This window comes from Ruegeria sp. CL3 (assembly GCF_056536505.1).
Window position 1 is genome coordinate 56360 of the sequence record NZ_JBQFPT010000011.1, and the last position, 57671, is coordinate 114030.

General features: G+C 53.7%; 53 protein-coding genes (2 of these 53 running past the window's edge). 17 read left to right on the forward strand and 36 right to left on the reverse strand.

Annotated elements, in window-relative coordinates; genetic code table 11:
* The 4 genes from ACR0NO_RS16610 to ACR0NO_RS16625 all read left to right on the forward strand — a co-directional run.
* Positions 1-1000, forward strand: the 3' portion of a protein-coding gene (locus ACR0NO_RS16610) for a Gfo/Idh/MocA family protein (RefSeq protein ID WP_480724768.1). The gene continues 32 nt to the left of window position 1, outside the view; 1000 of the gene's 1032 nt are visible here — the last part of the coding sequence; the start codon falls outside the window, past its left edge; its stop codon occupies positions 998-1000.
* Positions 997-1674 (forward strand): GntR family transcriptional regulator, encoded by a 678-nt coding sequence (locus ACR0NO_RS16615; protein ID WP_480724769.1) that lies wholly within the window; start codon positions 997-999, stop codon positions 1672-1674. The genes ACR0NO_RS16610 and ACR0NO_RS16615 overlap by 4 nt, the downstream gene beginning before the upstream one ends.
* A 214-nt stretch (positions 1675-1888) precedes the next feature.
* A complete protein-coding gene (locus ACR0NO_RS16620) occupies positions 1889-2989 on the forward strand; it encodes an Acg family FMN-binding oxidoreductase (RefSeq protein WP_480724770.1) in 1101 nt (366 codons plus the stop codon).
* Positions 2979-3428 (forward strand): MarR family winged helix-turn-helix transcriptional regulator, encoded by a 450-nt coding sequence (locus ACR0NO_RS16625; protein ID WP_480724771.1) that lies wholly within the window; start codon positions 2979-2981, stop codon positions 3426-3428. Before ACR0NO_RS16620 ends, ACR0NO_RS16625 begins: the two co-directional genes overlap by 11 nt.
* A 38-nt stretch (positions 3429-3466) precedes the next feature.
* Here the strand turns inward: ACR0NO_RS16625 and ACR0NO_RS16630 are convergent, their stop codons facing one another.
* The 9 genes from ACR0NO_RS16630 to ACR0NO_RS16670 form a co-directional block, all read right to left on the reverse strand.
* On the reverse strand, positions 3467-4234 hold the full coding sequence (locus ACR0NO_RS16630) for a hypothetical protein (protein ID WP_480724772.1): 768 nt from the start codon (positions 4232-4234) through the stop codon (positions 3467-3469).
* A gap of 364 nt (positions 4235-4598) precedes the next feature.
* Entirely contained in the window at positions 4599-4769 is a 171-nt protein-coding gene (locus tag ACR0NO_RS16635; protein ID WP_170380082.1) for a hypothetical protein, read from the reverse strand.
* Between the two features lie 264 nt (positions 4770-5033).
* Entirely contained in the window at positions 5034-5588 is a 555-nt protein-coding gene (locus ACR0NO_RS16640) for a CIA30 family protein (protein WP_480724773.1), read from the reverse strand.
* Between the two features lie 11 nt (positions 5589-5599).
* Positions 5600-6052, reverse strand: a complete 453-nt coding sequence (locus ACR0NO_RS16645) for a TspO/MBR family protein (RefSeq protein WP_480724774.1) — start codon at positions 6050-6052, stop codon at positions 5600-5602.
* 13 nt (positions 6053-6065) lie between these two features.
* A complete protein-coding gene (locus tag ACR0NO_RS16650; RefSeq protein ID WP_170641674.1) occupies positions 6066-6569 on the reverse strand; it encodes an aggregation factor core in 504 nt (167 codons plus the stop codon).
* A 136-nt stretch (positions 6570-6705) separates the two neighbouring features.
* On the reverse strand, positions 6706-7089 hold the full coding sequence (locus ACR0NO_RS16655) for a nuclear transport factor 2 family protein (RefSeq protein ID WP_480724851.1): 384 nt from the start codon (positions 7087-7089) through the stop codon (positions 6706-6708).
* Between the two features lie 143 nt (positions 7090-7232).
* Positions 7233-7613, reverse strand: a complete 381-nt coding sequence (locus ACR0NO_RS16660) for a VOC family protein (protein ID WP_480724775.1) — start codon at positions 7611-7613, stop codon at positions 7233-7235.
* A complete protein-coding gene (locus ACR0NO_RS16665; protein WP_480724776.1) occupies positions 7614-8627 on the reverse strand; it encodes a zinc-binding alcohol dehydrogenase family protein in 1014 nt (337 codons plus the stop codon). It abuts the gene before it with no gap.
* A gap of 26 nt (positions 8628-8653) precedes the next feature.
* Positions 8654-8944, reverse strand: a complete 291-nt coding sequence (locus ACR0NO_RS16670; protein ID WP_170507787.1) for a putative quinol monooxygenase — start codon at positions 8942-8944, stop codon at positions 8654-8656.
* Positions 8945-9048: 104 nt separating this feature from the next.
* Between ACR0NO_RS16670 and ACR0NO_RS16675 the strand changes: the two genes are divergently transcribed.
* Complete coding sequence (locus tag ACR0NO_RS16675; RefSeq protein ID WP_480724777.1) at positions 9049-9936, forward strand: LysR family transcriptional regulator; 888 nt, start codon at positions 9049-9051, stop codon at positions 9934-9936.
* 17 nt (positions 9937-9953) lie between these two features.
* On the opposite strand, the gene ACR0NO_RS16680 is transcribed toward ACR0NO_RS16675, so the two are convergent.
* From ACR0NO_RS16680 to ACR0NO_RS16700, 5 genes are all read right to left on the reverse strand, one after another.
* A complete protein-coding gene (locus ACR0NO_RS16680) occupies positions 9954-10874 on the reverse strand; it encodes a haloalkane dehalogenase (protein WP_480724778.1) in 921 nt (306 codons plus the stop codon).
* A 237-nt stretch (positions 10875-11111) separates the two neighbouring features.
* Positions 11112-13001 carry an SLC13 family permease gene (locus ACR0NO_RS16685; RefSeq protein WP_480724779.1) on the reverse strand — a complete coding sequence of 630 codons (1890 nt, stop codon included), beginning with the start codon at positions 12999-13001 and terminating at the stop codon, positions 11112-11114.
* Positions 13002-13547: 546 nt separating this feature from the next.
* Positions 13548-14573, reverse strand: coding sequence for an adenylate/guanylate cyclase domain-containing protein (locus tag ACR0NO_RS16690; protein ID WP_480724780.1), 1026 nt, complete (start codon positions 14571-14573; stop codon positions 13548-13550).
* On the reverse strand, positions 14566-14907 hold the full coding sequence (locus ACR0NO_RS16695) for an Hpt domain-containing protein (protein WP_480724781.1): 342 nt from the start codon (positions 14905-14907) through the stop codon (positions 14566-14568). The genes ACR0NO_RS16690 and ACR0NO_RS16695 overlap by 8 nt, the downstream gene beginning before the upstream one ends.
* A gap of 3 nt (positions 14908-14910) precedes the next feature.
* Positions 14911-21792 carry a GAF domain-containing protein gene (locus tag ACR0NO_RS16700; RefSeq protein ID WP_480724782.1) on the reverse strand — a complete coding sequence of 2294 codons (6882 nt, stop codon included), beginning with the start codon at positions 21790-21792 and terminating at the stop codon, positions 14911-14913.
* Between the two features lie 516 nt (positions 21793-22308).
* Between ACR0NO_RS16700 and ACR0NO_RS16705 the strand changes: the two genes are divergently transcribed.
* From ACR0NO_RS16705 to ACR0NO_RS16720, 4 genes are all read left to right on the forward strand, one after another.
* The gene (locus ACR0NO_RS16705) at positions 22309-23019 is read left to right on the forward strand and encodes a M48 family metalloprotease (protein WP_480724783.1); all 711 of its coding nucleotides are present in this window, start codon (positions 22309-22311) and stop codon (positions 23017-23019) included.
* Positions 23020-23411: 392 nt separating this feature from the next.
* On the forward strand, positions 23412-23924 hold the full coding sequence (locus ACR0NO_RS16710) for a dihydrofolate reductase family protein (RefSeq protein ID WP_480724784.1): 513 nt from the start codon (positions 23412-23414) through the stop codon (positions 23922-23924).
* Positions 23921-24499, forward strand: coding sequence for a TetR family transcriptional regulator (locus tag ACR0NO_RS16715; RefSeq protein ID WP_170679118.1), 579 nt, complete (start codon positions 23921-23923; stop codon positions 24497-24499). The genes ACR0NO_RS16710 and ACR0NO_RS16715 overlap by 4 nt, the downstream gene beginning before the upstream one ends.
* Before the next feature lie 857 nt (positions 24500-25356).
* A complete protein-coding gene (locus tag ACR0NO_RS16720; protein ID WP_480724785.1) occupies positions 25357-26451 on the forward strand; it encodes an AI-2E family transporter in 1095 nt (364 codons plus the stop codon).
* Positions 26452-26572: 121 nt separating this feature from the next.
* Here the strand turns inward: ACR0NO_RS16720 and ACR0NO_RS16725 are convergent, their stop codons facing one another.
* A complete protein-coding gene (locus tag ACR0NO_RS16725; RefSeq protein WP_480724786.1) occupies positions 26573-27466 on the reverse strand; it encodes a YegS/Rv2252/BmrU family lipid kinase in 894 nt (297 codons plus the stop codon).
* A gap of 933 nt (positions 27467-28399) precedes the next feature.
* Here ACR0NO_RS16725 and ACR0NO_RS16730 point away from each other — a divergent pair.
* Positions 28400-29323, forward strand: a complete 924-nt coding sequence (locus ACR0NO_RS16730) for an MBL fold metallo-hydrolase (RefSeq protein WP_480724787.1) — start codon at positions 28400-28402, stop codon at positions 29321-29323.
* A gap of 2 nt (positions 29324-29325) precedes the next feature.
* On the forward strand, positions 29326-30267 hold the full coding sequence (locus ACR0NO_RS16735; protein WP_480724852.1) for an MBL fold metallo-hydrolase: 942 nt from the start codon (positions 29326-29328) through the stop codon (positions 30265-30267).
* A 1-nt stretch (position 30268) separates the two neighbouring features.
* Here the strand turns inward: ACR0NO_RS16735 and ACR0NO_RS16740 are convergent, their stop codons facing one another.
* The 14 genes from ACR0NO_RS16740 to ACR0NO_RS16805 all read right to left on the reverse strand — a co-directional run bounded on the left by ACR0NO_RS16740 (position 30269) and on the right by ACR0NO_RS16805 (position 43191).
* Complete coding sequence (locus tag ACR0NO_RS16740) at positions 30269-31327, reverse strand: YeeE/YedE family protein (protein ID WP_480724788.1); 1059 nt, start codon at positions 31325-31327, stop codon at positions 30269-30271.
* Positions 31328-31385: 58 nt separating this feature from the next.
* Entirely contained in the window at positions 31386-32609 is a 1224-nt protein-coding gene (hemA, locus tag ACR0NO_RS16745) for a 5-aminolevulinate synthase (protein WP_480724789.1), read from the reverse strand.
* Position 32610: 1 nt separating this feature from the next.
* Positions 32611-33045, reverse strand: coding sequence for a DUF302 domain-containing protein (locus ACR0NO_RS16750; protein ID WP_425085469.1), 435 nt, complete (start codon positions 33043-33045; stop codon positions 32611-32613).
* Positions 33046-33125: 80 nt separating this feature from the next.
* Positions 33126-34388, reverse strand: a complete 1263-nt coding sequence (locus ACR0NO_RS16755; protein WP_480724790.1) for an FCSD flavin-binding domain-containing protein — start codon at positions 34386-34388, stop codon at positions 33126-33128.
* Between the two features lie 24 nt (positions 34389-34412).
* Positions 34413-35123 (reverse strand): c-type cytochrome, encoded by a 711-nt coding sequence (locus ACR0NO_RS16760; RefSeq protein ID WP_170471072.1) that lies wholly within the window; start codon positions 35121-35123, stop codon positions 34413-34415.
* A 2-nt stretch (positions 35124-35125) separates the two neighbouring features.
* The gene (locus tag ACR0NO_RS16765) at positions 35126-36451 is read right to left on the reverse strand and encodes a c-type cytochrome (protein ID WP_480724791.1); all 1326 of its coding nucleotides are present in this window, start codon (positions 36449-36451) and stop codon (positions 35126-35128) included.
* Positions 36435-37697 carry a sulfite dehydrogenase gene (gene soxC, locus ACR0NO_RS16770; RefSeq protein WP_170643562.1) on the reverse strand — a complete coding sequence of 421 codons (1263 nt, stop codon included), beginning with the start codon at positions 37695-37697 and terminating at the stop codon, positions 36435-36437. The genes ACR0NO_RS16765 and soxC overlap by 17 nt, the downstream gene beginning before the upstream one ends.
* A 24-nt stretch (positions 37698-37721) precedes the next feature.
* The gene (gene soxB / locus ACR0NO_RS16775) at positions 37722-39419 is read right to left on the reverse strand and encodes a thiosulfohydrolase SoxB (protein ID WP_480724792.1); all 1698 of its coding nucleotides are present in this window, start codon (positions 39417-39419) and stop codon (positions 37722-37724) included.
* An 87-nt stretch (positions 39420-39506) separates the two neighbouring features.
* Positions 39507-40352 carry a sulfur oxidation c-type cytochrome SoxA gene (gene soxA / locus ACR0NO_RS16780; protein ID WP_480724793.1) on the reverse strand — a complete coding sequence of 282 codons (846 nt, stop codon included), beginning with the start codon at positions 40350-40352 and terminating at the stop codon, positions 39507-39509.
* A gap of 70 nt (positions 40353-40422) precedes the next feature.
* Entirely contained in the window at positions 40423-40752 is a 330-nt protein-coding gene (soxZ, locus tag ACR0NO_RS16785; protein ID WP_170380046.1) for a thiosulfate oxidation carrier complex protein SoxZ, read from the reverse strand.
* A 34-nt stretch (positions 40753-40786) separates the two neighbouring features.
* A complete protein-coding gene (gene soxY / locus ACR0NO_RS16790) occupies positions 40787-41203 on the reverse strand; it encodes a thiosulfate oxidation carrier protein SoxY (RefSeq protein WP_058275041.1) in 417 nt (138 codons plus the stop codon).
* Between the two features lie 46 nt (positions 41204-41249).
* Positions 41250-41726: a sulfur oxidation c-type cytochrome SoxX gene (gene soxX, locus ACR0NO_RS16795; RefSeq protein WP_170380044.1), complete on the reverse strand. Its 477-nt coding sequence runs from the start codon at positions 41724-41726 to the stop codon at positions 41250-41252.
* A gap of 131 nt (positions 41727-41857) precedes the next feature.
* Entirely contained in the window at positions 41858-42436 is a 579-nt protein-coding gene (locus ACR0NO_RS16800; protein WP_475217401.1) for a thioredoxin family protein, read from the reverse strand.
* Positions 42437-42450: 14 nt separating this feature from the next.
* Positions 42451-43191, reverse strand: coding sequence for a cytochrome c biogenesis CcdA family protein (locus ACR0NO_RS16805; protein WP_480724794.1), 741 nt, complete (start codon positions 43189-43191; stop codon positions 42451-42453).
* Between the two features lie 80 nt (positions 43192-43271).
* On the opposite strand from ACR0NO_RS16805, the gene ACR0NO_RS16810 reads away from it, so the two are divergent.
* The 5 genes from ACR0NO_RS16810 (at position 43272) to ACR0NO_RS16830 (ending at position 48088) form a co-directional block, all read left to right on the forward strand.
* Positions 43272-43646 (forward strand): hypothetical protein, encoded by a 375-nt coding sequence (locus ACR0NO_RS16810; protein ID WP_480724795.1) that lies wholly within the window; start codon positions 43272-43274, stop codon positions 43644-43646.
* 100 nt (positions 43647-43746) lie between these two features.
* Entirely contained in the window at positions 43747-44055 is a 309-nt protein-coding gene (locus ACR0NO_RS16815; protein ID WP_170380040.1) for an ArsR/SmtB family transcription factor, read from the forward strand.
* 42 nt (positions 44056-44097) lie between these two features.
* Entirely contained in the window at positions 44098-45159 is a 1062-nt protein-coding gene (locus ACR0NO_RS16820; protein WP_480724796.1) for a YeeE/YedE family protein, read from the forward strand.
* Between the two features lie 403 nt (positions 45160-45562).
* Positions 45563-46630, forward strand: coding sequence for an L-glyceraldehyde 3-phosphate reductase (gene mgrA, locus ACR0NO_RS16825; protein ID WP_480724797.1), 1068 nt, complete (start codon positions 45563-45565; stop codon positions 46628-46630).
* A 318-nt stretch (positions 46631-46948) separates the two neighbouring features.
* Positions 46949-48088, forward strand: a complete 1140-nt coding sequence (locus tag ACR0NO_RS16830; protein ID WP_480724798.1) for an alpha/beta hydrolase — start codon at positions 46949-46951, stop codon at positions 48086-48088.
* A gap of 269 nt (positions 48089-48357) precedes the next feature.
* Here the strand turns inward: ACR0NO_RS16830 and gyrB are convergent, their stop codons facing one another.
* Both gyrB and ACR0NO_RS16840 read right to left on the reverse strand, forming a co-directional pair.
* Positions 48358-50775: a DNA topoisomerase (ATP-hydrolyzing) subunit B gene (gene gyrB, locus ACR0NO_RS16835; protein ID WP_170463049.1), complete on the reverse strand. Its 2418-nt coding sequence runs from the start codon at positions 50773-50775 to the stop codon at positions 48358-48360.
* Between the two features lie 102 nt (positions 50776-50877).
* Entirely contained in the window at positions 50878-51450 is a 573-nt protein-coding gene (locus ACR0NO_RS16840) for a TetR/AcrR family transcriptional regulator (protein WP_480724799.1), read from the reverse strand.
* Between the two features lie 100 nt (positions 51451-51550).
* Between ACR0NO_RS16840 and ACR0NO_RS16845 the strand changes: the two genes are divergently transcribed.
* Positions 51551-52117 carry a carboxymuconolactone decarboxylase family protein gene (locus ACR0NO_RS16845; RefSeq protein WP_480724800.1) on the forward strand — a complete coding sequence of 189 codons (567 nt, stop codon included), beginning with the start codon at positions 51551-51553 and terminating at the stop codon, positions 52115-52117.
* On the opposite strand, the gene recF is transcribed toward ACR0NO_RS16845, so the two are convergent.
* The 5 genes from recF to ACR0NO_RS16870 all read right to left on the reverse strand — a co-directional run.
* The gene (recF, locus tag ACR0NO_RS16850) at positions 52114-53211 is read right to left on the reverse strand and encodes a DNA replication/repair protein RecF (RefSeq protein WP_480724801.1); all 1098 of its coding nucleotides are present in this window, start codon (positions 53209-53211) and stop codon (positions 52114-52116) included. The two genes, ACR0NO_RS16845 and recF, sit on opposite strands and share 4 nt — an antisense overlap.
* A gap of 59 nt (positions 53212-53270) precedes the next feature.
* Positions 53271-54392, reverse strand: a complete 1122-nt coding sequence (dnaN, locus tag ACR0NO_RS16855; RefSeq protein ID WP_480724802.1) for a DNA polymerase III subunit beta — start codon at positions 54390-54392, stop codon at positions 53271-53273.
* 224 nt (positions 54393-54616) lie between these two features.
* Positions 54617-55993: a chromosomal replication initiator protein DnaA gene (gene dnaA, locus ACR0NO_RS16860; protein WP_480724803.1), complete on the reverse strand. Its 1377-nt coding sequence runs from the start codon at positions 55991-55993 to the stop codon at positions 54617-54619.
* 530 nt (positions 55994-56523) lie between these two features.
* Entirely contained in the window at positions 56524-56787 is a 264-nt protein-coding gene (gene rpsT / locus ACR0NO_RS16865) for a 30S ribosomal protein S20 (protein WP_142638226.1), read from the reverse strand.
* A gap of 226 nt (positions 56788-57013) precedes the next feature.
* Positions 57014-57671 carry the 3' portion of an enoyl-CoA hydratase gene (locus ACR0NO_RS16870; protein WP_480724804.1) on the reverse strand. Its footprint extends 119 nt past the window's final position, so 658 of the gene's 777 nt are visible here — the last part of the coding sequence; its start codon lies off the right edge, out of view; its stop codon occupies positions 57014-57016.

Consider the following 57671-nt stretch of genomic DNA (forward strand, 5'->3'; position numbering starts at 1 on the left):
TGTGGGTGCGGGGTATTTCAGCAGGTTCCACTACGAAAGCTGGTCCCGAATGCCCGGAGCGGTTCCGATTGCATCCTGCAACCGTGATATCAAAAAGGCGAAAGAAACAGGACTGGCCGCTTATGATGATCTGTCAAAAATGCTGGAGACTGAAAAACCAGATCTTGTGGACATCATCCTTCCACCAGTGGCGCAGGCCGAAGCAATCCGAACGGTACTGCACTCTGGTATCAAGTGGCTGATCTGTCAAAAGCCATTCTGCATGTCTCTGGATGAAGCGGAGAAGATCGTCTCCGAGGCTGAAGCGGTAGGCGCAACTATCGTCGTGCACGAGAATTTTCGATTTCAGCCCTGGTATCGTGCGATCAAGGTGGCGATGACCGAGGGTCGAATTGGCACACCTCTTCAAGCGACTTTCCGGCTTCGGCCCGGCGACGGACAGGGACCACGAGCCTACCTTGACCGGCAGCCGTATTTTCAGGACATGCCGCGTTTCCTCGTTCATGAAACAGCGGTTCACTGGGTAGACACATTCCGATTTTTGTTCGATGCGCCCAGCGCAGTTTATGCGGACTTGCGCCAAGTTAACCCAGTTATCGCAGGCGAGGATGCAGGTTTCATCCTGTTTGATCACCCCAACGGTTTGAAAGCCCTGTTCGATGGCAACAGGTGCCTTGACCACAGTGCAGAAAACCTGCGTCAAACCATGGGTGAGGCTCTCATCGAAGGAACCGAAGGATCACTGGTTCTCAACGGCGACGGTTCAGTTGACCTCCGCGCATTTGGAAAACAGGAGAGACAGCAGATTTTACCTCCGAGCGATCATGATGGGTTTGGAGGAGACTGCGTACACGCCTTGCAAAGTCACGTCATTTCGGGCCTTCTACGAGGCACGCCGTTGGAAAACACGGCCCGAGATTATTTGGATGTGATCCGCATCGAAGAGAATATCTATCTCTCAGCTGCGGAAGGACGAAAAATCAACCTGGAGACGCCGTGAAGGATCAGGACGCAAAAACTCTTTCCAATACACAACGCGCTGTAAGAGATTTGCGGCGGATGATCCTGTCCGGCGAACTTGCGGCCGGAACTGACCATCTGGAATCGGAACTCGCCGAAACCCTTGGTATGTCCCGCACCCCGATACGGGAAGCCGCGCTGATGTTGGAAAGTAAGGGGTTGCTGGAAATGCGGCCCCGGAAGGGCGTTCGGATACTGCCTGTTTCATCAGATGATATGCGTGAGATTTACGACATACTGACGGAACTCGAGAGTCTCGCAGCACAGCGCGCTGCCGAAGCGGGCTATTCAAAAGATGAACTGGCGGTACTCGCCGGATCAATTGCAAAGATGGACCAAGCCATCGAAGCCGAAGATCTTGAAGCCTGGGCCGAGGCAGACGAGTTGTTTCATCAGGAGCTCGTTCGGTTGGGCGGCAACAAACGAGTCGAAGCGATTGTTGCCATGATGAGCGACCAGGTGCGCCGCGCGCGCGCAACGACATTGTTCATCAGGCCCCTGCCCGTCAAATCCAACGAAGATCACCGGGTTGTTTTTCAAGCGATTAGTGAAGGTCGTCCAAATGCCGCCCGTGAACGTCATCGAGAACACAGGCTGCAAGCACAGGCTATGCTTTGCGGGATACTTGAAAAGCATCGGCTTAACAGCCTCTGATCTTCTCGCACCCGGTCGTTAATCAACTAAGATAGCTGCTTATTTTCGGCACAAAAGGCGCTCCGAATGCCTGTCTAACACGGCAGTCCGCCGTTGAGTCTAGCTGTTCTGATTTACTTTTTTCAGGTCACTCAACCAATCACTGTATCGGTGGGGTTGCAATAGTACGATTTCGTATTACTTTAGTTCGATATCGTACTATTGGAGAGTCAAGATGCCAAACCGAAGACGTTTTCTCAAGATTCTAGGCGGAGGCACGATACTGGTGGCAACGGGCGCGGTTGGGTTCCTCGCTACACGCACGCCGCATGACGCGCTGGCTCCGTGGACGCCAAAACCGTATGACGACCTACGCAAAGCCGCTTTGTCCTACGCAATTCTCGCCCCCAATCCACACAACTTGCAACCTTGGCTGGTCGAGTTGGTTGGGCAAGACAGGGTGCGCATCCACCGTGACACAGATCGCGAGCTTCCTGAGACCGATCCTTACCACCGCCAACTCTACATCGGCCTCGGTGCATTTGTTGAGACGATGGTACTGGCAGCAGGTGCTCTCGGGTTTGATACCGAGGTCAAGTTGCTGCCAGATGGGGATGACGGACCTATTGCAGAAGCAGTGTTTGTACCTGGAGGGGCACCCGATCCACTTTCAGATCAAATCCTAAACCGACATTCAAACAAAGAACCGTATACTGAACAGCGGCTGTCCGAGACGGAAGTGTCGGTCCTTGAAAACTACGCCACCCTGATTACCGATGAAGATTTGGTGACCCGTATCCGAGACCTTACGAAACGCGCTTTCGAAATCGAAATGCGAACACCGCAGACCTTGAAAGAATCTGTCGACCTCATGCGGATCGGGAAAGCAGAAATCAACGCCAACCCGGACGGGATTGAGTTACGCAATCCCATGCTGGAAACGCTGCGACTTTCCGGCCTATTGGACAATGAGACCCTTATGAACGTTGACCACCCGGGCACTCAGTCACACATGCGAGGCTACTTCGCCATGCTAGACGCGACGCCGCAATACGCAGTCCTGACGACGGCTACAAACACGCGAAGCGATCAACTCGATGCCGGACGTCAATTGATGCGTTTTTACCTGAAGACAACCGAAATGGGCCTAGGCGTTCATCCGGTCAGTCAGGCCCTTCAGGAATATCCTGAGATGGCAGATGAATTCGCTCTCGCGCATGAGCTTCTTGCGTCACCAGGCCACACGGTGCAAATGTTGCTGCGTTTGGGGTATGGACCTGAGCCAATTGCCACACCCCGCTGGCCTCTGGAGACACGAATTCTGAATGAAGCCTGAAGATGAGACCAACGAAGTCTACCGGTTCTTCACCGAGGTCGGGATCATCAACCAGCTGATCTCGACCAAGCTTGAAGCGTTTTTACCTGGTCGAATGACCGCAACCCAATTTGGCATATTGGGCCACCTGGTCCGGCGCCCCGAGGGGGAAACGCCACTACAGCTATCGAACGCTTTTCAAGTGCCCAAGACGTCAATGACGCACATGCTCGCGAGCCTTGAAAACCATGCTCTTATTACCCTTGAAGCCAACCCCGATGACAAGCGTTCGAAAATAGCCCGGTCCACGCCACAAGGCGCGGAGTTTTTGCAAGCTTGTACGAAGCGGATGTCGGAATCACTAGCTCCAGTTTTATCCGAACTCGGGTCAAGTCCGTTTCACAATTCGCTGCCGAATCTGACGCTCATACGAGAAGCTTTGGATAGCGAACGGGACTAAGCAAAAACCAGTGTTGGCCAGAATACGAAGCCAAATTCTCAGAACATCATGCAGTCTCCGCCCGGGGGAAGCGGCGGTGATCCTTCAGGCAAGGTGGGCGTGTAGTCAAATGTCACAATCGTCGCGCCGCCGTCGAATGCTACAAACAGTTGGTTAGATCCCGACCTAATGGCGATGCCTTCCGGGTCAGTTCCGAATTCCAACAGGCTTTGCTGGGCGAGCAATTGGCCATTTGCCGTGAACTCATACAAGCTGTTTGACCCTTCCCAGTCATCAACAATCAACATGTGACCGGTGCGTGGATCAATCGCGATGCCCTGCGCCTCGCTTAAGGGGGGAGAGAGCTTCATTGTATCCAACCTCGCCGCCAACGCACCCTCTGAAGTGAACCAGGACAACCTTTCCGGGTCATCTTCTACGGTCACGATCTGCCCCTTGGCGTTGATCGCGATCCCCTCGGTGTCTGCGAATCCGCCTTCCAGAGTGAAAGGCGCTCCGAGTGGCTCTCCATCTTTGGTGACACGTTGAAGGCTGCCGAGACCATCGCCCAACAACAAGTGATCCCCTTCGATAGCAATTGCTTTGATACGGAAGAGATCGCTGGATATGCGGCGCAACTCATCACCTTGCAATGTAACGAGAATGGCCTCGGGCCCCTCGTTCGCAATCCACAACCCACAAAACGTCGGATCGTAGTCAAGACTTGCGGGTTGATTGAGCTCATACCGCCCTGTTTCGCGAAGCTGCAATGCCGTGGCCGGGGTCGACACAGCAAAAAACAACAACGCGGTGGTCCTCACAAACACTCAGGATGCTCCTAACTGAGTTAGAAAGGTGGGGCGTTGTCGTGACGGGTCAATGCAAAGAACGATTGGTCTCCTAACAACAGAGGCCATCACATTGCCTCACCAGAGGAACGGAGAACGCCAAGAATCGGCCCAAGGTTGCGTGAGTTTGAAATATCCATCGACACAAACCAAGGCGATGAACTGGTGCAGTTTCTTGCATCGCAGCGGGACAGGGGGTTCCCTACCACGCAATAATTATAGACGAGTCTGTCGCGTCACGACTCTCGGCATCGAGTGCTGTTTGGCCTTGCTGCTACCAATTGCAGAATTCGATCTGCTTTAACCAAATTCACAGACAATTTGGTGTCGAACCCCGTAACGCTTAAGCTTCGGCGATCAATGTGCCCCAACTGGAAAAGCCACCGTCTGTCTCGCAGATGATTGTCTCCATCCCGGTTACCGCATCGTTCCCAAAATAGCAGTCCGCAAACGCACCCGTGCCAACAAATGATAGGGTCAGGGCAACAAGGCCCAAAGCTGCAATCCTCTTCATGATACTCACTCCTTTAGATGAGCTTCATGTGGGAGTTGTCTTTTGCTGAATGTATTTTGCTTTGATTAAGTTTTTTTAACTGAAGACTGCCTGTGGCAGTTGTCTTATCGGAACGCAGCACGCTGCAAATGTTTGCTCAGAAAAGACAGGTTCAGCATCTAAAATGAAGAAACAGCACATCCGCGTTCAGGCATTGGCACAACTCGATCTCAACCGGTGTCAAGCAGACCTATCTTAATATCACAGCCCTTTCTTGAGAGGCTTTCAGTAGAAACCAATCTCACTGACATCTACGCGAGCCTCGTGATCGCGCCCGAAGGCGACAACTCCAACTGAAGTAATTTCGTCAGCAACGGGAATAGCGCGCAATATGGCGCCTGAAGCCTTGAAACCTGACAGAGGCAAATAAACTTCGGTCCAGTCTTCAGAAGTTGCGAACTCGGCCTGATAGTATTTCCACGGAAGCACCGTGCCGCGTGTTCTGAGGTGAACGAAATATTGCTCACCGTTCCCCCGTACCAATAATCTGACGCCTGATACACCCTCATCTGGCCGATCAGACAACTTGCGCCGGAACTGGATGAAGCCGCCGTTATTGTCCGTACTGACCGTTCCGGTCAGCCGCGCGAATGCAACATCACCTTCCGAACGAAACTGCACTTGTCCTGAGGAAACTCCTCCCATGACGGTGTCGGCAACGTAGTCCCAACGCGTCTCCGGAGACTTGGAAAAGTCTTCAGTCAGTTTTTCATCAGCCTGAGCCATTGTGCATCCAATGATAACAAGACCTGAAACAAGCCCAATGAAGTTGGCAAGCATTTTGTTCCTTCTCAGTTCAGTATCGCAATGGAAAGGTTCAGCGCCGTGGCAAATGCGACCCATGCAAAGTACGGCAGGAAGGCCAGCGTAGAAACCCGATCGGAATTCCTGACCTGAACGATGAACATGACGATCACAGCCAACAACGCGACAATGACCACAAAGGCAATCCACGGCCGTTGCAGTACGAAAAAGGCTGGGGACCACAAAAAGTTCAGAACCATCTGCGCCCACCACAGCTTCATGGCGGTCGAGCTTCGGTCTGCTTCGAACTGGCGCCAACCTACCATAGCGATCAAGACATATAGCACTGTCCAAACTGGCCCAAAAATCCAATTTGGTGGATTGAAAGCCGGCTTAGAAAGCTGCTCGTACCATTCGCCGGGTGCGGTCAGTGTCCCGATCAGGATGCCGCCTCCCAACATGAGCGCAAGGAATGCTATGCGGATTAACCAGTTCGACATTTTGGGATAGCTTTCAGCAGTCCTGTGTCGCCACGTTCACAAATGCTTCGGAAGAGAAGGTCGCAGTACTGGTCTCATCCGCATCGGTAAATGACACCGTGGCGCCTTCGATCTCCGACCCCGTTACGGTGATTTCGCGTTGCCCGATAGTATCATCGACATCGATGGTAAAGGCGAGTGTGTCCCCGGCTGCGAGGGAGGCGATCTCAAGTTCAATTGTATCTTGCCCGTCCACGACCGCTGGGATTTGCCGCAGAGCATCCGCACCCTCAACGAATTCGAGAGGTTGGAATACCTCCACGCCAGCACCCTTTTCGGTAACGTCGAAAATCAGACGTCCGGTAGATTGCGACAAGTCAATTTTGAGGGTCGAGGCTTCTACTTCGCAAGCTCCGACATTTGTCAAAACAAAACGGTCCTTGGGTGCGCCTTCTATAAAACGAATTTGTACACCAGCTTGAAGCGAAGTAGCTGCAAATAACCCAAGGGTCGCCGTAAGAATACTCTTCGAGAACATATTCATCTCCTAACTAAACGGTTCATGATAGATACGCCTCGGCGGGTTTCCTGGATCAGACTTATACCCTTTGACTATCGTGGTTTAGCAGACAGGAGCTTTCGAAGTTCCACGCTCCGCAGTTAGAACGGCGAAGTCAAAACATGCCATTGTCATTCTCGCTGTTTGCTGGAACTTCCTGAAGAACGTCCCAGTGTTCGACAACCTTGCCATCAGCATCCAGGCGAAAAATATCGATCCCTGCGTACTCTAGACCATCGGGCCAGATCTGATGGCAATGCAGAATAACGTGATCGTCTTCAGCAAAGGCACGTTTGATATCCACACGCTTTCCCGGGTATTCGGCGGCCATGCGCTCAAAATAGTCAACAAAGGCTTGCTTACCGTCGCCAACATGCGGGTTGTGCTGCGTATAGGTTTCCCCAACAAAGGTCGCTATGGCCTCGGCAGGTCGAGACGCGTTGAACATCATTTCATAAAAGGCGATGACGTTTTTCTTGTTTGTTTCTAGGTTCGGCATGCTGATCTCCAAATCGACGTTATTACCGCCCAAAAATGTTGACCCACGTAATTCTTGGAAGCAACCCGGCAAGAATCTCGACCACTAATCGGCAAGAGGTTACACGCTTGATTTTGCGGCCCGACTATTTCGAGGGTTAGCCCTTACTCGGTGTCTTCGAAGTCTATATGAATATGATTTCCATCAGGATCGGCCACATGGATTTGGACCATTCGGGCGCCTGGGACGTCAGTTTTGCGGTACTTGATCTGACTCGAGTTCAGTTTTTCTTCGAACGCGCTCAACCCCGTGGCTGAGAGCGCAAAATGCTCGAGCTTGAGCTTCGCTTCGGAACCGACATTTGGCGTTCCTTCGTGCCCCACAAGGTGGACCACGGCGTCATCACCCGCATACAACCATGCTCCGGGAAACGGAAAATCAGGGCGGGCCCCAAGTTTCAAACCCAAGACCTTTTCATACCAAGTAACCATCTCAGGCAATCTGTTCGTAACGATATTCACATGATCCAGCCGCTCAATTCTCATCTAAAAACCCTCAAGCACAAGCTTCCCTTTGGCCTTGCCGCTTTCTAGGATAGCATGGGCTTTCATTAAGTTTGTAGCATTGATCCTACCGAGTGTATCAGTCGCTGTGGATCTGATCTTTCCATCATCTATCAACCCGGCGACCTGATTCAGGATTTCGCTTTGACGACTCATATCTCCAGTCCCAAAAAGCGACCGAGTGTACATGAACTCCCAATGCAATGAGATCGACTTAGGTTTGAACGGCGCGATGTCGAAGGTCTCAGGATCATCGATCAACCCAAAGCGCCCTTGGGGTGTCATCACCTCTCCAGCTTGGGGCGCATAAAGCTGGGAATGGTTTGTCGAATAGATGAAATCCACGCTTTCGATGCCGAGCGCCTTGAGTTGTGAGCCAAAAGGTTCCGCGTGATTGATGACATGGTGCGCGCCTAGCTCTCGAACCCAGTCTTGTGTCTCGGGTCGGGACGCAGTTGCAATCACCGTCAAGTCAGTGAGAGCCCGCGCCAATTGAATGGTGATTGACCCGACACCACCTGCGCCACCAATAACCAGCAACGTATTGGTCCCGCCGGAAACGGTATCCAGGACTCGCAAGCGGTCAAACAGCATCTCAAAAGCAGTAAGCGTCGTGAGCGGCATAGCCGCAGCCGCTTTCGCCGGTATGGATTTTGGCGCGGCTCCGACAATACGTTCATCCACCAGATGAAACTCGGCATTGGTTCCCGGTCGGTTGATCGCCCCGGCATACCAAACTGTATCTCCCGGACTGAAAGTCCCAACCGTTTCACCAACGGTTTCGACGACGCCTACCGCGTCCCACCCCAGAATATCAGGTGCTGGACCTACAGGAGCACGTTTTTGCCGAATTTTCGTATCGACCGGGTTCACTGACACGGCCTGCACCTTCACCAACAAGTCGCGCCCCTTCGGCGTCGGTTTGTCGGCCTCGAAGTCGACTAAGGCGTCCGTCCGATCAATCGACCCTGTCTCACGGTATCCCACGGCTTTCATAGCTTGCTCCTTTGTCCGGTTCTGTATCAACCGATGACTGTCATTTCATTCAACGTGAATTCTGCAACGGCGCCCTCTGTTGCTTCCAGATAAGCCGCAAGGTGCTGAGCACCCATGTGGGTTTGCCAAAGCTCTCGGCTTTCCCAATTTTCGTAGAACACGAAATGAGCCGGGTTGTCGTTGTCCTGGTGCAGGTCGTAGTTAATACAACCCTCTTCGGCACGGGTTATGTCGATGAGCTTGATCAGCTCACCCTTTACGAGGTCGATCTTGTCGGGGTTGGCTTTGATGTTGGCGAGGATTGTCAGCTTGGCCATTGGATTAGGTCCCTTGTTTTCCTGAGCGATGCGCAAGATTTACGCCGCAGTACTTTCGGGATAAACAGGGCATAATCGAACATATAATCCGGAAATTCCGTTTAATGCTTTTAGACAATCTTCGCTTGTTTCTGACCATAGCCGAGAAAGGCAGTCTTGTGGCCGCGGCGCGCGAGACAGGGTTGTCGAGCACGACAGTGTCCGAGCGGCTCGCCGCACTGGAAGGACATTACGGTGTGGTTTTGTTCAACCGCACCACCCGTTCAATTAGCCTGACCGAAGAAGGCCGGACACTAGCCGACGGAGCAAGAAGCGTCCTCAGTGAGGTTGCGGAGCTGGATACGCTAGTTCGGCACGGCGCAGAAACTCTGTCTGGTCCAATTCGCATAAGCGCGCCCATTGATTTGGGACGGAGCATTGTCTCCAAGGTTATTGCCGAATTCACCGAAGAGAACCCTGCAGTCTCAATCGAACTTTCCCTCTCAGACGGTTATGTCGATCTTGTCGGCCAGGGTTTCGACCTCGCCGTTCGCTTCGGCAACATCACAGACAGCTCGCTCAGGTTGCGAAATCTAGGAAGCTACCAACGTTTCGTGTGTGCGTCCCCAAGTTATCTGGCCTCATTCGGAACACCAGAAAAACCAGAAGATCTGTTAAACCACAACTGCTTGGTGATGAGGTTTGGCGACATGATCGACAACGTTTGGGAGTTTGGGTCGGGACCAAATGCCCAGCGCGTATCAGTAAAGGGAAATCGAATAGTCAATGATGGTTCACTCATCCGCGATTGGGCGATCGCAGGCCATGGGGTCGTCTTGAAGTCGGAGCTGGATGTCGGCGACGATGTTCGATCTGGCAGACTTGTTTCTGTCTTGCGCGACTTCCTACCACCGCCGAAACCTTTGCAAATGATGTTTCCGCCGAGCCGAGCCCAACCACGTCGCATAACGGTCTTGGCCGAGCATTTGCGTCGCAAATTTGGTGTGAGTTGAGGCCGCAGGGGAAGAAACTAATCTGACAGCAGCTGTGTTTGTTTAATGAACTTCAAAGTCGCCTTTGCCAGCTCTGTGCCAGCATCTTCTTGAATGAAATGCCCCGCTTTAGGCACAACGGCATGATTTTGGCCAGCTGCCCCAGGGATCGACTTTTGGAACAGTTTGTCTACCCCCGCCATGACCCTGTCATCTTCTCCAAAAACAGTCAGAAACGGAGTGTTCAGGGTCTTGAGGGTTTCCCATGCGGCTCGGTTGGCTTCTGAAGCTGGATTGTCAGGCGAGTCGGGCACCAACACTGGAAACTCTCGAGCGCCCGCCAGATAGCGCGCATCCGGGAACGGTGCGTTATAGGCTGCGACCTCTTCATCTGAAATCTTGGATGTTGTGCCACCGAATACGATGCGTCCCGAATTAAATTCCGGCACGGATTGCGAGTATTCCCGCCATGAAAGAAATGCCTCACCCAAGGGCACGTCACCGGTGGGCAAGGCCGTGTTCGCCACAACCACACGAGAGAACCGCTCGGGCATACTCGCAACCAGCCGCAAGCCAATGAGTCCGCCCCAGTCCTGACACACCAATGTGATGCCCGTCAGGTCAACTTTCCGCAACCACCCGGACATCCAGTCTACATGACGTTGGTAAGTGTAATCGGATCGCTCAGTGGGCTTGTCCGACCGGCCAAACCCAATCAAATCAGGAGCCAGAACTCGATGGCCCGCATCTTTGAATAACGGAATCATTTGCCGATACAGGAAGCACCAGGTTGGCTCTCCGTGCATCAACAACACTGGCGGTGCCTGCGCCGGTCCCTCGTCCAAATAGTGCAGACGGAGAAGACCGCCCTCGGTATCATCCACATCAAGATAGTTCGGGCCAAAGTTGAAATCTGGCAGCCCGTCAAACCGGTTGTCCGGTGTACGAAGGAACTTCATCGTGAACTCTCCAAAATTGCCGACGGTCTTGGTCCAACAACAGTGATGGATAAAACTAAAACGGTCCAGTTCCAGCGTATACCGAATTCAGGTTTGGTTTAGTTGAACGCATTGCTTCGGTCCCTCGCGGCGGAGGTTCTTTTTTGCAGACGTCTTGAATCTAACGTTCCGGCAAAAAAATTTGGTCTCAAAAACCCTATATTATGAGTTCATCTGTACGGATCGCCGAGAGGCGGATCAGAAGAAAATCGCAAGTCCAGTCATTGAGACAACCAAGAAAAGCAGAGTCATGATACCGCCCGAGCGAACAAAATCGACCACCCTGTAACCTGCTGGGCCCATGATCAACGCGTTCACCTGGTGTGTTGGGATCAAAAATGAGTTGGACGTTGAAATTGCCACGGTGAGAGCAAATACAGCCGGGTTTCCTCCCGCCGATACAGCAATAGAAACTGCTAGCGGCACCAGCAGAACAGTTGCACCTACGTTCGACATGACCAGCGTGAACGCCGTCGCCAAAACGGCTATTCCCGCTTGCAAAGACCAGATCGGCCACCCCTTCAAAAGGGCCAACACATGCGCTGCAATCCAATCCGCAGTGCCGGTGTTCTGAACCGCCTGACCCAACGGGATCAGTGAAGCGAGTAGAAAAACTGTGCTCCAACTTATCGACTCGTAGGCCTCATCGATCGACAGCACCCGGCTCAAAACCATGCCAACAGCGCCAACCAACAGGCACAATGATAAACGCAGGTCAGAAAACAGAATTAAGCTCAACGCTATTAGGAAGAAGGCGAGCGCCCATCCGACCTTGTGTGGCCGCAACTCTTCTTGGGGAAAGTCCGAGGTGACAACGACGAAGTCCCTGTCTGACTTCACTCGTGTCAGACGGTCCCACTGCACATGCACCACACACGTGTCGCCGGCTTGCAAAGGAACTTGCCCGATATGCGTGGCTGAATGATCTTCGGTCTCAACGTGGCTGAGTGTTTCTTCGCCACGCTGAATGGCCAACAAAGACAAACCATGCGTTTGGCGGAGACGTAAATCAATAGGTGTCTGGCCGATCACTGATGAACCGGGAGGAATAACAACCTCGGCCACTCCCGATTGCGTCGCGGCGAAATCATCCGCAAAGACATCTAGTTGGGGTAGGATCTCCAAGCCGTAGGGCTCAGCAAACTGGTGCTCAACCACCCGACGCAGGCCAAGCACGGCGAGCCGCGCCGGGGCTTCAATCTTAGTATCAGCCATCGGCGCAATGACCTTGTGGCCGCGATAAGATGTGCCAAGAATGTACATGTTATGGGCGACCATGAGATCCGCAAGCGTTTGCCCTATGATGATCGAACCTTCAGGGACACGTATCTCAAACATATCGGCCCTAAGCCCGTAGGTGTTTTCGACATAGGCCTCCATGGACCGAGCCGAGCTTGCGTCTTCTCCACGTTCCCGCCGCGCTGGAAGGACCCAACGACCAAAGAGCACAAAGTAGAGCACCCCTGTCAGCACCAGCATCACACCGATAGGCGTGACTGAAAACAACCCAAATGTCTCCATTTGTTGGTCAGCTGGAAGGGATGAGTTTGCCGAAACAATCAGGTCATTCAGCAGGATAAGGGGCGACGACCCGACCAATGTGATTGTACCACCCAGAATCGCGCAAAACCCCATGGGCATCAGCAACCTACTCATCGGGATTTCCGTACGTGCTGAGATGCGGCTCACAACAGGCAGAAGAAGCGCAGCAGCTCCGACGTTTTGCATGAAGGAGCTGATGACACCAACCGTTGTTGATATAATTGGGATGATCCGGGCTTCTGTCGTGCCACCATTCTTGAGGATCAAGGCCGCAACCTTTGACATAAGTCCAGTCTTATCAAGCCCAGCCCCTATTATCATAACTGCGATGATGGACATCACAGCGTTTGAGGAAAAACCTTCAAAGAGCCTGGAGACATCGGCAAGATTACCCAGCCCCGGTAGATAGCTCAGTGCGCCAAGCAGCACCATCACGAGAATTGCTGCGACATCGATCCGTATAATCTCGGTAACAAAAAGTAAGACTGTAAAAGCTAGTAGACTCAGTACGGCTATCATTTCGTACGTCAGTGTTGGTAATTCCATATCGTACTCCCAACCTAACGTTACCTGAATAGAAGCAAATGCGAAGGACCAACTATGTGCCGAAAGTAAGGCCAAAATCTATCAGGCCGGTTCAAGAAGCTCGTTTTTTTTGGACATGGTATTTGCTGAAACATGGAATTCGCCAACTCAAAGAGACCCTGATGATAAACTCAAAAGCGTCTCTTAGTCACCGCAATCGGAGGGAAGGTGTCCATTCGCAGACTTGTGATAGATCCCCGCGTCCATAGTAGATATTGCCTTACCCGCGAAAAGAGTGCGCCTAAACCGGCGCGCTCAATCTATTTGGTCTTGCCTTTCACCAAGGAGTTAAGAGTGATGCATCACTCTGCGGTAAACTTTGGGCAAACTACATAGTCTAATTGGGGTGCCTGAAGTATTTTGCGCAAACCTACAAGTCTGTAGGTATTTATAAAGCTGCATTTCCTACATTGATTTGACTAATGAAAACCTTGGACGCTCGCCCATTATTCTGCGCAGTATTTGCGCATAACTTTACACGATTTGCGAAAAGCGTTGCATGAATAGTCACAGCGCATGGATGTCGAACGGATCGGAAAAACCTTTGATCCTAGTGCCGACAAATGTCTCCAGCACATTAGCCATTTCCAAGAGATCACAGGTTTCTTGATCAACCAGAATTCGACTTCCAGTTTTCTGCGTTTCCGCCTCCAGGCGAGCAGCAAGGTTTACGGTCGATCCGATACAAGTATACGTCGCCCTGTTGTCTGTACCGGCATAACCAGCGACGACTTCTCCAGTCGCTATTCCGATACCGATTTTTAGGTCACTTTTCCCCTCTGAGCGCCGTTCGAGATTTAATATCTCAATCATGTTATGCATTTCATGCCCTGCCGCCACTGCACTTTGTGCGGAGTTGGACAGCGGCTGCGGAACTCCAAAAAGGGCCATCAAACCATCTCCCAACATCAGGCTGACAATCCCGCCATTGCTGGTAACAGCCTCGAACATCAGCGTGTAGAAAGTGTTGAGCAGGTCGATTGTTTCCTCGGGTGCGAGATCTTCCGATAGGGTCGTGAAGCCGCGAATATCACAGAAGAGTACCGAAGCGTTGGCACGTTTGCCGCCTATCGCAAAGCCAGATTCTTGCAGGTCTTGTGCAACCTCCGTTGTTGCAAAGCGCTCTAGCAGTCGTTTCTGTTCGTCCCTGAGTCTTTTCTTCTCAAGGCCGCTAGAGACGCGCGCACTGAGGAGTGTTTTATTGACTGGTTTTGGCAGGTAGTCTTCAGCGCCCAATTCAATGCACCGCACGACATTGTCCAGACCCTCAACGGATGACGTCACTATCACTGGCAGATCACGCAGTTCAGTGTTGGATTTGACGGCCTCCAGAACCTGAAAGCCGTCCATTTCCGGCATTTCGATATCCAGTAGAAGCAAGTCAAACGGCTGGTTAGACAGCATCTCCATAGCAACCCGGCCGTTTTCCGCAACCGATGCTTGGTGACCCAAGAGCTCTACACTGCGTGATAAAAGCAAGCGGTTCACCTTGTTGTCGTCGACGATGAGCAAGTGGCCGGGGGCGTCAGTCATCAATCAGGCTCCGCAACGCGGCGGCGGCAGTGTTTAGGGCTGTCTCCAGCGCCGTCGCATCTTTTTGGTCTCCAGCCTCGGGCAGTTCTCCGAGTTCAACTTTTCTGGCCAGTTCGGCAAGAACCGTCGCTCCAAATGTGTTGGCGTTCGACTTGATGGAATGCGCAGCACGCCGGTAACGGTCGGCATCGGCCGCAGCCGCAGCCGCTTTCAATTCGCCTATCATACCGGGCGCTTCATCGAGAAAGGTGTTCACAAGCTCAGCAGCAAAGTCTTCGCCTGTGGCGTCTTTAAGCTCCATGAAGATTTCATGGTCTATTGGGCTGTCTGTCATGGATCACCTTCTTATTCTTGGGGAATTTAACAGGGCTTCAATTAGGACAGGTACGCGGATTGGTTTGGTGATATAGTCGTCCATCCCTGCATCCAGGCACATCTCACGGTCCCCCTGCATTGCGTTCGCGGTCATCGCGATTATGCGAGGGCGACTTCCATCCGAATGCGCTTTGTTGATACGGCGAGAAGCTTCAAGACCATCCATCTCGGGCATTTGCACATCCATGAAAACGACATCGTATGTTTGCCGGTTGACGCTTTCGACCGCCTCAGCACCGTTGCTGGCCAAATCCGCGCGATAGCCCATCTGCTCGAGCAGTCGGAGTGCAAGTTTCTGGTTCACCAAATTATCCTCAGCCAGCAAAATGCGCAGCGGATGTCGCGTCGCCATATCCGGATCTGTTTGAGGTTTGTCCTGTGGTTCGGACGGCTTTACTCGCACCTTTTCAGTCGCGAACAGTGTGACCAGGGTGTCGAACAGGTGGGATTGGCGCAAAGGTTTGGCGAGGTTGGCGGCGAAGAGCCCATCTTCCAAGTCTATATCTCGCGGACCAAGTGAACTGAAAAGGATGAGTGGCAAACCCGGCTTCTTGGCGCGAACTTTTTTGGCAAGCTCTTCTCCATCCATTTCGGGCATATGCATGTCGAGAATGGCCAAATCGAACTCGACGCCTTCTTCTAGTATCCTCAGCGCCTCCAACGGAGTCTCACTAGTCGTGGTCTGCGTGCCCCATTTCTCGGTTTGAAGAGACAGGATTTTACGATTGGTGGCATTGTCGTCCACCATCAAAATTCGTTTGCCTTCGAGTTCAGGCTGAACGCCGACGAGATTGCGTGAAGACGACTTAACCGGCTTTGCAGGTTTTGCCTGGATCTTGAAAATAAAAGTGGAACCGCTCCCCTCGCCATCGCTTTCAGCCCACATGGTCCCGCCCATGAGTTCCGCAAGACGTTTCGAGATCGCAAGACCCAAACCAGTCCCGCCATATTTTCTGGTCGTTGAACTATCCGCCTGACTGAAAGACTGAAACAATCGACTCATGCCTTTCTTGGACAGGCCGATTCCGGTGTCTCGGACTTTAAACGTCAGTTCGAGCACTCCCTGTACCTTGGCAGATTGCTCAACAGACAGAACTACTTCGCCGCTTTCGGTAAACTTCACTGCGTTGGAAAGAAGGTTTAGCAGAATCTGCCGCAATCTCGTTAGATCGGCGCTAATCGCCAGCGGTAGCGCGTCATCGAACTCATAGGCCAAATCGAGTTGTTTCTCGGCAGCCTTGCCGCTGATTAAATCGAGCGCGCTTTCTACGCACTCGCGCAGGTCAAACGGATGGTTTTCGATATCCATCTGTCCGGCCTCAATTTTCGAGAAGTCTAGGATCTCGTTGATGATTCCCAAAAGCGCATCGCCGCTATCGCGGATCGTATTGGCATAGTCGCTTTGTTCTGCATCCAACTCTGTGTCCATCAACAGCCCGCTCATCCCGATAACGGCATTCATTGGCGTTCGAATTTCGTGGGACATCGTCGCCAGGAAGGCGCTTTTTGCTTCGTTTGCTTCCTCAGCAACTTTTCGCGCCTCTTCGGCCTCGCGGAATAGACGAACATTCTCGATGGCAATTACCGCCTGGTCTGCAAACGAGTAGGCGAGGTCGATCTCATCTTTGGTAAAGGCGCCAGCTGTTTTCCGAGCGAACACCAACACACCCAGACACGCCTTGCCTTTTATTAGTGGCAGCAACAGGGCCGCGCGAACGCCATGACGATCATACGTAATCTGCTCGAACGGCGAGAGTTCGAGCGTATCCCAATCCGGAAGGTGGAGCATCTTCTTCTCATGAAGAACCTGAGCGGGAAAACTGGACATCGGATCCGGGTCGATAGGGAAACTCTGGTTTCCTTCAAGGGTGGCAACACCGTCTGCACTCACCCGCGCGAGCACCTCGAACGTGTTACCTTGAGCGGTCATGGCCGCAACCATATCAGAGGAAACCAACCGCACACCTGCTTCTGCGATTGCTTCGAAGACTGGCTTGATGTCGTCAGGAGACTGGCTGATCACCCGTAGAACGTCCGCACTCGCAGTCTGACGTGCCAGGGAAGCTTGCGTTTCATTAAACAGGCGAACGTTTTCCAGCGCGATGATGGCCTGATCGGCGAAGGACTCGGCAATGGCGACCTCATCTTCGCTGAAAACTTTGGCCGTTTTTCGGATGAACACCAAGGCACCGAAACATTCCGTCCCGCGCATCAGAGGCACTGTCAGCGAAGACTTGAACCCTTTCCGGCGGATGATTTCTTGATCGCGTGGGGGTAGCTCATCGTACCGCCATTCGGGCAAATGCAAGGTCTTGCCGTTCTTGATTGCCTTAGAGGGCAAATTGTCTTCGGGATCAATTGGCAGGCGCTCGGTCCAAGTGATTTCTTCGACGCCATCGGGTGTCGCGGCGGCGATTTGCCAAAGTTCAGTCTTGTTCGCCTGAATGGCAATCGACAGGTCGCAATCTATGAGGGTCGTCGCCAGTCCGACAATCTTTTCAAAAACCGGCTTGGTATCTGTTGGGGATTCAGAGATTACTCTTAAGACGTCCGCGCTTGCGGTTTGGCGCGCGAGTGCGGTCTGCGTTTCGTTGAAGAGTTGCGAGTTCTGAATTGCGATTATTGCCTGGGACGCGAAGGTCTCCATTTGCTTGATTTGTTTTTCGTCAAAAGCGGCCGCTGTTCGGCTCCCCATGCTGATAACACCAATTGTGTCACCATCACGGATCAGTGGCACGGAAAGAACAGATCGATAGCCTTCGAGATTAAACTTGAGCAGCGGATCATAATTGGTGTCGGCTTGAGTGTCCTCAACATAGTCAGCCCTTCCATGTAGAAGCGCACGCGCTGTGGCCGACGTTTCCCCGGGTTCAAAAGGATGTGCCTTTAAAAAATCCGCGAATTTGGCTGATACATTGTGTCCGGCAAAATAATGGTACTTCCCGTCTTCGGGTGTCTTAAGTGCCACAAAGGCATCCTGTAGGCGGCAAATGCGGGATGAAACGGCCAGCAATGCTTCCAGTACAGGCTCCAATGCGTCGGGAGACCGAGAAATAACTTCGAGTACTTCGTTTGTGGCTTTTTGATACTCTAACGATTCCTCAACTTCCGCCGTTCGGGCTGTCACCTCGTCGAATAGGTGCGCATTTCCAAGTGCAATTACCGCTTGCGAGGCGAATGTTTCAACTAAGGCTATCTGCTTGTCCGAGAACGCCCCAATTTTCGAATGAGCAAGTGAAATCACGCCGAGCGTGACCCCATCCTTGACCAGCGGAACCCCTAAAGCTGAACGAAATCCGGCACCCAGTGCTTCTTCTTTCCAGGCATAATCCGGGTCGTGTTCAAAATCTTCAATGTACACCGTTTTGCCTGTTAGCGCGACGCGTCCCGTGGTTGTGCCCTTGTCTGGTACAAACACCTGACGGTTAATAATGTCGTTGTGTGCCGCGGCGGAATTGTGGGTCGCAGCAACGTCATAAATTCCGGTTTCTTCGTTTAGAAGTGCGACGTAAGACGCTTCGGGTTTGCAGATGCGAACCGCCACCTGCAAAATAGCTTTGAGAACTGGATCAAGTTCATTTGGCGAGCGTGAGATAACTCCCAGTACCTCAGACGTGGCTGTTTGATAGTCGAGTGCTTCTTCAACTTCCACGGTGCGTGCCTGCACTTCTCTGAACAACCGGGTGTTGTTTATGGCTATCACAGCCTGGGATGCGAATGTCTCTAACAGGTTGACCTGTTTTTCACTAAACGCGCCGGGCTTCCGGTGGGCCATGACGATAACACCAACGGTCACGCCGTCGCTGACTAAGGGAACGCCGAGGGTGGTGAGGTAATCACCGATCTCCGCCGCCACCTTCCATGTGTAAGTTGGATCCTTACTCGTATCTTTTATGTAAACAGTCTTGCCGTGAAGAGCCGTGCGGCCGATGCACGAGCCTTCCTCTGGGGCAATAGGGTTGTCTGACAAATAGTTAAGAAACGCATCGCTCACGTTGTGGGACATGGCCACACGGTACAACCCATCGTCAGCATCCCGCATTGCGAAGAATGCATATTCTGGGTCGCAGATACGTGAGGAAACTTCCAGGATTGCATCCAGCACTCGTGGAAGATCGTTGGGCGAGCGAGAGATGACATCTAAAACCTCTGACGTGGCAGTCTGGTATTCTAGTGACTGCACGACTTCAGCAGTGCGTTCCTCCACTTCCCGGAACAAGTTGGCATTCGTAATGGCGATAGTCGCTTGGTCGGCAAAGGTTTCTAACAGCTGAATCTGTTTGGTGGAAAATCCCGAAACCTCGGTTGATCCGACCGAAATTACACCCACGACCTCGCCATTCTTAACCAATGGGACCCCGAGCACGGACCGATATTCCCCGACGCCGCTGTCTTTTATCCAAGTATAAGAGGTCTCGGTTTCAATATCTTCGATATAGACAGTGCGTTTCGACAGAATGGCACGCCCGCTTACTCCGCTTTCATCAGGCGAAATAGGATGCGCTTTGACATATTCCGCAAAGGTCGTGTCCTGCGTGAGTATCGCATGAACATGAAAAAGCTGATCGTCGGGGTTCAACATCGCAACATAGGCATCCTGCAGTTCGCAGATGCGAGACGCTTCTTTGAGGATAGCGTCGAGAACAGGAGCCAACTCATTTGGTGATGCCGAAATCACCCGCAGCACTTCGGATGTAGAGGTTTGGTATTCCAACGCCTGCGTAACTTCCGCTGTGCGATCCTGAACTTCGCGGAACTGTCGGACGTTCTCCATTGCGATCACGGCTTGAGCTGCAAAAGTTTGAACCAAAGCGACATCGTCGTCTGAGAAAGGTGCAACTTCACGGCGGTAGAGGACAATTACACCGAGCCCCAGGCCATCCTTCATTAAAGGAACTGCCAGAACCGAGCGGGCTCCTTCAATCTCAACCATCTGAACCCGTTTCGGGTCACGATCCCGGAAGTACAGGGGATCGTCCGCGATATCGTCCTGTCGAATGACCTCGCCATCGATCATTGGTTTGATCGCAATTAATTCCGTGCGTGTTAGCGGCTCGACAAAGTTTTTGAGCGCTTCGTCAAAGTCGGTTCTTGCGCCGATATTGGCCGGGATTGTTGCGAGCCCGCGGTCGTTATCAGCAACACATAAAAACGCCAGCGGGGCTTTGCACAAACGGCTGGAGTTTTCGAGAATGCTTTGGAATACAGGCCTTTCATCGTCGCGGCTCCGGCTGATGACTTCGAGGATTTCTCGCGATGCTTTTTCGCGTTCCAGTCGTTCCTGAACCTCTCGAAATTGGCGCGTGTTCTCGATGGCAATGACGGCATGATTGGCAAACTCTTCGATGAATTGCACATCTGGATTGGAAAACGGGCGCACTTCGCGGCGGCTAACCGCAATAGCACCAATCGCTTGCCCGCCTTGCATCAAAGGGACGACAACGCGCGACCTGATACCTTCGACGTCGACAATTTGATGTGCGGTGGCATCGCCAGAGCGGTAGAAATCGGTGTCAGCCATATCCTCGACGCGAACAACTTTGCCAGTTCGGATCGCTGCAGCTGCCGTGATTGAGCTATCAAGAGACCATTCCTCGCCCAATTCAACTTCGGTTCTGTCATGGCCCCATGCTGCTGCCAATCGAATATGGGTTCCAACGGCGTTGACCAAAAGCAGCGCGGACTGATCTGCCCCACAAACCTCTGTGGCCTGCTGAAGCACCGCTTCGAAGACACGTGCATCGTTGTCGCGGCTCTTGCTGATGACGCTCAAAACTTCTTGCGTCGCGGTTTGTCGCTCCAACTGCATTTGCAGCTCTGTCATTTGACGAGTGTTGTCGAGGGCAATGACGGCTTGCGCGGCAAAGCTCTCGACCAAAGAAATCTCGTCATCGGAAAAGGGTCGCACTTCGCGCCGGTAGATCCCGATGACACCTACAGGGTCACCATTTGCTGACATCAAAGGAACCGTCAGAAACGAACGAACACCTTCCTCATCAACCAGTTGCCGGCGCCAAGGATCCCCGTTGATGTAGTGGTCTGTCTCGCGCAAATCGACATTGTGAATGACGCGCGCTTCCCGCACGGACTCGGCAATTTGTAAATTTGAGTCCAGAGACCAGCGATCCACGCCGACCTTGTATGTAGCCAATTGATCACCAAAATGGGCGGCGTATTCCAAATGCGTTCCTGCCTCATTTAGCAGGCTCAACGTGGCTACATCTGTTTCGCAAAGCCGGGCCGTGTTTTCCAAGATCGTCTGAAATACCGGCGCTTCATCATCCCGAGACCGACTGATCGTCTCCAGAACATCACGCGTGGCACCTTCACGCGCCAGACGCACCTGCAACTCGCTAAACTGTCGAACATTTTCGATTGCAATGACCGCTTGTGCGGCGAAAGTTTCAACCAGCTGGACCTGATCGTCGGAATAAGGTCGCACCTCATCCCGTGCCAACATCAGGCATCCGATTGCGCTGCCACCCACTTTCAATGGAACAAAGAGATTGCTCCTGCACCCATGCGTGTCGACAATGAGCTTAAAGCGCTCATCTCCCGATTTATGGAAATCGGTGTCGCCCATGTCGACAACACGTTTTGTCTCACCGCTGAGAATAGTATCAGTCACAATGGAGTTGCCTGGCTCCATCGTGTATTTGCCGTCGAGCCAGAGCTGTTGAATATCCGGGTGTAAATTGACGCTAGCAACCAAATGCTGACGAACATCCCCTTCTTGCCCGAGCACCAGACCGGCAAAAAAGGCATCACACAGATCCTTTGCCAGAGTTACAATCAGGTCGCATACTGGCTGGATGTCATCCTTGGTCTCGGAGATCGCTTGCATAACCCGCGCGGTGGCTTCGAACCGAGCCTGCTGATCATCCGCGCTGAGCCCAGAGCTTTGCGCAGATGACGACGCTGAGTCAGCAGTCTCTGTTGATGCCTTCTTTCCACCCACCTGCGTTCGTGCCCCCCACGCAAACTAATGAAACACACAAGACCGGAGTTTAGAGGGCATACGATAGAAGTCACAGAGTTTCTTTCTGGACAGCATCCGTGACTGAGCTGCCTCTTCTGATTAGTGCATTTTTCTATCCAGTTAAGATAGCTACGATAAAGTGAGCGAAAGATACCAATAGATGGAATAATTTAGTACCCGAGGGGCAGCCGCGGTCCTTTGATTCAAGGCCATTTGCGTTGCCTACCATTTTGGTCGCATCGGAATCGGGTGCTGCTACAGCAAACCTCCTCTGTTATTGAATATCAATTTTTGCAGGCCCTAAGATTCGGGTATCGGTGTTGGTTTATCGACGCCTGAGGGCTCAATTTAGGATCTCCCAAAAGGTAGGAAGGCTTAGGTATGAAGCGGATTGCCTCGGTATTGCTTGCATTTTTGTTGGCGGGATGCGTTTCGACCGTGCCTCCGCCATCGGTATCCATCCCAAATCCCGGTCGCACGAGTGCCCAGGTCAATTCACAACAGGCACAAGCTAGATTTCAGCAGGTTGCTTCTCGAATTGAGCCCGTTGCTGAAAACGAGTGTCGCCGCCAAACTAGGGGCGTTAATTGCGATTTTTTGATCCGTATCGATCCAAACAAAAATGCGCACTCAAACGCATATCAGAGTTTAAGCAAGTCAGGACGCCCTATCATAACAATGACCCAAGCGTTGACAAGAGATGTGAACAATGCCGATGAGCTTGCATTTGTTATGGCGCATGAAGCCGCTCACCACATTCAAGGGCATTTGGCCCAACAGGCCCAAAATGCAGCGGCTGGTGCGGTACTTTTGGCAGGTCTGGCAACAATTGCGGGGACTGGGCCGAATGACATTGCCGCAGCACAAGATCTCGGAGCCTTTGTGGGCAGTCGCAGCTATTCAAAAAACTTTGAATTGGAAGCTGATCGACTAGGCACGGTAATAGCCTACAAAGCTGGCTATGATCCACTCAATGGTGCGCTTTACTTTGCGCGCGTTCCTGATCCCGGTGATCGTTTTCTAGGGACGCATCCTCCCAACGCACAAAGATACTATGCGGTGCAGGATACAATGGCTCAGATCAGTCGCTAACCATTTTGAGTTCAGGTCTTCACCGGGCCTCAAAGTCTGATCGCGGCTAGAGAGAGCTTCGAACCCGGGTTAATTCGACGTTCTCTAGGTCGCCCCGCTGACACTCGCTTTGATGCGGCGATGGCCGTGATGCGATCGCGTACAAATGCTGCGCCAGCAATATAAAATCGTGCATTAAAGCGGCTTTTTGCACAAACCGGTCACTCTTGGAACGTCGGGATTTCCCCGCCGAACCCAATTCACTTGGGTTACTGAATAGGCAAATGTCCCCTTTCTTCGTTAGAGCGTCGCATCTTGACTGATCAAGTTGCAGGTTTTTGTTTAAATATTTATACGCTATATAATTTAGAGAGAAAGAGGACACAATGCCAAGCGGGCACATCATGATGGCCATGAGCCTCGACGGTTTCGTTGCAAGAAAAGACCATTCGCTCGATTGGCTGAATAAACAGCCCGCTGAAAACGAAGACCACGGGTTCATCGAGTTTATGAACAGCGTAGATGCTCTTGTTATGGGGACCGGATCACTGCGAACAGTCCTTGGATTTGGTCAATGGCCATATGCGAAACCCGTTGTGGTACTCAGCCGCTCCATGACGAAACAGGACCTACCTGAAAATCTACACGACAAAATTGAGTTCTCCACTGCCAGCCCCGAAGAGTTATGGGGAATCTTTCGCGAGCGCGGTTACAACCGCGTTTATGTCGATGGCGGCGCGATCATTCGGTCGTTCCTGCAGGCCGGATTTGTACAAGACATGAAGATTACGTTGGTTCCTATTCTACTAGGTGATGGCATTCGCATTTTCGGTGAAACGGATGGCGATATTGATCTTGAACTGATCTCTGCCACACCTTTTCCATCGGGTATGGTCGATCTGGTTTACGAAGTGAAAAGTATATGACCAAAGCACCAACTGTCGGGCGACCAAAAAAGTCCAAGGAACGTCTATCGAAACAGCTTATCCTGCAAACAGCCCTGCCAATTGTTCAAAAGCAGGGAGCTGATGCGCTTTCGTTTCGGTTACTGGCGGATAAGCTAAAGGTCACGCCGATGGCGGTTACTTACCATTCTGGCAGCAAGCGAAAGCTACTGGCTGACCTGGTTGAACTGGCCTTTGCGAATACGCTTCAGGCCACCTTTGAAAAAAGAGCCAGCGCAAAAGCGCGTAGCATACTAAGTGCCTACTATCTTCGGGCCTTGCCGAATGCCAACCTACTGCGCGCAGTTCTGGAAGACGTCACACTCATCAGCAAAGATCTCTTGGACGTCACAGATAAGCTGCGGGCATGCACGCGGGAAATTGACGATGGTGACGAAAACGATGTGCTTTTGCATCTTCTCATCGACTATACGCATGGCTTTATCCTCTCCGCGTCAAGCGGGAAAAACAACCCGTTAACAATCGATGACTTTTTACGAGGTATTGATTGGGTACTGGCGCGTGCGATCGGCGGTGCGCACGACCGTTCAAAATGAGGCATTGAAATCTTTGAGAATTTGACCGATCTCGGTTGAACGCCTACGTTCGCCAAACGTTTGAGGCAGAGCGCCTCGCACAAAGGAGATTTTATGAAAGAGACCCGGGTCTAACGCCTGTTCCTGGCGATCCAAATTCAGGAACACCAACATTAACGGGCACACTCACGCGTGATGCTGAGTGCCCTTTCTGTTTTGCTTTCGTACAATCGAGACCTCCCAATGAATGTCTCAATGCACGAGCAACGTATTTTGCCCGAATTCGCCCTTGTCGGGTCCATCCACTCCAAGCGCTTAGAAAACGAAAAAATGGAAGCCGTCTTTTTCGACAAGGCTGTGCACGCGTTAGCGACGGTCGTAAAGTCGAAGCCACGCTGCACCATCTTAGGTGAAACCGCGAGAATGCCGGCGTCGTTGTAGGACCGGCGTACGATGTCGACAGCGGAAAGCTGCTGCGCGAGTTCGTGACTTTCTGCCGGATTCCTGCACAAGCGGTCAGCGGGACGTCAATACAGACGCTGCCAAGGTACTGACTGGTATTGCGAATCCGGTTTCAGTCGCTTTGTGAACATCCGGCAAAAGTGCTCAGATGACAGAACCGAGCCAAAAGCAACCCACCCGACATCCGATCTCAAAAGGAGGCTGAGACAAGACTATTTCTGATAATCTTGCAGCCTAAGGTTTCTGATCAACGGCCAGTTCAAGGCAACGAAATGAGGACCACCATCTGAAAATCTCAGCTATTCGAGCTAGAGAGAAGTACCTGAGCCACTTGCCAAGTCACGATCAAGGCGAGCTAATACACTATCATTGCAGAAAGCGGCTGGACAACACTCAGTCCTGTAGGGGGCCTACAAATGAAAAAGGGTATGCATCATCAAGATCCTTCATCAGCTTTCTTGGGACTCACGTTGTGGTATCAGTTGGTCGTCCTTGTGTTCTTGACCATAGCTTCGTTAGTCCTCGCCTCCTCTGTGCTGGTTCCCCTGTCTTTTGCGGCCCTCCTGTTTGTTCTTCTCACCGCGACTGCGGATCGCATTGGCAGATTCAAGATATTTGGCAGCACCGTCCCGAAGTGGCTTGCGCATTTGGCCGCAATTTCAATTGTGTTAATCGGCCTCTCGCTTGTGTTGTCGATACTATCCAGTCAAGCCGGCCAGGTTTCGGAAGCGTTTCCGCGCTATGAGGAACGGTTTTCCAGCATAGTCGCAAAGCTGGTGTCACTGGTTGGGCAAGACAACTATGCAGCCGCGATCAAAGCTTTGGAGCAGATCAACCTGGCTGGGCTCGCGACAGGAGTGATCGGCTCTGCTGGGGCATTCCTAAGCGCTTTTTTCTTGGTGCTGCTCTATGTGCCATTCATGTTGGTCGAACGTGTTCCAATGCGCGCCAAAATCAAACTCGCAATCAAAGACAGAGAAGCCGCTGAAAAAGTTCGTCGCGTTCTTGAGAGCACGTCGGACAGCGTTCAAAGATATGTTGGCATCAAAACGCTGGTGAGTGCACTGACTGGCTTGGGCAGCTATGCCGTGATGGCATCCGTCGGCCTGGACTTCTCTGAAACCTGGGCAGTTCTTGCGTTTTTGTTGAATTTTATCCCGACAGTCGGCTCCATCGTGGGCGTCGCGCTTCCTTCTATTGTCGCACTGGTACAGTTTGAAGAAGTCGTGCCCTTTCTTGTTGTTCTAATTGGTTGTGGCGCTGTTCAATTCTCTGTCGGCAATATCCTGGAGCCAATGCTACTTGGGAAAAGCCTGAATTTGTCGCCATTCATGGTCATTTTGGCGCTCACGTTTTGGACTGCGATCTGGGGCATTGCCGGAGCGTTGATGAGCGTCCCTATCACCGTGTGCATAATGATTGTACTATCGAATATCCCATCTACCCAGCCAATCGCGATACTGATGTCCGGTGATGGGAAAATAAACAACACTGACGCCGTGAACAGCTAAGCGAGAGACGTTCGCCGACTGGATGGCGGCTTTTTAACTAACTATATTATCGAATGTATGAAGCAGCCCCGCACATATTTCGAAACAGCGTGCGAAGTTTGAGTTTAAAGAGAAACCCGAACTACTTACCGCTTGGGAAAACGAAGTTCAGCGCATTTGGTTTAATTGAAACCTCAAAGCGTTGATCGATCAACGGCTCGCCGTCCAAATTCATATGAAACGGTTGGGAGGTTTCCAAAACCATAGATCTCAGACGAGAGCGCTGTACAACGCCATCCTTGGGATCCGAGATATCCGGCAGTCTGCCAAAGGGCAGATTTTCTGGCATTAAACGCTCTGCGGAAAGCACGCTTAAATCGAGCAACCCGTCGGACACTTCCGCTTCAGGCGCCACGTCAAAACCGCCACCTGCATAGCGGCTGTTCGCAATCGCGATAGCGGAAATGGAAACGTCGTACGGGTCTTCATCATCAATTGAGATTTTTGCGGGAACAGATTTTGCATCAGATAAACGAGCAAGCCCAAACAGAGTGTACGCGAGGCCCCCCAGTCTTTTCTTCATTTCCTTGGGTGTGGTTGCAGTGATCATCGCTCCAAAACCGCCGCTTGCAACATTTACAAACGGACTGCCGTTTATGTATCCGACATCGATAGGTCGCGCGTCTCCTGATGCAGCAACTCGAACAGATGTTGCCAAGTCCAAACCCTTATCACCATACGACCTTGCGAAATCATTTGCTGTCCCCAAGGGAACAAGACCTAGCGAGACAGGCGACTTTGTTTTCAACTTCAAAACAGCACTCGCGACCGAGTTCAAAGTGCCGTCACCACCGCCCGCGATCACCCTGGTTACCCCATCGCCTACGGCTTCTCGAAGGGTCTTCCTCAAGTCTTTTCCTGACCAAGGAATACACACCCTAATGCCAAGCTCTTTTTCCAATGGGCGGACAGCAGAACGCAGATCGGGTCTTGCTGCGGACTTCCTATTGAGAATTAGCAGGGTACGTTTGGCCATGGTTCCAGCATAAAGCTCTCGCACGTTGGAGCAACTGCTTTAAAGTTCTAATGGCAGAAGCGCTCAAGCAATTGAAGCCTTATTTGTGCTAGCCAACCCCTAAGTTACGATAGTCAGCTTTCTCCGCATCTCGGAGTATATGAAGCTTAGTAGTGAAGGTCCTCTTCGGGCAGTAAATAGCTATCCGAAGATCTTCCCTGATACTACAAGCATGCCGCGAACGCGTTCACGTCGCTTCTCAAAATCATTGAGGAATTTTGCGTGTAGCAGCCCAAAGAAATTCGCGCCGATTGCCCGAAACAATTCGCGATTCAATCTCGCTCGTGAACTCCCAAGGGAGAAAAAAAGTCATTTTGCGAGATTCACAAATGAACCCATTTCCCTAGTTTTCCATCCGAACAGCCTGAACATAGAAAGATGATATTGCGCATTTTCTTGAGGCTTCGGGGATCCCTAACGCCTATACAGTACCGTCATCTTGAGCGTCCAAACTCTCGAGTCCAAAAGCTACGTACCTCAGTTTTCGTGCGAACATGTAACATCAAACAATGCCCTGCTTAGAAGGAACCCGCGTTTCAAGCGAGGCAAGGAAGAATGGATATGTTTGAGAGAACTACTGGAATAGGCGCTCAAGGCGCGTCTGAAGCTTGAAAAGAGGGTACCGCCAGAGCAGCCAACGACGAAACCTCTGTTAGAGTCCCGGCTTTTTCTCAAAAGGGTTCTTTCACCATCTAATCGGGTGTCTTGGCAACAGAGTCGTATGGATTCAATGATGCAGGCAACGCCCGGGGTCGGGAACCGTGACTTGGCATCTTTGGGTTGAAACAAAAAGCTCTTCAAAGTAGCGCCCAGCCTGCAGATCGCTTGGCGAAACTCCATCGTTCTCCATCTTTCTTCATTTACAAATTAAAACATTCATTTTATTGATTGTGTATGGGTAAAAGTTCATTTTCACGACGTACTTTCTTACACAACGCCGCGTGTCTCGCGGCACTTGGTGTTCAATCCAAAATCGCTTGGGCAGAGCTACAACTCGGTTCCTCTGCTCGGATTGCAACTATGTCAGACGGGTACCTGTCATTGCCGCCGGAAATGGTTTTCGGCGCCATGCCGAAGGAAGAACTCAGGCAGCTTCTGGACAGCTACAAGGTGGACGCAACCAAGTACGAGCCAGAGTGCAATGTGGCACTTTATCGAGATGGTCAAAACACGGTGCTGTTCGATGTGGGAGCTGGACCCGATTTCATGCCAACATCTGGCAAGCTTCTGGAATCTCTTGAAACTATCAACCTGTCGCCCGAAGACATATCGCACGTGATCTTCACCCATGCGCACCCGGATCACATCTGGGGCGTTTTGGATGATTTCGATGACCTTCTTTTCCCCAACGCCACGCATCACTTTGGCCGCGATGAGTGGGATTACTGGTGGAATCCCTCGACGGTGGATACCATTGGAGAAGATCGCGCTGCGTTCGCTTTAGGCGCGAAGCGGCGTATGGCAGCAATTGAGGATCAGGTCACGTTTTTTGACGACGGACAAGAGATTCTTCCCGGTATTGCCGCACGCGCAAGCTTTGGACACACACCCGGCCACATGGCTTTTGAAATTCGCAGCGGCAGTGAATCCGTGATGGTTGTGGGCGACGCATTGGGAAATCCACACGTAGCTTTTGAACGCCCCGACTGGCCCAGCGGCACGGATCAGGATCAACAGGCAGCCGCAGCAACGCGGAACTCACTGCTGGATCAGATTTTCCACGAGCAAATGAAGATAGTTGGATTCCACTTGCCAAATGGTGGGATCGGCCGGGTCGAGAAGACTGGCTCTGCTTATAAGTTCATTGGAGAACCATAATGATGCGATCGCTGGCGAGTATCTTGGCCCTGGCTACACCAGCTTGGGCAAGCGAGGATATTGCAGACCAATACCCGCAAAGTGTGCTGTATTCCAAACCGGTCGAATACGTCCCCGGCGTCTACTCTGCCATTGGCGCAACCGCCCCGCCGACCTACGAGAACTCTGGTCATAACAACAATCTCAGTTTTATCGTAACCGGGGAGGGCGTGATCGTCATAAACGGCGGCGCGGCCTATGTGCTTGCTGAAGCGCTTCACCAGGAAATTCAGTCGATCACGGATCAGCCGGTTAAGCTTGTCTTCAACGAGAATGGCCAGGGGCACGCGATGCTTGGCAACGCCTACTGGTCAGAGCTCGGCGTTCCAATTATCGCCCATTCGGATGCTGCGGCTGAATTCGAGGAATACGGCCCTCAGATCCTTGAAGGAATGCAACGTTACAATCAGGACAAGGCGGAAAGAACGTTTCTGGCTGGCCCAACCGAGACATTCGAGGATGAATACGTAGTTGAAATGGGTGATTTCCGGATTGAGGCAAAATATCTCGGACCGGCCCATAGTCCCGGCGATATCTCGATTTGGCTGCCGAACCAAGGCCTTGTCATCGCGGGTGACATGGCGTTTCACGAGCGCATGCTGCCGATCTTTCAAGAGACCTACACGGCGGATTGGCTTGAGACTTGGGACAACGAGTTCGAAGCTTTGGGAGCCACATATGTCATCCCCGGCCACGGTCATCCGACAAACATGGATCAGGTGCGCCGCTATACACGCGACTACCTGATCTATCTGCGCGGCAAGATCCAAGAGCATATGGATGCTGGCGGCGATCTGGCTGAGGCTTACTATGTCGATCAGTCACCATATGCCCATTTGGACACGTTTGAGGAACTGGCGACAAAAAATGCCGGGCGCGTATTTGAGCAGATGGAATTCGAATGACTCAGGACGTTTGAGGAACTGGCGTTCGCCTCAATAACCTATGCGTGCCGATCGCTCCAACCCACATGAAGAAAACGGCAAGCCATGCCGTCAATGACAGGGCGGACCCTCCGGAAAGCCCTGCTCCCACGGCGCAACCTCCGGCCAGCATCGCTCCAAACCCCATGAGGACAGCTCCAGCAAGGTAGCGCTCCATCGGAGTATCAGGGCCAAAACGTTCGATCTTCCACTCCCCTGCAGTTAAGGCCGCGCCTGCGGCACCAATTGCTACGCCTGGAACGAGGCCGATACCGAAGGACAACACGACGTTCCTCTCGGCAACCAACGCCATTAGTGTATCCGTGGCCGGTCCGGTAAATGTGATTGACGACACGGGCACGACGTCAAAAGATGCTTGCGCGATCGCAAAGGTCATCATCCAGCCAAGCGCCACAGCCACGCCAACGCCTGCGGCTGTAACGACCCTGTTAAGCGCGACTCTCCGGTGGAATGCGAATGCAATTGCCGACACCAATCCCAACGCTGCAACGGTTGTATAAGCCACTGTCGAAAATCCAAGTATTTCCGAGATATCTCTCGAGGCGCCTCCTGAGACAGTCCAGATCCCGGAAAGCAATTCGCGGGCGGGACTAAGAACGCCCGTGTAGGCCGCCTGAGCCACTAAGGTTAAAACCAATCCTGTAATCAGAGCGCGAAGGTTACCGCAGGAGGCCAATACCAACAGGCGAGATGCACACCCACGCGCCAGAACCATGCCAACGCCGAACATCGCCCCGCCAATTATTGCGCCGCTAAGGCTGCCCGTCGACGCAATCGCGCGTGTCTCAGAAAGGTTTAACCACTCAAACGCGACAAACGCCTGTACTAAGGTGAGCGCAGCGGTGAAGGCGATCAGCCAAACCGCAAGGCGTGGACCAAGCTCGCCTTCGGCGACTTCGATGGTCGACGCTCTCAAACAAAAGTGAGACTTCTGGGCCGTCACGCCGAACAAGATACCGACAAGCGCACCGGCAAATGCCAAAGCGCCAGGGTCTCCCAACAAATCGATGAGCCTTTCCATCAACAGAAACTCTCACTTCGTTGCTTGCGCGTCCATGTCCTCGGTCAAGTTGTCATTGTCACTGCGCAGCCATTGGCCTGCGCGCCAATTGGCATTGAGTCCACAACTCACCCAAGGCAGATACCAGTCGATCCACGTCTTCCGTGGAATGCACTGGCGAAGGTGTAATCCGTAGACGTTCCGTTCCCTTGGGCACGGTTGGATAGTTGATCGGCTGGATGTAAATCCCATAGTCACGCATCAGCACGTCAGAGATGAAGCGACACTTGACCGGATCGCCGACCATGACCGGAATTATGTGACTTGGGTTCGGCGTATGCGGAATGCCCAGATCGTCCAGCCTGTCTCGTACCTCGCGCACGCGCTGCTGGTGCAAATGTCGTTCCGAATTGCTTTGCTTCAGGTGCCGAACCGAAGCGGCAGCTCCTGCGGCCACGGCGGGAGGCAATGCAGTGGTGAAGATAAACCCACTGGCAAACGACCGAACAAAATCGACTAGCTGTTTCGACGCCGCGATGTATCCACCGACTACGCCGAACGCTTTGCCCAATGTCCCCTCGATGACGGTTAGCCTTTCCATCAGGCCTTCGCGCTCAGCTATGCCGCCTCCGCGCGGGCCATAAAGCCCTACGGCGTGAACCTCATCCAAATAGGTCATCGCGCCGTAGCGATCGGCCAGATCACAGATCTCGGCAATTGGTGCAATATCGCCATCCATGGAATAGACGCTCTCAAACGCAATGAGCTTCGGTGCGTTGGCAGGCAGTTCAGCAAGGTGCCTTTCAAGGTCCGCCACGTCGTTGTGTTTCCAGATACGCTTCTGACACCGACTGTGGCGAATGCCCTCGATCATCGAGGCATGGTTCAACTCATCAGACAAGACTGTGATGCCAGGTATGCGAGACGCCAAGGTTCCCAAGGCAGCCCAGTTCGAGACGTACCCGGAGGTAAACAGGAGCGCAGCGTCCTTGCCGTGCAAGTCAGCAAGTTCTCGTTCCAGCAAAACATGCTGGTGGGTGGTTCCAGAGATATTCCGCGTTCCTCCCGCCCCGGCACCAACCTCATCGATCACCTTGTGCATTGCTGCAATAACACCGGGGTGCTGACCCATCCCTAGATAATCATTTGAGCACCACACAGTGACTTTCTCGGGACCATTTTCCGCGTAGCTACGCGCTGTTGGGAACGAGCCACGCTGCCTTTCGAGATCCGGAAAGACCCGGTAGTTCCCTTCCTCCTGAAGCTGGTCGAGTTGATTTCGAAAAAACTGCTGATAGTTCATTTCAGTTCCCAACGGCTTCTTCGACGATTCCTGACAACAGAGACTGGACCTTTTGCATTGGCCCGTCAGGGTAGCTTCGGTACCCAACCATCACGCCACTGTCGTCTTCAGCCACAAATATCCCGTAAGGGCAAAAGCCAATATTCATTGGGTCGGCTTCCATGACCTCACGCGAAATTTTTGCCGAGCAGAAAATGAAGATATCTGCGGCCGCAAATATCTGCTTGTCGCTGCCAACATCTGCGCCTGTTCGATTCAGCATTTCCCCAACATGGCTCACATAGTCGATGACCAGCCCCTGTCCCACAATCGCGGACTCGACGGCGAACGTTGCATCATCAAAACTGCCGTCGAAGGGGATAGTGATGATCTCTTCTGCAAGCCCTTGGCTCGCCAGAACAGTGGAAAACGCGGCTGCGGCGATAAAGTGTTTCATGGTTTTAGTCCTCCTCCAGAACCGCATTTTCTCAGATTGATCATCAGGGTCTTTGACACCGGTCAAAGCCCCCGAATGCCTCAACCGAACATGTCCGAAGTGATACCGGCGTACCAACCAAGAGACTCTTCGTAAGTCGCTTTCCTCAGGTCGGCATCTTCACCGGTCTGGCTGATAAAGCCGTCGACTTTCGCGATCTTTTCAGGCGTCGCCTCATAGGTCGCACCCACCTTCACGCCATCATCGGTATCGATCAGCGACCAGCATGTATTCGAGAACTTGGCCGGGAATACTTTAGACCCGGTCAACGCACCTCTTACTGCGTTCGCACATACTTTCGCCTGGCTGTTTGCCGAAAAACCGGATTTCGGCATGTCACCCTGCTGGCTGGCATCACCAAGAACATAGATATCCGGATCGGCTTTGGAGGACATGTCCGCAGCGTTTACTGGTGCCCAGTTGCCATCGGTCACTCCCGCCATTTCCGCAATGCGACCGGCTTTCATCGCCGGTATCACATTGCAAACATCGACCTTTGTCTCTTCGCCGTCGATGGTCACCGTCATTGCTTCCGGATTCACGGATACATTTCCGCCGCCGAAGTCTTCGCCGATCCAGTCAACCATTCCTTCATAGTTGTTTCCCCAGCCTTCTTGGAACAATGCCATTTTCGAGAATTTCGGCTTCGGATCAGCTACAATGATCTTTGCTGTTGGGTTGTTTGCCTTCAGCACGTGCGCTACCATCGAAACCCTTTCATACGGCCCGGGCGGGCAACGGTACGGGTTAGGAGGAGCGACCATCGCGAAAGTACCTCCTTCGGGCATCGCCATGATCTGCGCTTTCAAAAGCTCAGTCTGAGAACCAGCCTTGTACGCATGTGGCATCTTGTTTTGGGCCGATAGGTCCCAGCCCTCGACCGCGCCATCAACAAAGTCGATACCCGGGCTGAGGATCAGTTTGTCATAAGGAACTGACCCACCACCTGCCAAGGACACCGTCTTTACGTCGCGGTCGACCCCAGTGGCCCAATCATGCACGACGTTGATACCGTAGTTCGCGGCAAGCGTGCCGTAGCTGTGGGCGATGTCCGATAGCTCCTGAAAACCTCCCAAATAAAGGTTTGAGAAGAAACAGGTGTAGTAGGTCCGAGACGGCTCGATCAGCGTCACGTCAATCTCACCTTTGCTGTCCTTTGCAATGTACCGCGCGGCAGTTGCACCGCCTGCACCGCCACCAACAACCACTACACGGGGCTTGCCTTGAGCCAGCACCATCGGAGCAGATAGCCCGGCGGCCACTACCCCGGCGGCTCCAAGAAATACTCGTCTATTGAGTGTCATCGCGTTTCCTCCCCTTAGGCACTTTCATTCTGGATTATTGAAGTAGGCGGCCAATGCCGCGATCTCGTCATTGCTCAGCCGTCCGGCAATCATTTGCATGACCGGATGTGGCCGCTGTTTGTCCTTGTAAGCGTGCATGGCGACCACGAAGTCTTCGTCAGGCCAGTACACAATCGAAGGAATGCCCTCATCGCCCCCTTCGATCTGGTGACACGTTGTGCATTCGCTGCTGAGATATGCGCCGTACTCAGGATCTCCTTGTATCGCCAGGATCGCGGGATCGATCGAATGATCCGTGCCTTTCGCGGTTGGGTCCGCTTCCGGGATGTCCTGAGGATTGTCAGAGAACGCCCGCAAATAGGCGATCACGTTGGCGCGGTCTTCCGGGTCTTTCAAACCGGGAAAACTCATCCTCGTACCCGACGCAAATGCACGTGGGTTTTCAATGTAGGCGGACAGAGTATCAGCGTGCCATTCCAGACCCGAGTTACCCGCACGCTCTAGGCTTTTTGAGTAATTGAAACCATCCAGACCAGCAGCCTTGCGCCCAAAGACACCATTCAAATGCGGCCCGATTTTGTTTTTGGCTCCATCTCCAACCTGATGACAGCCTTTGCATTTGGCGAACACTTCTTTTCCGGCTTCGGCGTCGCCGAGGCCTTCGGTGGCGTGGGTCGATGGGGCAACAGCAACCATAACCGCCGCGCAGGTCAAAAAAATGTTCAACCACCGCATGATCAGCTTCCGAACGACTTGAGGTAAACGATCACGGCTTCAATATCGTCTGGTTTCCTAAGCCCAGCAAAAGACATGCGTGTGCCCTTCATGTAGTCCTTGGGTTTTGCCAGGAAGGCCGCCATTTCTTCTTCGGTCCAAACAAGACCAGCCTCGGCAGCTGTTTTCATAGCTTTGGAGTATTTGAAACCTTCAACCGACCCTGCGTTGGCTCCGATAACCCCGTTCAGCGCCGGACCCGTACTGTCCTTTGCACCGTCACCAACCTGATGGCAGGATTTGCACTTCTTGAACACCTTCTCACCGGCTGCGAACAGTTCCGTAGTCTGGTCAGCCTCGTCGATTTCTTGAATAGCCGGTGTTGTGGCGGCTTCTTCCTCAGGCTTTGGCGCTGCGGTCGGAATGAACGAGGGCCCTTCCGCCGTGAACGTCGGTAACCCGTCCGCGCTGGCTTCATTCATGACCGAATTCGAACCGCCTTCTGGTGGTGTCTCAACCAGAAAGACAGAACGCATAGTAACCGCTGCCTCTGTCTTGCAGTTCTCCATGCAAGGCTCTTCTCGCCATTCCGCGTATTCCGTCTCGGGTCGCACATCGACGACAAAACCGTCCATATTGTACATCTCGAAATCGGCGAAGTTTTCGTTGCTAAGAACGAAGTCGTCATCCACCAGATCATTGGAATAAAGGATGTAGGCGACGATTGCGTAGGTCTCATCCGCCGTAAGCGTGCCCGCTTCACCAAACGGCATTGAGCGGGAAATGTAGTCCCAAGCGGTCGACAAATGCGGCCAATAAGACCCAACAGTTTTCACGGGGTCTTCGTCGGCAAGCGTATCGAAACCGCCGGCCAAAACGGGCCAATTGTCGGCGCCTTCAGCAAACTCTCCGTGACAGGACGCACAGCGATCGACAAACACTTCTTCTCCGGTCCAGACATCGCCTGATCCAACCGGCAAACCGCGCCCGTCGGGCAAGACATCGACGTCCCAAGCCGCGATCTCTTGCTCAAGCGCGGGGCGCCCAAGCCCATAGGTGCCTTCGCTGCTGGGCGCAGGCGCGGTCAGGTTCATCCCGTTTGCGACCCGCTCGGCCGCTGCGGTCTGGATTTCTTCGACCTTGGCCGCCAGTTCGGCTGCCCGGCTGGCCTCTGCTTGCGCGTTTTCCTGGGCTGTAGCCGCATGCGCCTCAACCTGACTGATCCGGGTTTCCAAGGTTTCTATCTGCGATTGGCCGTAATTCCGGTTCGCAATAGCCACTGCCGCCGCAAGCACTAACGCCGTGCCGCCGAATACAGGCAGGAAAACATGACTAAGAGACTTCGACATTCTCGGCGATCCCTTCTGCGCTCACGTACCAAGTCTGGATACAATTGTTGTGGTAGACCGAGTTCTCTCCGCGCTTATCGCGTAGCTGGTCTTTGGTCGGCTGCACATAGCCGGTCTCATCTATTGCCCGGGCCTGCAAAAGCATTGGCGCTCCGTCCCAGTTTGTATCGAGATAGAACCGCGTCAAAGCCTTGCTGTCGCCCTGCTTGCCAAGACGCGCCGTCTCCCAGGTGATCCCACCGTCCTTGGACACATCGACCCGCGTAATTTGACCGTGGCCTGACCAGGCAAGTCCGGAAATAACCAAAGGTCCCGGTCCATGTTTGATAGGCATTTGCGGACTGGGTGAAGTGATGACGGATTTTGCATCCATCACCCAAGTCCATTTCTGGGCCGTGCCATCGGCGTAAACATCAGTGTATTTTGAAGTTTCTTCGCGGCTTTCGACCGCCATATCGACAACCTCAATGCGGCGCAGCCACTTGACCCACATGTTGCCTTCCCACCCGGGAACAACCAGTCGCACGGGGTAACCGTGTTCCATGCGCAGTGCTTCACCATTTGCCTTGAAAGCCACCAACACGTCATCCAGCGCTTTTTCCATCGGGATAGAGCGGCCATTGGATGACGCGTCTGCGCCCTCAACATAGACCCATTTGTCTGGTGAGATATCCGCGCCTGCTTCCTGCAACAGCGTACGCAGCGGAACACCGGTGTATTCCATGTTGTGAATCATGCCATGGGTGAATTGGACGCCGTTGAGTTGCGCACCAGCCCATTCCATCCCTGTATTTGCCGCGCATTCGCAGAAATACACATGGTTTTCGCGCGGGAACCGCTCGATGTCATCGTAGGTAAAGACCAGCGGGCGATCGACCAGCCCGTTGATCATCAGGCGATAGTCCTCTTTGCGCAACTCGATCGCGCCCGAATGATGACGCTCAAAAGCGCATCCTTGCGGAGTGATCGTGCCATCAAGCGCGTGGATCGGCGTGAAGTTGATCGACGAAATCGGAGAGGCGGTCAGCCATTCCACGTTGCGCCGAACGACATGAGATTCGAAGCTGATCGGCATGCCATAAGGTGACTCATCGACACCGGCACCCGTGTAAGATGCCCAATCCTGAAGCTCTGTTATCAGTGGATCAGGCGTGTTTGCGGCTGCCGCGCCCGCAACTGATCCTGCGGCGACCGCAGCGCTGCCTTTCAGGAAGGCCCGGCGGGACGGTTTGAACGCGTCATCCATATCTCTTAGGTCTCCATCTGTTTCTTAAGCGCCGACAACATCGACACTGGTGTTCTCTTGCACCGTGACGGTGCCAAGGTTGCGAATGTGGTTTTCGACGACATCCCAGATCGGCGGGCCCTCGGTGCCTTCGTTGACACTGGCCCAACCAGCCACGACGTAGGTCTTCGATGGATCAATCGCTTCACCCGTTTTGAGCAGGGTCATTTCGCTGATCCGCTGCCCTTGTGGTTTGGTCACATCGATGCGGTAGCCAAGCCCACCGACCCGGACCATATCGCCGCCCTGCTGGTAGTAGGGGTCGGGATTGAACAGGTTGTCACCGACATCCTCGAGGATTACATGGATGAATTCGCCAGTCATTTCCGTGCGATAGGCATTTGGATACGACATTGATGTGACGTTCCAGATGTCCTCGCGCGTGATATCTTGCCCCGGCAGGATCGAGGGTCCCCAACGGACGCCAGGCGACATCGCGATGTCTGCCTCACGCTCATTGATCAGGGCATCGCAAATCAGGTCATCCCACGTGCCGTTGAAATTGCCGCGGCGGTAGAGCAACGAATCCGTTTTGCCAATCACCTCACTCAGCGCAGCTTCATAAGACGCGCGCTGATCATTTATCAGAGCGGTGATCGCAGGATCAGGAGCGATGACGTCAGAGAAGATCGGGATCAGCTTGTGCTTCAGCCCCATCATCTGCCCGTCCCTCACGTCGAGATCGACTCGGCTGACGAATTTACCGTTCGAGCCAGACGCGATGATATGAGTTTTTCCGACCAGAACCGGCTCGGGAAGTGCGTCATGGGTGTGACCGCTGAGGATCACGTCGATCCCTTGCACCCGACCTGCCATCTTCTTGTCCACGTCAAAGCCGTTGTGACTGAGGACAACAACGACATCGGCACCGGCATCGCGAACCTCGTCCACCATGGCCTGCATGTTTTCGTCTCGGATACCGAACGAATATTCTGGGAACATCCAGCCTGGGTTCGCGATTGGCATGTAAGGAAACGCTTGCCCGATAACAGCAACCTTTGCACCGCCCCGATCAAAGAGCTTATAGGGCTGGAACAATTCTGCAGGTTCGTCCCACTCGGCATCAAAGATGTTTTGACCCAAGGCCGCAAAGGGCAAACCTTCGACGATTTTGTTAACCCTGTCGCTGCCCAACGTGAACTCCCAATGGAAGGTCATAGCATCGGGTTTCAGCGCGTTCATGACATTGACCATGTCCTGACCGGCCGTCTGATAGCAGGTGTAGGAACCGTGCCAGGTATCGCCCCCATCCAATAGAAGCGCATCGGGACGGTCAGCACGAATGGCGTTTATGACAGTTGAGACGCGGTCCAATCCACCGACCCGACCGTAAGTCTTGGCCAGCGCAGAGAAATCATTGTAGGTCAGCGCATAGGCCGACGGGCTTCCATCTTCGATCCCGTACGCCTTGCGGAAAGCCGCCCCTGTGACATGCGGCATCTGCCCTCGCGCATCGCCAATACCAAGGTTTATCTCAGGTTCGCGAAAAAAGATCGGCTTGAGTTGCGCGTGAATATCGGTGACATGGATCAAGCTGATATTGCCGAAGGTCTCGAACTCCAGCAATTGATCCTGCGTTAGGCTTTGCTGAGCGGCAAGCTTGGCCCATTTGCCAAACCCGGATGCCCCGTACAGAGCCGAGGCTGCCATTGAAACCTGCAAGAAGTCACGTCGAGAAATCATCTATCAGCCTTCCTGTAACACATATAAATGTGTGAATGTTATATGCATGAAAAACCCGCGCAGGACAACGCCCGCGCGGCTCGTTCGTTATTGACGTACAGCAGGAGTTTCGACTGAAAGCCCGTTGCCACGCGAGGCCACATAGAGCTCAAGCGCGCGAAACTCGTCCGAACCTTCGGCAAAAGTTTCCGCCCGCGTATCGCGAATACAGCCGCGGAAACGATTGTGGCGCGAGATCAGCTTGGCCTGTTTCAGACGATACGTCGGGAACCCGTTGATCATACCTTGGCTCAGGTGGTCGGCACGGATCATGTTGCCCCAGTTGTCTTCATGACAATTGGCACAGCTCAACTCCAGCTGACCATAGCGGGTATAATACATCTCCTTGCCCTGTTCCCAGTACGGGGCGGCATCGCCATCAATCGCGACATTCATAGGCAACCCACGTGATTGCAGACCGATCAAAGCGACCATGCCTTGCATATCGCCCCCGGACCATTTCCAGGCATCCGCTTCCATGCGGTCCGTACGACACTTGTTGATCAGATCTTCCATGACGACCAGCTTGCCGGTTTCAGCATCCACCTTCGGCATAGACGCCTGCAATCCCTTGAAGCTTTCCACCCCATCGTGGCATGAGGCGCAGCTCTCGCCAGCGGCACCATCAACGGCCTCGAAGAGATCGGCGGCCTGATCGACGAAGATCATTGCAGGATTGTCGAAGTCATCAATTTGGAGCGCTTGCGTTTCATCCGTGCGGAAATGCCAACCCGAATAGATCGTGTCCAAGTTTTCCAGATGTGCCGGAGCTTCAGTGACCGAGGTCATGTCCAGCTCATCATTGATCGTGAGATTGTCTTCGTCCGGTCCAGCCATCGCTGCAGCCGGGAAAACCAGAATTGCCGCGATCGCCTTAATTGCCTTGATATTCATTGCGTTCCTCCCTTGGTGGATCAGCGCCAATTCCTCGGACCCGCGCTGATCTGCCTTAGTCGTCGAGCCGTCAGGCGATCTCGATCGTTTTCTTCTCATCGTAGACAGAGCCGTCATCATCGTACCAGGTGAAGACAAACTCACCGGCCTCGGGCACAGTCGCTTCGAACTGGAAGTACGGGTTGGTCGAAATCGCCGGCTCCATCGTCACATCAACCACCATTTCTCCGTTAAACTCGCAGGTGAAACGGTTGATGATCGAGCGCGGGATGACGTTGCCTTCTTTGTCTTTTCGCTGGCCGCTTTCCATCTTGTGGCTGATCAATGTCTTAATCGTAACGGTTTCGCCAGCAGCGGCTGTCTTTGGAACCTTGACGCGGGGTTTTACACCGGATGCCATTGGTTAGTCTCCTGTTCTTCAGGGCGCGTGGCGATCAGCCGCCGCAGCCGCCGATTGTCACTTTTACGGTCGCGGACGCTTTGGCAAAGCTGCCATCCGCCATCTTCGCCACGGCAATGACATCCTGCGTTCCGGCAAGACGGATGCGAGTTGATGCGGCTTGTTCAGCAGCCAACGGACCAAAATTGAAAGTTGCAACGCCCGGTTCGGGGTTACCTGCAGCCACGATAAGAATTGCAGCTGCGCCCGGAGCACTGACTTCGATTGGTACGGTATTGCCGTTTTCTGCGATTTCCGGTGCAGTCAATGTAACACCGCCGTCAGCCACATCTGCCCCGCCCGTAAATGCCGCGATGGCATCTTCAGCAGCTGCATTTGCCCGAAGCGGCATAATTGTCAGGAACGCGGCGCCCAGCCCAAGGGCCAGTGTCTCGCGGCGAGAGAGTTCCATTTTCAATCTCCTTTGAAACTTCGAAAATTCACGCTTTAAGGCGCGACTATTCTTCTTTCAGGGTCGCAAGAAACGCGACCACGTCCTCGATTTCCTGCGCTGTCAGGATCGACGTCAAAGGCGCGGTTGGAGCTTTTCCGGTATAGGCGTCACCCGGGCGGATATAGCCGTCATCCTTGTAGAAAGCTGGCATCACCGTGCCTTCAAATGTCATCTTTGCGTTTGCGACCAACCCTCGAAGCTCTGCTTCGGTCCAACGATCACCGGCACCATCCAGCATCGGGCCGACTTCACCGTGGAACGGGATGTCTGCTAAAACCGTGACCGCGTGGCACGCGACGCAGTTGCCTTTTGACTTGTCACCAACGATGAGCGCGCCATTAGCCGCGTCGCCAGCAGCACCGGTCAACGAAGCCTCAATGGCACCATAGTCGTCATAGGTTACGTCCTGCGGATCTGTATCTGCCGCATATGCAGCAACGCCCGTCATTGCGCAGACCAATGTTAAGAGTCTCAGCTTCATGATCCCTCCCATTTGCTAACGCGCCGACGGCGCCTTGCGACCCAAAGCCTTTGTGTACCGTAGTCGACGAGTACCGCTTGTCGCAACATTAAATTCATAATAATGAATTTTTTTATTTATAACGACAGCGCTCAATCTTGAGAAATATTGTTTCGCTCTTGAATGCGCCGCGCATGATACCGTTGGAAATCTTCACCGTTATCAAGCTCATATCGCTTTTCATCGACCCAGGTGAAAAGGTCTAAGGTTGTTCCCTTTGAGAACGCTCCGGGCATAACAGCGACCGCAGCATCGATGGCTGTCGCGCCCTCCGGCACCTCTTCCGGCAGAAAAACAAGCGTCGGGGTAAACAGAATCCCCCATTTTCGCATCAGCGCTCTTTGCTCATTTTCTTCCCCGTCAAAGTCGGTAGCGGTGGTGCTGCCATGCAGATCCAGTTGGACAACAAAGAAATTCTCTTCGATGAACGCTGCAAGGTCAGGCTGGGGGAACACCTCTTCATGCATTTTTTTGCAGTAGATGCAGCCTTGTTGCTCAATAAATAAAACCAACCGCTTGTCCTCGCTTGAGGCCTCTTCAAGATCCTCGCGGAGGTCTTTGAACGTGTCGCGCATCCACGGTGTTTTATGCAAACCGTCGTCGCCCAGCTCAGCGGCGGAAACTGCCCCGCCGATCAGACACGCGATCAATACTGACAAAACTCGTTTCATGTCTTCCTCCCGGATTATCCAATGGCTGCGAGCCAAGGCATATGGTCGAGCATCCATTGCGCGATGTAGTTGATGGAATTGGTTGCGATGAGGATTCCGAAGAGCACCAGAAAGCCACCCATCGCCTTTTCGATGAAGGGCAAGTGCTTTCTGAACCGCGCCATCCATTGCATGAAGGGGCTGACCAGAAAGGCCGCCAGAACAAACGGGGCGGTCATTCCAACCCCGTAGACGAATAGAAGCACCGCTCCACGCCAAGCCGTCTCGGTTCCGGCCGCTGTAAACAGGATCGCAGCGAGCACTGGCCCGACACAGGGTGTCCAGCCAAAAGCAAATGCCAATCCAAGGACATATGCCCCAACAAAGCTTACACTTGATGTCTCACCGACGTCCGCACGAAACTGGCGATACAAGAACCCGATGCGAATGAACCCCAGGAAATGCAGCCCCATCGCAATGATGATGGCCGCTGCAATCCAGCGCAGGATGTCGAAATACTCTCGGACCAGCTGCCCGAATATCGAAGCTGTCGCCCCCAGCGCCATGAAGATCGTTATGATCCCAGCTGCAAACGCTATTGCAGAAAGCGTTGCCCTGCGACGAACGCCGGCGGAAAGTGTTGACCCCGCAGATATCTGATCAATCCCGACGCCGGCCAGATAGCTAAGATAAAACGGCACGATAGGTAGGATGCAGGGCGACAGGAAAGACAACAGTCCTGCGACCAAAGCTCCTGCAAATGTAATGTCGAGCATGGTCAAACCTGTCCTGGCACGCTATCATTCACATATTCAAAATAGTAAAGATATGCCACTGCGGTCAATCGGAGCTTAAGATGCGCCACCTACTTCTGCTTTTGCTTGCAATCACGATGCTTGTTTCTCCGGTGATAACACGGGCAGAAATGACGCTTCTGATGGCCGAAGAAGATGGATGTATGTGGTGTGCACGTTGGGACACTGAAATCTCGGAGATCTATCCCAAGACGCCCGAAGGACATGCCGCGCCACTTCAGCGCGTCGATATTCACGCAGCTATGCCTGAAGGCATCGCATTGGAGCGGCCTCTATATTACACGCCAACCTTTGTTCTGCTGGACAATGGCCAAGAGGTTGGCCGGATCGAAGGCTATCCCGGCGAAGATTTTTTCTGGGGGTTGCTGGGCGTTTTGCTGCGTGACGCTGGGGTGCCGATTGAGACCTCTGGATAAAACGTGGCCAATAAAATAAACTGTTTCGAATGCGTGAAGCTATGAAAGCGAGGCGATCTTGTTGGACAAATCTTCGAAACTGCCTGTGTTCTCCAAGGACATGTGCGCCGAAGACCTGGACAGAATGATGGAAAATGCTCAGACGGCGTCAAATTTCCTCAAGGCAATTAGCCATGAAGGGCGCCTGATGATCTTGTGCTATCTGTCGTCGGGTGAAAAATCTGTCACGCAGATGGAAGAAATGCTCTCGGCGCGCCAAGCCGCCGTGTCTCAGCAACTATCTCGCCTACGCTTCGAGGGCTTGGTCAAAACGCGACGAGAGGGGAAAACGATCTACTACAGATTGGCGGATGATCGATCGACACAGATTCTGGAAGTCGTTTACGATCTATTCTGCAGGGAAAAGTAGAAGCCGCCAAAAATACCCGCCAGCTTTGGGAGGAGACTGGCAATGTTTGAAACATTGGGAGACGCCAACACCGTCGCCCTGATCGGTTTGATCGGTGGCATTGTGTTGGGCTTGGCCGCACGCATTGGCCGTTTTTGCACGCTGGGTGCAATTGAAGACTACCTTTACGCAGATGATGACCGGCGGCTGCGCATGTGGGCAATTGCGATCGGCGTAGCAATTGTCGGCAGCCACTTGGCTATGGCTTTCGGGTGGCTGGACCCTGTTGGAACAAGGTATCTTGCGCAGACTTGGAACCCACTTGGGTCGATCGTAGGTGGCCTCATGTTCGGTTACGGAATGGCCATCAGCGGGAATTGCGGCTATGGCGCGCTGGCAAGGCTTGGGGGCGGCGACCTTCGATCATTCGTCATAGTATTGATCATGGGTTTATCTGCTTACGTTGTCATGTCCGGGCCCCTGGCCTATTTGCGCGTTTGGGTCTTCCCCGAGGAGATGGGTCTTAGTGGCCCCCAAAGCATCAGCTTCCTTGCCGAACAATTTACCTCTATCCCAGCTTGGCTCATTGGCTCCGTTATTGGCGTTGCATTGGTGATTTTCGCCTTGGCAAACCAGCGTTTCCGCCGAACTCCCGCACAGGTGTTCTGGGGATCTGTAGTTGGACTGGCGATCGTATCTGGGTGGCTCGGTACGAATTGGGTGGCGACGCACGGTTTCGACGGTGAGCCAGTTCAAACCCATACCTTCGCTGCGCCCCTTGGCGACACAATATTCTACCTAATGACAGCCTCCGGAAACACTTTGTCCTTTGCGGTAGGATCAGTCTCCGGCGTTCTCATTGGCGCATTCTTGGGGTCCTGGTCCAAAGGTCATTTCAGATGGGAAGCATGCGAGGATCCACGTGAACTCAAGCGTCAGATGCTCGGCGCGGCGATCATGGGGCCAGGCGCGATCATCGCGGTCGGTTGCAGCGTCGGACAAGGTATATCTGCCTTCTCACTTTTGGCCTACAGCGCGCCTGTAACATTCGCTGCCATATTCGCCGGTGCGGCGATTGGGTTGAAACAACTCGTGTCTGGGCTGTCCTTCATAGCTGAGCGTTGACGTCACAGTTCAAACTAGAATTCACGTGTGGAGGACGGTTTCAGTAGTTCGCTCTTGTTGAGAAACCGATCGCTTTTGAAGGCAAATAGTCCGCATACCATGCCCGTTAGCAGTTCGAAAAGTCAGATGACCATCGCGGTGCAAGCCGCCGGTGTCTAAACGACAGACCCGCAATTCCGGTTTACGCCTCAAAACCTTCCCGTTTGTTTTGCCCATCGCTGCGGTGTGGTTCACCATAGGAGACATCCGCTGCCTTTGAGAGTTGGCATTGAATCCGAATGATCGGATAGTGAAATCTTTCACACGTGGAGCAAGGCTAACCACGAGAACGAATATGAGCTCGCGTCGATCTTGCTAAAGGTGATCCGTTTGACAGGCCCAACAATCCATTGATTATGTGCGCATGACCAAAGCTCAAAGACCGCCAAAGCCAAAACCCATTCCTTACACCCCGGAGCCGGACCGCTATGAGCGGATGGTGTATCGGCGATGTGGGCGGTCCGGAGTGAAGCTTCCTGTTGTCAGCCTAGGGCTGTGGCACAATTTTGGAGCGGACTCGACGCACGAAAACAAGCGAGCAATGTGTCGGGCTGCGTTCGACCATGGGATCACTCACTTTGATCTGGCGAATAACTATGGTCCACCACCCGGATCGGCCGAAGAGGCATTTGGCGAGATCCTCAAAACGGATTTCGCGGGTTACAGGGATGAGCTGATCATTTCCTCCAAAGCAGGCTACGACATGTGGCCGGGACCCTACGGAGAGTGGGGGTCGCGCAAGTACATGATTGCGTCTTGTGACCAATCACTTGCGCGCATGGGGCTTGATTATGTCGACATCTTTTATTCCCACCGCTTTGACCCCGATACCCCGCTCGAAGAAACGATGGGCGCGTTGGATCATATCGTACGGTCTGGTCGTGCGCTCTACGCAGGTATCTCGAGCTACAACTCCCAACGCACGCGCGAGGCGGTGAAAATTCTCAACGACCTTGGGACACCTTGTCTGATTCACCAGCCTTCTTACAATCTGCTCAATCGGTGGGTGGAGCGAGACGGTTTGCTCGATACCCTCGACGATCTTGGGGTAGGATCGATTGCATTCACACCGCTGGCACAAGGCATTCTGACGTCCAAGTATCTGACCGATATTCCGAGTGGTAGCCGTGCCACGCAAGGGAAGTCATTGCTCGATGGCATGATCAATGAGCGGTCATTGGCGAGTGTCCGTGCTCTGAACGACATGGCCGAAGCACGCGGGCAGACTCTGGCGCGAATGGCGTTGGCCTGGGTGCTCAGAGGTGGACGGGTGACGACCGCTCTGATTGGTGCGTCCCGGCCGGAACAGATCGTAGATTGCGCAGGCGCCGTTGATAATCTCGACTTCAGTGCTGACGAGCTGAAAAAGATCGATGAAATCAGTTCTGAGGAAGATATCAATTTGTGGGCGCGGTCCTCAGAAACAGAGTGACCATCCTTAGAACGTACGCAAAACCCTAGTCCTTTGACGCTTGCGATCTTTGGCGGATTGAACGTTTTTGGTTCGGCCTACCTGCTAACATGAGCCATCGGCCCTATATGCTCATTGGCCAATGAACCACTCTTCGGCAATGTGGCCCTCCCAAACTACCATTCGCTGCAGCAGCATGAATTGATGGAGAGTGAAGACACAACGTTTGTACAGAAATCACTACTCAGATCAAAAAGAGGGCCGTTATCGCTAGTCTGTTGACAGACAAGCAGCATACTAAAAAATATTGATCTAATCATGTTGCATGAAAATTTGAAAATGAAGCCTCTTTGGAATGGGGTTTCAGGTCCAACTAAAACGCTAGGGCTACGCTTCTTTTTTTTAGTAGTAGTTCTAGGCGTAGCTTCATGCATTCGACCTCCAGAACTCGTAGGCGTCGAAAATCCCCAATATCCTGCGTCAGATGTAGTTGAGGCCAAACGCCAGACAGTCTTTATTGCCACAACGCGACAGGCATCCGGAGCAGAGGGTGTTTTTTATTCGGGCGACCGCAGCGATACACTTGGACTAGCTTCGGTGGTAGTCACCATTCCGCCAAATCACAAAGTTGGAAAAATAGAAAGAACCAACGCTCTCCCCCCCAACCCTTCGAAGCATTTCACTATCATCGACCCAAAAGTTTATGCATCTGAAAACGCTTTTGTTTCGGACATTGACAAACAACTTCTTGCACTTGGCGCTTCGGAGCAAAACGTCCTATTTTTTGTTCACGGCTACAATACGACCCTAAGTGACGCCATTCTTAGATTGGCCCAATTTGTTGAGGATACTGAGTACGATGGGGTTCCGGTGTTAATGTCTTGGGCTTCTGCGGCAGAAACCCTCAAATATGTTTACGATATCAACAGTGCGCTTGCTGCTAGATCGGACTTCTTGAAAGCTGGTGAAATAGTCACGCGATCAAAAGCTCAGCAATTCGATATTCTTGCATTCTCAATGGGAGCGTTTCTTACAATGGAAGCGATCTCGCAAGCGGAATTAGCCGGAGAATTCAATCCTCGAAAAAGAGTGCGAAACATTATTCTTGCGGCGCCGGATATAGATTTGGCCGTTTTTGAGAACCAACTTTCCAAGATAAAACACGACAATCAAAAGATCTTTGTCTTAGTTTCGTCAGACGACAGGATTCTAAACTTCTCAAAATTCGTTTCTGGTGGAGTAGATCGCGTTGGCGCAACAGATGCAGCCGAGCTCGCAAAGTCTGGAGTAACCGTTATCGATCTAAGCCAAGTAAGAGATTCTAAGAGCACCAGCCACTCAAAATTTGCTGCTTCGCCAGAAGTCGTTCGGATATCTGGTGAAGCAATCCGGACAAGTAGACGTTCCAGTAGACGATCAACTGTAGAACTTCAGGATCTAATCGGTGACGCTTCCGTGGAAATCGTGGGCACAAGGTAGTCTGATCGTTTTCCCCTATATAATAAGTCTTCCTCGACTAGAAATGTAAACGGCGGCTTTGTCAGCAATGCTGTCATTGGCGCCAAGCGCAGCGAATGCCTGCTTTCCGCCCGCAAACGACATTGGGGTACAGCTAGGTGAGAAATTTCAAGCGAAGTCTAGGGCATTCCTTTTGCAAGATTGCGTTAGTGTCAGTCATGGCTACTACCAAAGCTAACAACGCTTGCCATAGTACGTTCTCGAACGATTTTGCGTATTCCTACAAGTTCTCAGAAATCCAGATTCTCAACGCTCAGAGCATTCTGCTGAATGAATTCACGGCGTGGTTCCACCACGTCACCCATCAGTTTGGTGAAGAGATCATCCGCTTCAACCATGTCATCCACACGTACCTGCAACAGGGTGCGTGCGTCCGGGTCCAGCGTGGTTTCCCATAGTTGATCGGGGTTCATCTCGCCCAAGCCCTTGTAGCGCTGAAGCGACAGGCCCTTTTCGCCCTCTTCCAAAATGGCGCGCAAAAGGTCCAGCGGGCCGTGGATCGCCTGCATCCGGTCGCGGCGGATTAGGGTAGCCGGAGTGTTGTAAACTTCCTGCAGGCTTTGTGTGAAGCTGCCGGTCTTGCGGGCCTCGCCCGAGCGCAGCATCGGGCCGTCCAGCGTACGGACCTCTTCAACGCCGCGAAGGATGCGGGCCAGACGGATGCCGTGATCCTGCGTGATACGGCCCTGCCAGCCGCGCTCGTATTCCAGCGCGATCAGGTCGAGACGGGCGGCAACCTTGTCGGCAACACCTTGCAGGTCGGCATCGACAGCACCGGGGACAAAGGCACCGGCCACGGCGGCCTGTTCCAGAATGTGACGCGGGTAGTGAGTTGGGAAGGCATCCAACACGCGTTTCAACTGGCGCGCTTCGTCGACAACGCGGGTCAGGTCTTGGCCGACGATTTCTTCGCCAGAGCCCAACTTCAGAACAGCACCCTCTACCCCCTGATTGATCAGATAGTCGTCCAGCGCGGCCTGGTCCTTCAGGTAAACCTCTGATTTACCACGTGAAACTTTATAGAGCGGCGGCTGCGCGATGTAGAGATAGCCACCTTCAATCAATTCCGGCATCTGACGGTAGAAGAAGGTCAGCAGCAGGGTTCTGATGTGCGCGCCATCGACATCCGCATCGGTCATGATGACGATCTTGTGGTAGCGCAGCTTTTCGATGTTGAACTCATCGCGGCCAATGCCGGTGCCCAACGCCATCACGAGGTTCCCGATTTCCTGAGACGACAGCATCCGATCAAACCGCGCACGCTCGACATTCAGGATTTTCCCGCGCAAGGGCAGAACGGCCTGAGTCAGACGATCCCGGCCTGTTTGGGCGGAGCCGCCCGCCGAGTCACCCTCGACCAGGAAAACTTCGGTTTTGGACGGGTCTTTCTCGGAACAGTCCTTCAGCTTCCCGGCCAGATAGTTCACATCCATCGCCGTCTTGCGGCGGGTCAGTTCACGCGCCTTTCGGGCGGCCTCACGTGCCAATGCGGCCTCGATGATCTTGCCGACGATCCCCTTGGCTTCATTGGGGTTTTCTTCGAACCACTCGGCCAGCTTCTCGTTCATCAAGCCCTCAACCGCAGGTCGTACTTCGGACGAAACCAACTTGTCTTTGGTCTGGGACGAGAATTTCGGGTCAGGTACTTTGACCGACAGCACGCAGGTCAGACCTTCGCGCGCATCGTCGCCGGTAAAGCTGACCTTTTCCTTCTTCGCGATCCCGCTGGACTGCGCATAGTTGTTGATCGTCCGGGTCAGAGCGCCGCGGAAACCGGCCACGTGCGTGCCACCGTCCCGCTGAGGGATGTTGTTGGTAAAGGGCAGAACCGTCTCGTGGTAGCTATCGTTCCACCACATCGCGATTTCGACACCAATGTCGTCCCGCTCGCCCTTGATATAGATCGGTTCGGGCATGGCCGGGGTCTTGGACCGGTCGAGGTATTTGACGAACTCCTTGACTCCACCCTCATAGAACAGCTCGGTCTCCAGACGTTCAGCGGGGCGCTCATCAATCAGGATGATCCGCACGCCCGAGTTCAGGAAGGCTAGCTCACGCAGGCGCTTCTCCAACGTCTCAAACGAGTATTCGAGGTTCGAGAACGTATCTGTCGAGGCCAAAAAGCGCACCTCGGTTCCGGTGCGATCGCCGCATTCGCCGACGACTTTCAGATGTTCAGCGGTCTCACCACGCTCAAAACGCGCAACGTGCTCTTTGCCCGCGCGCCAGATGCGCAGCTCCAGCCATTCGGACAGAGCATTCACAACCGAAACGCCCACGCCGTGCAGACCGCCCGACACCTTGTACGAGTTGCTGTCGAACTTACCACCCGCGTGCAGCTGGGTCATAATAACCTCGGCCGCCGAGACGCCCTCTTCGGGGTGAATATCGACCGGGATTCCGCGCCCGTTGTCACTGACCGAGACGCTGGAATCCGCGTGAATTTTCACGGTCACATGGTCGGCATGACCGGCCAGAGCCTCATCAATTCCGTTGTCCACGACCTCATACACCATATGGTGCAGACCCGAGCCATCATCCGTATCCCCGATATACATACCGGGACGTTTGCGAACCGCCTCTAAGCCTTTGAGAACTTTGATGGAATCTGCGCCGTATTCCTGGGGTGCCTGTGCGTCTTCGGACATGCCGTTAGTACCTATATTATTTTGGTAACTTATACGTTTTCTGGTGGGGAATGTCACGCGCTCCCCCAAGATTTTGTGGTTGAGATCCGATTTATCTGCGGATCAAAGCCGATCGAGGTCTGCCGCGATATCGGCGGCAATTTCGGCGGCGTTGACGTCGTCCCGTTCGGCCGTCAATCGCAGGCCCAGAAGGTCCGACTGATAGCGCGCAGCAAGGCGTTCGGGATCGTGATCTGGGCCTATCTCTCCGGCCTTTTGGGCGCGGCGAAACAGGTCTGCGAAACAGGATTTCATTGCGATCATATGCGCGCCTGCCTGACCGGCCAGATCGTGATCCTTTGCCTGCAACTCGGCATAGGTCTTGGCCAGCATACAAGCTTTGGTCGGCAGGTCAGAGGCAGCAATCACGCGATAGGGCTGCGCCTTGAGCGCCCCGAGCGGCCCCAGCTCCTCAGCCAAGGCCAGCATACTGGCAACCCCTTCTTGGGCGTAGCGCTCCAGCGCCAGCGCATAGAGGGCATCTTTCGAGCCAAACGCCGCATAGAAACTGCCCGGCTTCAGCTTCAACTCGCGCTCAAGGTCCTTCAGCGAAGTCCCGGCCCAGCCGTGACGCCAGAAGATATCACGCGCCTGCGCGATCAGCGCGTCTCGGTCATATGCGGGTTTGCGTGGCAATAGATCACCAATTCTTGAGTGTTTGCTCAAATATATACTTGAGTGATCGCTCAAGAAACCCTAAATACGACTCATCGCGCCAGAAATCAGGAGTTTTGACATGGCCAACTTCCCGTCTCACGACCTCGAATCCGCCCCTGAGGGGTCCAAACCGCTGTTGGAGAAATCACAAGCCGCCTTTGGCCGCCTCCCCGGTCTGCACAAGGTGATGGCGGAAAGTCCGCAGCATCTTGAGGCCTATCAGGTTCTGCACGGCCTCTTCCTGCAAACCGATTTCGACAATGATGAGAAAACCGTGGTTTGGCAGACCATCAACGTCGAGAATGAGTGCCACTACTGTGTCCCCGCCCATACCGGCATCGCCAAAATGATGAAGGTTTCGGACGAGATCACCGAGGCTCTGCGCAACGAAACCCCGCTGCCGACTGCCAAGCTGGAGGCCTTGCGCACTTTCACCCTGCAGGTGATGGAAACCCGCGGTAACCCGACCGAAGAACAACTGCAGGCGTTCTTTGACGCCGGTTACTCGCACCGCGCCGTTCTGGATGTGATTCTGGGTCTGGCGCAGAAAACCATGTCGAACTACGTCAACCACATGGCCAAAACTCCGGTCGATCAGGTCATGCGCAGTTTCCTGTGGGAACGTAAAGTCAACGAACCGGCCTAAGCCGACACGACCGAGCCCTCATCGCCTTCGGTAACAACCAGCGTTTGGGCCCGGTCTCCCAATTCCGCAAACAGCTCAGGCCCGGTGCCCGTCATCCAGGCCTGAGCGCCCAGCGCACAGATCTCATCATAGAGCGCCGCGCGTCGCCCGGCATCCAGATGCGCAGCCACCTCATCCAGCAACACAATCGGTGGCGCACCGATCATTTCCGCAAGCGCCCGTGCGTTTGACAGGATCAGGGACACAAGCAACGCCTTCTGTTCACCCGTGGAACAATCCTTGGCCGGAACCCCCTTGGCCGCGAACACCCCATACAGGTCCGAGCGATGCGGCCCGACCAGAGTCCGCCCTGCTGCAAGATCGCGGAAACGGCTTTCGCTGAGCGCCTCGCGCAGATCATCCGCAGTCTCGGGCATCGCACCTTCCGTTTGAATCAACTCCAAGTCTGCTGAAGGAAACGCCGTTTCGGCCTGATCCTGCGCGGCACGCAAATGATCCAATGCTGCAAGACGCGCCGCATGGATCCGATACCCTGTCTCGGCCATCTGACCTTCCAAAGCCGTGTACCAATGGGCGTCCCGGGCCTGATCTTTCAATAGCCGGTTCCGCTCACGCATAGCCTTTTCGTAGGTCAGCGAAGCCTCGGCATGCGCGGGATCAAAGCTCAGCGCGATGCGGTCCAGAAACCGCCGCCGCCCCTCGGCTCCTTCGGTCCACAACCGATCCATCGAAGGGATCAACCACACCACGCGCGCAAGCTTGCCCAGATCAATCTGACTGGCGGCCTTGCCATCAATCCGAACCTGACGTGCCGAGCCACTTTCGGACCATGTCTCGATCTCATACCGCCCGCCCAGGGCGCTCAGCAGGCCGGACAGTTTCCAGCCCAAGGCCTCGGGCCGCCGGGTCATCTCCGCCGCACTGGCCCGCCGCATCCCGCGACCGGGCGAGAACAGTGACACTGCTTCAAGGATATTGGTCTTCCCGGCCCCGTTCGGCCCATGGATCGCAACCGGGCGCCCGTCCAAAGACAAACGCGCCAATTTATGAGAACGAAAGTGCGAGACCGTAAGTTCGGTCAGGGCCAATCCCATGACCCCTCCCTTCTTCTGTTCAAAAATACCTCCGCCGGAGGCATCGCGCGCCAGCGCGATCAGACACGCATCGGCATTACGACGTAAACCGCGCTCAGATCGTTGCCTTCGCGCATCAAAGTCGGATCACCGGACGAGTTAAACAGGAACACCGCGTTCTCACGATCCACCTGCGATGCAATCTCGAGCAGGTATTTCGCGTTGAACCCAATCTCGAGACGTTCATCGCCGTAAGCAACGGCCAGCTCTTCCTCAGCCGCACCACTATCCGGCGCGTTGACCGACAACACCAGCTTATCCGCATCCAGTTGCAGCTTCACAGCACGCGAACGCTCTGACGAAACCGTTGCAACCCGGTCTACGGCTTGCGCGAACTCGGCCGCATCCACCTCCAGTTGGCGTGTATTGCCCTGCGGAATAACGCGTGTGTAGTCGGGGAAGGTCCCGTCGATCACCTTCGACGTCAGCGTGATATCCGGCGTGGCAAAGCGCACCTTGGTTTCGCTGACAGACACCGCGATGTCCATCTCGTCATCGTCCAACAGTTTGCGCAGCTCACCCACGGTTTTACGCGGCACGATCACACCGGGCATGTCCGCAGCACCATTCGGAAGGTCCGCATCAATCCGCGCCAGGCGGTGACCATCGGTGGCCACACAGCGCAGAACCTTGCCGCCTTCGGACCCGTCCGCGACATGCATGTAGACGCCGTTGAGGTAGTACCGTGTCTCTTCGGTTGAGATGGCGAATTTCGATTTATCGAACAACCGACGCAGCAACGCCGCCGACGCGGTGAAATTCGACTGATATTCCGAGGATGCCATGACCGGGAAATCCTCTTTCGGCAAGGTCGCCAGAGAAAAGTTCGACCGGCCTGCCTCAACCGTCAGACGGCCAGCGGCGCTGTCGGCTGTCAGGGTGACCAGCGCGCCATCGGGCAGTTTGCGCACAATTTCATGCAGGGTCGTGGCGGCCACGGTCGTCGCACCGGCCTTCTCGACCTGCGCAGGCGCTTTGTCGACAACCTCGATATCCAGATCGGTGGCTCGGAACAGGGTTTGGTCGCCTTCGGCCTCGATCAGCACATTGGCAAGGATCGGGATCGTATTGCGACGCTCCACAACGGATTGGGCCTGGGAAACGGCCTTGAGAAGGGTGCCGCGTTCGATGCTGATCTTCATACCCTTTATTCCTCTGACTTGCGTGCCGACATGGGCGGGACTGGCACGTTAGCGTCTCAGCCCTGAGGCACAAGGATTTTTTACCGATTTCTGGGTGGGAATACCCCGGTGGTCAAGAGGTACGCGCGCGAAACGCGTCCATTCCTCCGCAACCGTGGAGATTAGCGCACAAGAAAATGCCCCGGACGCACTGGCCCGGGGCATTTACTGACAATGGGTGCGGTTCAGGCCTCTAGCGAGCGGCGCAGCATTTCCACGTCTTCTGCGATCTGACCATCGGTTGTCTTCAGCTCTTCGATGCGCTTGACCCCGTGCATGACGGTTGTGTGGTCGCGCCCTCCGAAACGGCGGCCGATCTCTGGTAGAGAGCGGCTGGTCAATTGCTTGCACAGATACATGGCCACTTGACGCGGACGAGCATAGGACCGCAGGCGCTTGGGGCCGATAATGTCCGAGAGGCGGATGTTGTAGTAGTCCGACACTTTGCGCTGGATTTCCTCGACGGTGATCTTCCGCTCTGAGGCGCGCAGCACGTCAGCCAGACAATCCTGCGTCAGCTCCATGTCGATCTCACGCCCCACCAACGAGGCAAAGGCGAACAGACGGGTCAGAGCACCTTCGAGAACGCGTACATTGGTCGAGATGCGATGCGCCAGAAACTCCAGCACGCCATCGGCGATGACAAGATCGGGATAGGTGGCGATGTGCTGCTGGACCTTGTTCTGCAGAATGCCCAGACGCAATTCGTAATCGGTGGGATGCAGATCGACGACCAGACCACATTGCAGGCGTGATTTCACGCGATCTTCCAAATCCTTGATCTCACCCGGGGCGCGGTCGGCCGAGATGATGATCTGTTTGTTCTGGTCCACCAGCGCATTGAATGTGTGAAAGAACTCTTCCTGGGTCGAGTCCTTGCCCGCGATGAACTGAACATCGTCAACCATAAGTACATCGACCGAGCGGAACAGATGTTTGAAATCCATCATCCGGCGTTCGCGCAGAGCCTGAACGAAGCGATACATGAACTGCTCCGCCGACAGATAAAGCACGTTCAGCTCAGGGCTTTTGGTCTTCAGCTCCCATGCGATCGCGTGCATTAGGTGGGTTTTACCCAGCCCAACACCGCCATAGAGAACCAGCGGGTTGAACGTGACCGGGCCACCTTCGGCCACACGGCGCGCGGCGGCATGGGCCAGTTCGTTGGGTTTGCCGACAACGAAGCTGTCGAAGGTAAAGCGCGCATCCAAAGGTGCGGCTTGAAGATCCTCAAGCGCCGCATTGGCGGACTCCGCAACCGGTGCAGCAACTGCGGCCAGCTTGGGTTCATCCGTGACAACTGGCGGTCGGGTGGTCGAATTGGCAGCTGCCTTGAAAGCAAGACGTTGGACCCTCTCACCCGCGGTATTCAGTTCATACAGAATCAAATCTGCAAAGTTCTGGCTGACGTAATTTCCCATGAAGTTGGTCGGCACCGAGAACACGGCTACACCGTCCTGCAGCTCCTGAAATTCCAGAGGCTCAATCCAGGTGGTGAAGTTGTTCTTACCAACGGCCTTCAGTAGTTTGTTACGCAGTTGTCCCCATTTCTCTTGTGTCATCAAGCGCCTCACGCATCCCATTTTTTTTGACCTGTCGGTCTTATCAATCGTCGCCGGTTTCCCGGTCATTGACGTTCACGCACAAGGGTACCATGCGCCGGACTGTCCCATCCGGCGGGTAAATGAACACTCAGCATGCACAAATCGTATCCCGCAGCAGGATCCCGGAAAACCGGGGCACGCGTCGTAACCCAATTGTTTGACAGGGCTGAGATCGTCGGAAAACCCGAGACCCAGAGCAGATCGTTTCACCGGCCAAGGCCGGTTTTCGAACGCTGGTTCCTGCTGTCTGACTGATGCCCGTCAGTCAGATGGCTGGAACAGCCTGTCCCCCCAAGCGAGTGAATCGCTGACTCAGTGGTAGCAAGATGTTGCCTGTCGCAGCAACGAAACTCTGATATTGACTCGGGGTTCGGGGCGAAAGAATCTCTCGACTTCGTGAGGTCGCGGCTTTCTGGCAACAAACACGAAAGGCGCCGCAATGCGCGACGCCTTTACGTAGGAAAACACTTGACGCGTCCTAGCGGGAATCAACCCAGCGCTTTTACGCGTGCCGACAGGCGCGACATTTTACGCGATGCGGTGTTCTTGTGGAAAACGCCTTTGGTGACGCCGCGCATCAGTTCAGGCTGAGCTGCGCGCAGAGCTGCGGTTGCAGCGTCTTTGTCGCCGGATGCGATCGCTTCTTCAACTTTACGCAGGTAGGTGCGGATGCGCGAACGGCGTGCTTTGTTTACGGCGAAACGCTTTTCGTTCTGACGGGCGCGTTTCTTTGCCTGGGGCGAATTTGCCATGTGTCTCTGACCTTTGTTCGGTACGGTTATCTAGGGTTGCGCGCCACGGAATTATCCGCACCGGATCAGAAATCACGAGTGTGACTCGGGCCAAGCGGGCCGCACGCGCATGTATGACGGCGGTCTCTACCCAAGTTTTACGGGTTTGCCAAGCCGATTCTTGCCTCGTACGCCCAACAAAAAAGGCAGGCCATAGCCTGCCCTTCCTTAATTCTCTGTCACGACCCTACTTGTCGCGGAATTGAGCAGCGCGTTTTTCCAGAAACGCCGCCATGCCCTCTTTCTGGTCTTCGGTCGCGAACATCGAATGAAAGACGCGACGCTCGAACAGAAGACCTTCGCTAAGCGGTAGTTCATAGCTGCGATTCACCGCTTCTTTCGCGGCTGCGGCCGTCAGCAAAGATTTCTCAGCAATCTTATGGGCTGCGCCCACAGCTTCTTCAATCAGCTTCTTCGCAGGAACCACACGGCTGACAAGACCCGCGCGCTCGGCTTCTTCTGCGTCCATGAAGCGACCGGTCAGGTTCATGTCCATCGCCTTGGACTTGCCAACAAAGCGCGTAAGCCGCTGGGTGCCGCCGATGCCCGCGATAACGCCCAGATTGATCTCGGGCTGGCCGAACTTGGCTGTATCGGCTGCAATAATGAAATCGCACATCATGGCGACTTCGCAGCCACCGCCCAGCGCGTAACCCGCAACCGCCGCGATGATGGGCTTGCGAATGGCCGAGACGCGCTCGTTGACCGAGGCAAACAGGTCAGTGCTGAAAACGTCGACAAAGCTCATCTCGGACATTTCCTTGATGTCCGCACCTGCGGCAAACGCCTTGTCCGAGCCGGTCAGCACGATGCAGCGCACTTTGTCGTTCTGGTCCGCCTCTTCC

Bases quoted from the DNA above. Each gene is read 5' to 3' on its own strand.
- ACR0NO_RS16665 (WP_480724776.1), bottom strand. From the start codon at position 8,627: ATGAAAGCCGTGGGATACCGTGAGACAGGGTCGATTGATCGGACGGAC.
- ACR0NO_RS16690 (WP_480724780.1), bottom strand. From the start codon at position 14,573: ATGACTGACGCCCCCGGCCACTTGCTCATCGTCGACGACAACAAGGTG.
- ACR0NO_RS16750 (WP_425085469.1), bottom strand. From the start codon at position 33,045: ATGAAACACTTTATCGCCGCAGCCGCGTTTTCCACTGTTCTGGCGAGC.
- recF (WP_480724801.1), bottom strand. From the start codon at position 53,211: ATGGGATTGGCCCTGACCGAACTTACGGTCTCGCACTTTCGTTCTCAT.
- ACR0NO_RS16735 (WP_480724852.1), top strand. From the start codon at position 29,326: ATGCGATCGCTGGCGAGTATCTTGGCCCTGGCTACACCAGCTTGGGCA.
- hemA (WP_480724789.1), bottom strand. From the start codon at position 32,609: ATGAACTATCAGCAGTTTTTTCGAAATCAACTCGACCAGCTTCAGGAG.
- ACR0NO_RS16695 (WP_480724781.1), bottom strand. From the start codon at position 14,907: ATGACAGACAGCCCAATAGACCATGAAATCTTCATGGAGCTTAAAGAC.
- soxB (WP_480724792.1), bottom strand. From the start codon at position 39,419: ATGATTTCTCGACGTGACTTCTTGCAGGTTTCAATGGCAGCCTCGGCT.
- ACR0NO_RS16660 (WP_480724775.1), bottom strand. From the start codon at position 7,613: ATGAGAATTGAGCGGCTGGATCATGTGAATATCGTTACGAACAGATTG.
- soxA (WP_480724793.1), bottom strand. From the start codon at position 40,352: ATGAATATCAAGGCAATTAAGGCGATCGCGGCAATTCTGGTTTTCCCG.
- soxY (WP_058275041.1), bottom strand. From the start codon at position 41,203: ATGGAACTCTCTCGCCGCGAGACACTGGCCCTTGGGCTGGGCGCCGCG.
- ACR0NO_RS16720 (WP_480724785.1), top strand. From the start codon at position 25,357: ATGAAAAAGGGTATGCATCATCAAGATCCTTCATCAGCTTTCTTGGGA.
- ACR0NO_RS16635 (WP_170380082.1), bottom strand. From the start codon at position 4,769: ATGAAGAGGATTGCAGCTTTGGGCCTTGTTGCCCTGACCCTATCATTT.
- ACR0NO_RS16620 (WP_480724770.1), top strand. From the start codon at position 1,889: ATGCCAAACCGAAGACGTTTTCTCAAGATTCTAGGCGGAGGCACGATA.
- ACR0NO_RS16685 (WP_480724779.1), bottom strand. From the start codon at position 13,001: ATGGAATTACCAACACTGACGTACGAAATGATAGCCGTACTGAGTCTA.
- ACR0NO_RS16800 (WP_475217401.1), bottom strand. From the start codon at position 42,436: ATGAAACGAGTTTTGTCAGTATTGATCGCGTGTCTGATCGGCGGGGCA.
- dnaA (WP_480724803.1), bottom strand. From the start codon at position 55,993: ATGACACAAGAGAAATGGGGACAACTGCGTAACAAACTACTGAAGGCC.
- ACR0NO_RS16680 (WP_480724778.1), bottom strand. From the start codon at position 10,874: ATGAAGTTCCTTCGTACACCGGACAACCGGTTTGACGGGCTGCCAGAT.
- ACR0NO_RS16715 (WP_170679118.1), top strand. From the start codon at position 23,921: ATGACCAAAGCACCAACTGTCGGGCGACCAAAAAAGTCCAAGGAACGT.
- ACR0NO_RS16725 (WP_480724786.1), bottom strand. From the start codon at position 27,466: ATGGCCAAACGTACCCTGCTAATTCTCAATAGGAAGTCCGCAGCAAGA.
- ACR0NO_RS16705 (WP_480724783.1), top strand. From the start codon at position 22,309: ATGAAGCGGATTGCCTCGGTATTGCTTGCATTTTTGTTGGCGGGATGC.
- ACR0NO_RS16805 (WP_480724794.1), bottom strand. From the start codon at position 43,191: ATGCTCGACATTACATTTGCAGGAGCTTTGGTCGCAGGACTGTTGTCT.
- ACR0NO_RS16820 (WP_480724796.1), top strand. From the start codon at position 44,098: ATGTTTGAAACATTGGGAGACGCCAACACCGTCGCCCTGATCGGTTTG.
- ACR0NO_RS16670 (WP_170507787.1), bottom strand. From the start codon at position 8,944: ATGGCCAAGCTGACAATCCTCGCCAACATCAAAGCCAACCCCGACAAG.
- ACR0NO_RS16650 (WP_170641674.1), bottom strand. From the start codon at position 6,569: ATGTTCTCGAAGAGTATTCTTACGGCGACCCTTGGGTTATTTGCAGCT.
- ACR0NO_RS16845 (WP_480724800.1), top strand. From the start codon at position 51,551: ATGGCCAACTTCCCGTCTCACGACCTCGAATCCGCCCCTGAGGGGTCC.
- rpsT (WP_142638226.1), bottom strand. From the start codon at position 56,787: ATGGCAAATTCGCCCCAGGCAAAGAAACGCGCCCGTCAGAACGAAAAG.
- gyrB (WP_170463049.1), bottom strand. From the start codon at position 50,775: ATGTCCGAAGACGCACAGGCACCCCAGGAATACGGCGCAGATTCCATC.
- soxX (WP_170380044.1), bottom strand. From the start codon at position 41,726: ATGAAGCTGAGACTCTTAACATTGGTCTGCGCAATGACGGGCGTTGCT.
- ACR0NO_RS16815 (WP_170380040.1), top strand. From the start codon at position 43,747: ATGTGCGCCGAAGACCTGGACAGAATGATGGAAAATGCTCAGACGGCG.
- ACR0NO_RS16755 (WP_480724790.1), bottom strand. From the start codon at position 34,388: ATGACACTCAATAGACGAGTATTTCTTGGAGCCGCCGGGGTAGTGGCC.
- mgrA (WP_480724797.1), top strand. From the start codon at position 45,563: ATGACCAAAGCTCAAAGACCGCCAAAGCCAAAACCCATTCCTTACACC.
- ACR0NO_RS16830 (WP_480724798.1), top strand. From the start codon at position 46,949: ATGAAGCCTCTTTGGAATGGGGTTTCAGGTCCAACTAAAACGCTAGGG.
- ACR0NO_RS16640 (WP_480724773.1), bottom strand. From the start codon at position 5,588: ATGCTTGCCAACTTCATTGGGCTTGTTTCAGGTCTTGTTATCATTGGA.
- soxZ (WP_170380046.1), bottom strand. From the start codon at position 40,752: ATGGCATCCGGTGTAAAACCCCGCGTCAAGGTTCCAAAGACAGCCGCT.
- ACR0NO_RS16625 (WP_480724771.1), top strand. From the start codon at position 2,979: ATGAAGCCTGAAGATGAGACCAACGAAGTCTACCGGTTCTTCACCGAG.
- soxC (WP_170643562.1), bottom strand. From the start codon at position 37,697: ATGGATGACGCGTTCAAACCGTCCCGCCGGGCCTTCCTGAAAGGCAGC.
- dnaN (WP_480724802.1), bottom strand. From the start codon at position 54,392: ATGAAGATCAGCATCGAACGCGGCACCCTTCTCAAGGCCGTTTCCCAG.
- ACR0NO_RS16710 (WP_480724784.1), top strand. From the start codon at position 23,412: ATGAGCCTCGACGGTTTCGTTGCAAGAAAAGACCATTCGCTCGATTGG.
- ACR0NO_RS16760 (WP_170471072.1), bottom strand. From the start codon at position 35,123: ATGCGGTGGTTGAACATTTTTTTGACCTGCGCGGCGGTTATGGTTGCT.
- ACR0NO_RS16740 (WP_480724788.1), bottom strand. From the start codon at position 31,327: ATGGAAAGGCTCATCGATTTGTTGGGAGACCCTGGCGCTTTGGCATTT.
- ACR0NO_RS16730 (WP_480724787.1), top strand. From the start codon at position 28,400: ATGGGTAAAAGTTCATTTTCACGACGTACTTTCTTACACAACGCCGCG.
- ACR0NO_RS16645 (WP_480724774.1), bottom strand. From the start codon at position 6,052: ATGTCGAACTGGTTAATCCGCATAGCATTCCTTGCGCTCATGTTGGGA.
- ACR0NO_RS16675 (WP_480724777.1), top strand. From the start codon at position 9,049: ATGCTTTTAGACAATCTTCGCTTGTTTCTGACCATAGCCGAGAAAGGC.
- ACR0NO_RS16810 (WP_480724795.1), top strand. From the start codon at position 43,272: ATGCGCCACCTACTTCTGCTTTTGCTTGCAATCACGATGCTTGTTTCT.
- ACR0NO_RS16700 (WP_480724782.1), bottom strand. From the start codon at position 21,792: ATGCAAGCGATCTCCGAGACCAAGGATGACATCCAGCCAGTATGCGAC.
- ACR0NO_RS16655 (WP_480724851.1), bottom strand. From the start codon at position 7,089: ATGCCGAACCTAGAAACAAACAAGAAAAACGTCATCGCCTTTTATGAA.
- ACR0NO_RS16765 (WP_480724791.1), bottom strand. From the start codon at position 36,451: ATGTCGAAGTCTCTTAGTCATGTTTTCCTGCCTGTATTCGGCGGCACG.